Origin of the sequence: Embleya sp. NPDC127516 (assembly GCF_044765325.1) — a bacterium.
GTDB lineage: Bacteria > Actinomycetota > Actinomycetes > Streptomycetales > Streptomycetaceae > Embleya.
In genome coordinates, this window is record NZ_JBIWJT010000001.1 from 476,948 (window position 1) to 534,618 (window position 57,671).

General features: G+C 72.2%; 47 protein-coding genes, 1 other RNA gene and 1 pseudogene (1 of these 49 cut by a window edge). 26 read left to right on the plus strand and 23 right to left on the minus strand.

The window, feature by feature from the left end; genetic code table 11:
- Positions 1-104: 104 nt before the first annotated feature.
- Positions 105-824 (minus strand): hypothetical protein, encoded by a 720-nt coding sequence (locus ACIRL2_RS02015; protein ID WP_395869383.1) that lies wholly within the window; start codon positions 822-824, stop codon positions 105-107.
- A 61-nt stretch (positions 825-885) separates the two neighbouring features.
- On the opposite strand from ACIRL2_RS02015, the gene ACIRL2_RS02020 reads away from it, so the two are divergent.
- A complete protein-coding gene (locus ACIRL2_RS02020) occupies positions 886-1,473 on the plus strand; it encodes a histidine phosphatase family protein (protein WP_395869385.1) in 588 nt (195 codons plus the stop codon).
- 7 nt (positions 1,474-1,480) lie between these two features.
- On the opposite strand, the gene miaB is transcribed toward ACIRL2_RS02020, so the two are convergent.
- Positions 1,481-2,959, minus strand: a complete 1,479-nt coding sequence (gene miaB, locus ACIRL2_RS02025) for a tRNA (N6-isopentenyl adenosine(37)-C2)-methylthiotransferase MiaB (protein WP_402229470.1) — start codon at positions 2,957-2,959, stop codon at positions 1,481-1,483.
- Between the two features lie 68 nt (positions 2,960-3,027).
- Here miaB and ACIRL2_RS02030 point away from each other — a divergent pair, with 68 nt between their 5' ends.
- On the plus strand, positions 3,028-4,029 hold the full coding sequence (locus ACIRL2_RS02030; protein ID WP_402229472.1) for a TAXI family TRAP transporter solute-binding subunit: 1,002 nt from the start codon (positions 3,028-3,030) through the stop codon (positions 4,027-4,029).
- Between the two features lie 211 nt (positions 4,030-4,240).
- A complete protein-coding gene (locus ACIRL2_RS02035; protein ID WP_395869391.1) occupies positions 4,241-6,157 on the plus strand; it encodes a bifunctional serine/threonine-protein kinase/glutamate ABC transporter substrate-binding protein in 1,917 nt (638 codons plus the stop codon).
- 30 nt (positions 6,158-6,187) lie between these two features.
- On the opposite strand, the gene ACIRL2_RS02040 is transcribed toward ACIRL2_RS02035, so the two are convergent.
- Positions 6,188-7,603, minus strand: coding sequence for a sensor histidine kinase (locus ACIRL2_RS02040; protein WP_395869393.1), 1,416 nt, complete (start codon positions 7,601-7,603; stop codon positions 6,188-6,190).
- Between the two features lie 36 nt (positions 7,604-7,639).
- Positions 7,640-8,317, minus strand: a complete 678-nt coding sequence (locus ACIRL2_RS02045) for a response regulator transcription factor (protein ID WP_395869395.1) — start codon at positions 8,315-8,317, stop codon at positions 7,640-7,642.
- A 226-nt stretch (positions 8,318-8,543) separates the two neighbouring features.
- Between ACIRL2_RS02045 and ACIRL2_RS02050 the strand changes: the two genes are divergently transcribed.
- From ACIRL2_RS02050 to ACIRL2_RS02070, 5 genes are all read left to right on the plus strand, one after another.
- Positions 8,544-9,320 (plus strand): amino acid ABC transporter ATP-binding protein, encoded by a 777-nt coding sequence (locus ACIRL2_RS02050; protein ID WP_395869600.1) that lies wholly within the window; start codon positions 8,544-8,546, stop codon positions 9,318-9,320.
- A gap of 136 nt (positions 9,321-9,456) precedes the next feature.
- Positions 9,457-10,407 carry a glutamate ABC transporter substrate-binding protein gene (locus ACIRL2_RS02055; RefSeq protein ID WP_395869397.1) on the plus strand — a complete coding sequence of 317 codons (951 nt, stop codon included), beginning with the start codon at positions 9,457-9,459 and terminating at the stop codon, positions 10,405-10,407.
- A gap of 147 nt (positions 10,408-10,554) precedes the next feature.
- Complete coding sequence (locus tag ACIRL2_RS02060) at positions 10,555-11,202, plus strand: amino acid ABC transporter permease (RefSeq protein WP_395869399.1); 648 nt, start codon at positions 10,555-10,557, stop codon at positions 11,200-11,202.
- Positions 11,199-12,083: an amino acid ABC transporter permease gene (locus tag ACIRL2_RS02065; protein WP_395869401.1), complete on the plus strand. Its 885-nt coding sequence runs from the start codon at positions 11,199-11,201 to the stop codon at positions 12,081-12,083. Before ACIRL2_RS02060 ends, ACIRL2_RS02065 begins: the two co-directional genes overlap by 4 nt.
- Before the next feature lie 150 nt (positions 12,084-12,233).
- A complete protein-coding gene (locus ACIRL2_RS02070; RefSeq protein ID WP_402229478.1) occupies positions 12,234-13,943 on the plus strand; it encodes an FAD-dependent monooxygenase in 1,710 nt (569 codons plus the stop codon).
- Positions 13,944-14,042: 99 nt separating this feature from the next.
- Here ACIRL2_RS02070 and ACIRL2_RS02075 read toward each other — a convergent pair whose 3' ends face one another.
- Positions 14,043-15,257, minus strand: coding sequence for a hypothetical protein (locus tag ACIRL2_RS02075; RefSeq protein ID WP_395869405.1), 1,215 nt, complete (start codon positions 15,255-15,257; stop codon positions 14,043-14,045).
- A 171-nt stretch (positions 15,258-15,428) separates the two neighbouring features.
- Between ACIRL2_RS02075 and ACIRL2_RS02080 the strand changes: the two genes are divergently transcribed.
- Positions 15,429-16,391, plus strand: coding sequence for an alpha/beta hydrolase (locus ACIRL2_RS02080; RefSeq protein ID WP_395869407.1), 963 nt, complete (start codon positions 15,429-15,431; stop codon positions 16,389-16,391).
- Between the two features lie 217 nt (positions 16,392-16,608).
- Here ACIRL2_RS02080 and ACIRL2_RS02085 read toward each other — a convergent pair whose 3' ends face one another.
- The 5 genes from ACIRL2_RS02085 to ACIRL2_RS02105 form a co-directional block, all read right to left on the minus strand.
- Positions 16,609-17,019: an STAS domain-containing protein gene (locus ACIRL2_RS02085; RefSeq protein ID WP_395869409.1), complete on the minus strand. Its 411-nt coding sequence runs from the start codon at positions 17,017-17,019 to the stop codon at positions 16,609-16,611.
- 111 nt (positions 17,020-17,130) lie between these two features.
- The gene (locus ACIRL2_RS02090) at positions 17,131-18,498 is read right to left on the minus strand and encodes an L-serine ammonia-lyase (protein WP_395869411.1); all 1,368 of its coding nucleotides are present in this window, start codon (positions 18,496-18,498) and stop codon (positions 17,131-17,133) included.
- Between the two features lie 124 nt (positions 18,499-18,622).
- Positions 18,623-19,576: a recombination regulator RecX gene (gene recX, locus ACIRL2_RS02095; RefSeq protein ID WP_402229481.1), complete on the minus strand. Its 954-nt coding sequence runs from the start codon at positions 19,574-19,576 to the stop codon at positions 18,623-18,625.
- Positions 19,577-19,580: 4 nt separating this feature from the next.
- Entirely contained in the window at positions 19,581-20,615 is a 1,035-nt protein-coding gene (gene recA, locus ACIRL2_RS02100) for a recombinase RecA (protein WP_395869415.1), read from the minus strand.
- Between the two features lie 208 nt (positions 20,616-20,823).
- Positions 20,824-21,015, minus strand: coding sequence for a hypothetical protein (locus tag ACIRL2_RS02105; RefSeq protein ID WP_395869416.1), 192 nt, complete (start codon positions 21,013-21,015; stop codon positions 20,824-20,826).
- Between the two features lie 236 nt (positions 21,016-21,251).
- On the opposite strand from ACIRL2_RS02105, the gene ACIRL2_RS02110 reads away from it, so the two are divergent.
- Positions 21,252-21,860, plus strand: a complete 609-nt coding sequence (locus tag ACIRL2_RS02110; protein WP_395869418.1) for an NADPH-dependent FMN reductase — start codon at positions 21,252-21,254, stop codon at positions 21,858-21,860.
- 114 nt (positions 21,861-21,974) lie between these two features.
- On the opposite strand, the gene npdG is transcribed toward ACIRL2_RS02110, so the two are convergent.
- Positions 21,975-22,667: an NADPH-dependent F420 reductase gene (gene npdG, locus ACIRL2_RS02115; RefSeq protein WP_395869420.1), complete on the minus strand. Its 693-nt coding sequence runs from the start codon at positions 22,665-22,667 to the stop codon at positions 21,975-21,977.
- Between npdG and ACIRL2_RS02120 the strand changes: the two genes are divergently transcribed.
- Together ACIRL2_RS02120 and ACIRL2_RS02125 are read left to right on the plus strand one after the other, a co-directional pair.
- On the plus strand, positions 22,666-23,352 hold the full coding sequence (locus ACIRL2_RS02120) for a DUF1508 domain-containing protein (protein ID WP_395869422.1): 687 nt from the start codon (positions 22,666-22,668) through the stop codon (positions 23,350-23,352). The two genes, npdG and ACIRL2_RS02120, sit on opposite strands and share 2 nt — an antisense overlap.
- 143 nt (positions 23,353-23,495) lie before the next feature.
- Entirely contained in the window at positions 23,496-24,266 is a 771-nt protein-coding gene (locus ACIRL2_RS02125; RefSeq protein WP_402229485.1) for an MgtC/SapB family protein, read from the plus strand.
- Positions 24,267-24,291: 25 nt separating this feature from the next.
- On the opposite strand, the gene ACIRL2_RS02130 is transcribed toward ACIRL2_RS02125, so the two are convergent.
- On the minus strand, positions 24,292-24,504 hold the full coding sequence (locus tag ACIRL2_RS02130) for a hypothetical protein (protein ID WP_395869602.1): 213 nt from the start codon (positions 24,502-24,504) through the stop codon (positions 24,292-24,294).
- Positions 24,505-24,610: 106 nt separating this feature from the next.
- On the opposite strand from ACIRL2_RS02130, the gene map reads away from it, so the two are divergent.
- Together map and ACIRL2_RS02140 are read left to right on the plus strand one after the other, a co-directional pair.
- A complete protein-coding gene (gene map, locus ACIRL2_RS02135; protein WP_395869426.1) occupies positions 24,611-25,459 on the plus strand; it encodes a type I methionyl aminopeptidase in 849 nt (282 codons plus the stop codon).
- Positions 25,460-25,581: 122 nt separating this feature from the next.
- Positions 25,582-26,541 (plus strand): hypothetical protein, encoded by a 960-nt coding sequence (locus tag ACIRL2_RS02140; protein WP_402229488.1) that lies wholly within the window; start codon positions 25,582-25,584, stop codon positions 26,539-26,541.
- 29 nt (positions 26,542-26,570) lie between these two features.
- On the opposite strand, the gene ACIRL2_RS02145 is transcribed toward ACIRL2_RS02140, so the two are convergent.
- From ACIRL2_RS02145 to yaaA, 4 genes are all read right to left on the minus strand, one after another.
- Positions 26,571-27,260, minus strand: a complete 690-nt coding sequence (locus ACIRL2_RS02145; RefSeq protein WP_395869430.1) for a bifunctional DNA primase/polymerase — start codon at positions 27,258-27,260, stop codon at positions 26,571-26,573.
- Between the two features lie 297 nt (positions 27,261-27,557).
- A complete protein-coding gene (locus ACIRL2_RS02150; protein WP_395869604.1) occupies positions 27,558-27,794 on the minus strand; it encodes a chaplin in 237 nt (78 codons plus the stop codon).
- 127 nt (positions 27,795-27,921) lie between these two features.
- Positions 27,922-28,602, minus strand: coding sequence for a DUF732 domain-containing protein (locus tag ACIRL2_RS02155; RefSeq protein ID WP_395869432.1), 681 nt, complete (start codon positions 28,600-28,602; stop codon positions 27,922-27,924).
- Positions 28,603-28,777: 175 nt separating this feature from the next.
- Positions 28,778-29,575, minus strand: coding sequence for a peroxide stress protein YaaA (yaaA, locus tag ACIRL2_RS02160; protein WP_395869434.1), 798 nt, complete (start codon positions 29,573-29,575; stop codon positions 28,778-28,780).
- A 150-nt stretch (positions 29,576-29,725) separates the two neighbouring features.
- On the opposite strand from yaaA, the pseudogene ACIRL2_RS02165 reads away from it, so the two are divergent.
- Positions 29,726-31,153, plus strand: a pseudogene (locus ACIRL2_RS02165) (RNB domain-containing ribonuclease); the annotation flags it as partial.
- Between the two features lie 41 nt (positions 31,154-31,194).
- Positions 31,195-31,604, plus strand: an RNA gene (rnpB, locus tag ACIRL2_RS02170) — RNase P RNA component class A.
- Between the two features lie 267 nt (positions 31,605-31,871).
- Here the strand turns inward: rnpB and ACIRL2_RS02175 are convergent.
- From ACIRL2_RS02175 to ACIRL2_RS02185, 3 genes are all read right to left on the minus strand, one after another.
- Entirely contained in the window at positions 31,872-33,023 is a 1,152-nt protein-coding gene (locus ACIRL2_RS02175; RefSeq protein WP_402229492.1) for a bifunctional RNase H/acid phosphatase, read from the minus strand.
- On the minus strand, positions 33,020-33,763 hold the full coding sequence (locus tag ACIRL2_RS02180; RefSeq protein ID WP_402229627.1) for a zinc ribbon domain-containing protein: 744 nt from the start codon (positions 33,761-33,763) through the stop codon (positions 33,020-33,022). The genes ACIRL2_RS02175 and ACIRL2_RS02180 overlap by 4 nt, the downstream gene beginning before the upstream one ends.
- A 136-nt stretch (positions 33,764-33,899) precedes the next feature.
- Entirely contained in the window at positions 33,900-34,727 is an 828-nt protein-coding gene (locus ACIRL2_RS02185) for a Nif3-like dinuclear metal center hexameric protein (RefSeq protein WP_395869437.1), read from the minus strand.
- Positions 34,728-34,896: 169 nt separating this feature from the next.
- Between ACIRL2_RS02185 and ACIRL2_RS02190 the strand changes: the two genes are divergently transcribed.
- The 9 genes from ACIRL2_RS02190 (at position 34,897) to ACIRL2_RS02230 (ending at position 51,512) form a co-directional block, all read left to right on the plus strand.
- Complete coding sequence (locus tag ACIRL2_RS02190; RefSeq protein WP_402229494.1) at positions 34,897-36,204, plus strand: PASTA domain-containing protein; 1,308 nt, start codon at positions 34,897-34,899, stop codon at positions 36,202-36,204.
- A 179-nt stretch (positions 36,205-36,383) separates the two neighbouring features.
- Positions 36,384-37,151: an SDR family NAD(P)-dependent oxidoreductase gene (locus ACIRL2_RS02195; protein ID WP_402229630.1), complete on the plus strand. Its 768-nt coding sequence runs from the start codon at positions 36,384-36,386 to the stop codon at positions 37,149-37,151.
- Positions 37,152-37,237: 86 nt separating this feature from the next.
- A complete protein-coding gene (locus tag ACIRL2_RS02200; protein ID WP_395869441.1) occupies positions 37,238-38,500 on the plus strand; it encodes a sensor histidine kinase in 1,263 nt (420 codons plus the stop codon).
- Entirely contained in the window at positions 38,497-39,168 is a 672-nt protein-coding gene (locus ACIRL2_RS02205; RefSeq protein WP_395869443.1) for a response regulator, read from the plus strand. Before ACIRL2_RS02200 ends, ACIRL2_RS02205 begins: the two co-directional genes overlap by 4 nt.
- Before the next feature lie 339 nt (positions 39,169-39,507).
- Complete coding sequence (locus ACIRL2_RS02210; protein WP_402229497.1) at positions 39,508-42,594, plus strand: lanthionine synthetase LanC family protein; 3,087 nt, start codon at positions 39,508-39,510, stop codon at positions 42,592-42,594.
- A 5-nt stretch (positions 42,595-42,599) separates the two neighbouring features.
- The gene (locus ACIRL2_RS02215; protein WP_402229631.1) at positions 42,600-44,417 is read left to right on the plus strand and encodes an alpha/beta fold hydrolase; all 1,818 of its coding nucleotides are present in this window, start codon (positions 42,600-42,602) and stop codon (positions 44,415-44,417) included.
- An 80-nt stretch (positions 44,418-44,497) separates the two neighbouring features.
- A complete protein-coding gene (locus tag ACIRL2_RS02220) occupies positions 44,498-44,635 on the plus strand; it encodes a VenA family class IV lanthipeptide (RefSeq protein ID WP_020549100.1) in 138 nt (45 codons plus the stop codon).
- A gap of 477 nt (positions 44,636-45,112) precedes the next feature.
- On the plus strand, positions 45,113-46,879 hold the full coding sequence (locus ACIRL2_RS02225) for an ABC transporter ATP-binding protein (RefSeq protein ID WP_402229499.1): 1,767 nt from the start codon (positions 45,113-45,115) through the stop codon (positions 46,877-46,879).
- Positions 46,880-49,724: 2,845 nt separating this feature from the next.
- Entirely contained in the window at positions 49,725-51,512 is a 1,788-nt protein-coding gene (locus ACIRL2_RS02230) for an ATP-binding cassette domain-containing protein (RefSeq protein WP_402229501.1), read from the plus strand.
- A gap of 90 nt (positions 51,513-51,602) precedes the next feature.
- Here the strand turns inward: ACIRL2_RS02230 and ACIRL2_RS02235 are convergent, their stop codons facing one another.
- From ACIRL2_RS02235 to ACIRL2_RS02250, 4 genes are all read right to left on the minus strand, one after another.
- Positions 51,603-52,751, minus strand: a complete 1,149-nt coding sequence (locus ACIRL2_RS02235; protein WP_395869451.1) for a hypothetical protein — start codon at positions 52,749-52,751, stop codon at positions 51,603-51,605.
- 180 nt (positions 52,752-52,931) lie between these two features.
- Positions 52,932-53,861, minus strand: coding sequence for a 3-oxoacyl-ACP reductase (locus ACIRL2_RS02240; protein WP_395869453.1), 930 nt, complete (start codon positions 53,859-53,861; stop codon positions 52,932-52,934).
- A 145-nt stretch (positions 53,862-54,006) separates the two neighbouring features.
- Positions 54,007-55,083, minus strand: a complete 1,077-nt coding sequence (locus ACIRL2_RS02245; protein WP_395869455.1) for a Zn-dependent alcohol dehydrogenase — start codon at positions 55,081-55,083, stop codon at positions 54,007-54,009.
- 1,137 nt (positions 55,084-56,220) lie between these two features.
- Positions 56,221-57,081: a MaoC/PaaZ C-terminal domain-containing protein gene (locus ACIRL2_RS02250; protein ID WP_395869457.1), complete on the minus strand. Its 861-nt coding sequence runs from the start codon at positions 57,079-57,081 to the stop codon at positions 56,221-56,223.
- Between the two features lie 147 nt (positions 57,082-57,228).
- Between ACIRL2_RS02250 and ACIRL2_RS02255 the strand changes: the two genes are divergently transcribed.
- Positions 57,229-57,671, plus strand: partial view of a PaaI family thioesterase gene (locus tag ACIRL2_RS02255; RefSeq protein WP_395869459.1) — the 5' portion only. 262 nt of this gene lie beyond the right edge of the window; 443 of the gene's 705 nt are visible here — the first part of the coding sequence; its start codon is at positions 57,229-57,231; its stop codon lies beyond the right edge, outside the window.

A 57,671-nucleotide genomic window follows, 5' to 3' on the forward strand; every position in this document is an offset into this window, starting at 1 on the left:
GTCGCCGGCGGGCGGTGGTCACCGGATCCCGGTGACCACCGCCCGTCGTCGTGTCCGGGCCGCACGGCCGCCGCCGTCGTCGTCGTCGGAGCGCAAGCGCGCGGTCAGGACCAGAGCGCCACGAAGTAGCCGACGCCGTAGGGCGCCTCGGCATGGAGCAGCCGGCCGTGCCGCCCCGGGCCCGCCGCGCCGGCCAGCACCTGGAGCGCGGGCCGACCCGCCACCCACAGTTCCCGTGCGAGGGCCGGGTCCAACTCCGCGAGCGCCACCTGGTCGGCCGCCTCGAGCGCCGCGCCGAGCGCGAGGTCGTACGGCTCGGCGCGCGCGTCGAAGTAGCCGGGGGCCTTCTCGGTCCGGCACGCGGATCCGTCCGCCACCACCAGGAGCGCGACCCGATCGGCGCCCGCGACCAGTTCGGCGCCCCGGGCCGCACAGCGCGCGGGCTCGGCGTCCGCGGCGATCTCCGCGCCGGTCACCGGGCTCGGCGCGGTCCCCGACGCGATCCGCTCGGCGGCCCACGGGGAGCGGCCGAGCAGCCACGCGCCGACGGTCAGCGCGGGCGACAGGCGGGCCGCGGCGCCCGCTCCCAGCGTCACCTCCAGGTCGACCCCGTACCGCGCGAACGAGCCGGTCCCGCCGGCCTCCAGCGTCGCGTCCGCCTCGCCCGCGCCGAGCACGATCAGCCGGTCGGGTGCCGCCTCGGCCAGCGCGGCCAGGGCCTGATCACACGCGGCGCGCAGGCCGTCCAGCTCGGCTACGGCCCCGCGGGCCAGCTCGGGCACGATCATCGGGGGGCACGGGACTACCGCGGCGGCTACGAGCATTCAGGGAGAGTACTAAGCGCTCGCCGCGACGCCTCTCGGAGCGCGTGATGGGATGGATCACATGCCAGAACTGATGTTGGTGCGACACGGTGAGACCGAGTGGAGCAGGTCCGGGCGGCACACGGGGCTGACCGACATCCCGCTGACCCCGGAGGGCGAGGCCCAGGCGAAGGCGGTCGCGGACCTGCTCGCCGGGCACACCTTCTCGCTCGCCCTGACCAGCCCACTCGTCCGGGCCCGACACACCGCGGAACTCGCCGGGATCACCGGCGCGGAGGTCGAGCCGGACCTGGTCGAGTGGGACTACGGCGGCTACGAGGGCATCACCACGAACGAGATCCGCGAGCGTGTGCCGGGCTGGTTCCTGTGGCGGGACGGGGTGCCCCCCGGCGACGCGGAGCACCCGGGCGAGTCGATCGCCGACGTGGGCCGCCGGGTGGACCGGGTGCTGGCGCGGGTGCGTCCGGTGCTCGAGGGCGGCGAGGACGCGGTGCTCGTCGCGCACGGCCACCTGCTCCGCGTGCTCACCGCGCGCTGGCTTGGTCTGCCGCCGCAGGACGGCCGGCTCTTCAAACTGGAGACCGCCCGGCTGTCCACGCTCGGCTACGAGCGCGAACAGCCGGTCCTGCTCGGGTGGAACGTGACCTGAGCGGAGTTCAGTCGCAACAGGCGACCGCGGTCGGTGCGGCCTCGACCGCGGGTGCGCCGATCTGCGGCATGCCGAGCAGTACGCCGGCCTTGGCCGCGGGGGCCGCGTTGCGCCGCTCCCACGCGTCGCCCGCGGGGGTGCGCCGGATCGCCAGGGTCGGCTTCTCCGCGAGCAGGTGGTGCGGCGCGGCGTAGGTGATCTCGACCGAGACCATGTCGCCCGGTCGCACGCCTTCGGCGGGGCGCTCGAAGTGCACGAGGCGGTTGTCCGGGGCCCGCCCGGACAACCGCGCGGTGTCGTGATCCTTGCGCCCCTCGCCCTCGGCGACCAGCACCTCCAGGGTGCGGCCGACCTGGGCGCGGTTCTCCGCCCAGGAGATCTCCTCCTGGAGCGCGAGCAGTCGCTGGTAGCGCTCGGTCACGACCTCCTTGGGCACCTGGCCGTCCATCGTGGCGGCCGGCGTGCCGGGGCGCTTGGAGTACTGGAACGTGAACGCGGCGGCGAACCGGGCCTCGCGCACGGTGTGCAGGGTCTGCTCGAAGTCCTCGTCGGTCTCGCCGGGGAAGCCCACGATGATGTCGGTGGAGATCGCCGCGTCCGGCATCGCCGCGCGCACCCGCTCGATGATCCCGAGGTAGCGGTCCTGCCGGTAGGAGCGGCGCATCGCGCGCAACATCGCGTCCGAGCCGGACTGCAGCGGCATGTGCAACTGGTGCATCACGTTCGGCGTCTCGGCCATCGCCGCGATCACGTCGTCGGTGAAGTCGCGCGGGTGCGGCGAGGTGAAGCGCACCCGCTCCAGGCCCTGGATCCGTCCGCACGAGCGGAGCAGCTTGGAGAACGCCTCGCGGTCGCCCATGTCCGAGCCGTACGCGTTCACGTTCTGGCCGAGCAGGGTGACCTCGATCACGCCCTCGCCGACCAGCGTCTCGATCTCGGCGAGCACGTCGCCGGGGCGGCGGTCCTTCTCCTTGCCGCGCAGCGCGGGCACGATGCAGAACGTGCAGGTGTTGTTGCAGCCCACCGAGATGGCCACCCACGCCGCGTACGCCGACTCGCGTCGGGTGGGCAGCGTGGAGGGGAAGACGTCGAGCGACTCCAGGATCTCGACCTGGGCCTCCTGCTCGATCCGGGCCCGCTCCAGGAGCACCGGCAGCGAGCCCACGTTGTGCGTGCCGAAGACCACGTCCACCCACGGCGCCTTGCGCACGATGGTGTCCCGGTCCTTCTGCGCGAGGCAGCCGCCGACCGCGATCTGCATGCCGGGGCGTTCGGCCTTCGCGGGCGCGAGGTGGCCCAGGTTCCCGTACAGCTTGTTGTCCGCGTTCTCGCGGACGGCGCACGTGTTGAAGACGACCACGTCGGCCAGCTCCCCCTTGGGCGCGCGGACGTAACCCGCGTCCTCCAGCAGACCGGACAGTCGCTCGGAGTCGTGGACGTTCATCTGGCACCCGTAGGTGCGGACCTCATAGCTTCGCGCAGTCATAACACCCGACAGGGTACGGGGTTTGCCTCCTGGCGTGTGTGGGCGTCCGCCATGGCAAACTCGCCGCCGTGCCCTCCTTGTCGTTCCTCCCCGTTTCCGTGCGCGACGCCTGCGCGCGCCGGCCCCGCCTGGTCCGGGCCGGGCTGGCCACGCTCGTGCTGCTGTGCGTGCTCGGGGGCTACGCGGTGCTCTCGACGGACGAGCGGCCGACCCCGGGCGGGCCGGTCTCGTTGGCCACCGGGGTGCCGACCGGGGTGTACCACCGCTACGGCGAACTGTTGCGGCCTCGGCTGTCCGCGGACCTCAAGGTGCGGGTCGCGGTGAACTCCAGCGGGGGGTCGGTGGAGAACCTGCGCCGGGTGGTCGACGGCGTCGACACGTTCGGCATCGCCACCTCGGACGCGGTGGCCGACCTGGGGCCTGCCGAGCGGGACGGGTTGCGCGCGGTGGCCCGGTTGTACGACGACTACGTGCAACTGGTGGTGCCCGCCGATTCGCCGGTGCAGCGGATCACCGACCTGCGCGGGCGCCGGGTGGTGGTCGGGCTGCCCGGATCCGGGGTGGAGTTGATCACCCGCCGGCTGCTGAGCGAGGTGGGCATGAGCGACATGGAGCACGCCATCACGCCGGTCCGGATCGGCATCGGCGAGGCCACCCAACGGTTGCGCGACGGCACGGTGGACGCGTTCTTCTGGTCCGGCGGGCTGCCCACCGGGGCGGTCTCCGACCTGGCCGGGCACTGGTCGGTGCGGCTGGTGCAACTCGGCGACCTCGCGGGCAAACTGCGCGATCGCTATGGGCCGGTGTACCGCGAGGCGGTGGTGCCCGCGGACGCCTATCCCGGTGGCACCGAGACGCCGACCATCGCGGTGCCGAACCTGTTGGTCACCCGGGCGTCGCAGGATTCGGTGCTGATCAGGCGGGTGACCGAGACGGTGATGGAGAACCGGGAGGCGATCGGACGCGAGGTGCACGCCGCGCAGTTGGTCGACCCCCGGACCGCGATCTTCACCGATCCGCTGCCGCTGCACGCCGGCGCCCAGCGCTGGTACCGATCGGTGAAACCCTGATCGGACAGATCGTGATGCCCAGGGCGTCGCGCGAAGCGGTCCCGATGGCACATGCTGGGTTCGTGTCATGGTGTTCGGGACCGACATCTACGCTCTGAGCTTGAAGGCCAGACCGTGCGCGGTCCCCGAACCGACGCTGTGAGCCGACCGGGGGGAAGGCCGCAATCATGGTCAGGGAGGCCCGCTTGCTCGGGAGGAGGGTGCGACCGCGGTGTCCGAGGGGGAGATCGGCCGAATACTGAACAATCGTTACCGCCTGAGCCGCAGTCTCGGCCGAGGCGGTATGGGCGAGGTCTGGCTGGCCGTGGACACCGCCCTCGGCCGCGAGGTCGCGGTCAAGGAACTGCTGCTGCCGAAGTCCCTGGACGCCGGGTCGCAGCGGTCCTGGCTGGAGCGCAGCAAACGCGAGGCGATCGCCGCGGCCCGCATCCGCCACGAGAACGTGGTGACGGTGCACGACGTCTTCGAAGAGGACGGTTTGCCGTGGATCGTCATGGAATTGGTGATTTCGCGCTCACTGGCCGACGTGATCCGCGCGGAGGGTCGACTCGACCACGCCGAGGCGGCCCGGATCGGTCTGGACGTGCTGCGGGCACTGCGGGCCGCGCACGCCAAGGGCGTGCTGCACCGTGACGTGAAGCCGGCGAACGTGCTCCTGGGCATGGACGGCCGGGTGGTGCTCACCGACTTCGGCATCGCCACCTTCGCCGACGCGCCGCAGGTCACCCAGTTCGGCGAACTGCTGGGCACCCCCGGCTATCTCGCGCCCGAGCGCGCGGAGCACTTCGCCCGGGCCCGGCCCAGTGTGCTCACCGACGACGCGTCGAGCGAGCACACACTCGCCGACCATCCGGACGCGCTGGATCCGGCGTCCGACCTGTGGTCGCTGGGCGCGACGCTGTACGAGATGGTCGAGGGTCTCGCGCCGTTTCGTCGGGCCTCTCCCGTGGAGGTCGTGGACGCGGTGGTCAACGCGCCGCCCGCGCCGCCCCGGCACGCGGGTCCGCTGGAGCCGGTGATCATGGGCCTGTTGCGCAAGGACCCGACCCGACGCCTGGACGCCAAGGAGACCGACGCGCTGCTGACCCGGGTCGTGCAGGACTCGGTACCGGTGACCTGGGGCGGCGACCCGCTGCCCCGGCGCGCGGTCGAGGAGTGGGACGAGGGCACCGAGGCGACCTACGCGGGCGGGCCGCCGACCGACGAACCGGCCCCGCGCCGCCTCGGCCGCGCCCGGTGGTGGCGGCGCACCCGGATCGCGCTGCCCGCCGCGCTGGCCTTCCTGCTGGTCGCGGTGGGCGCGTCCTGGCTCGCGGTGGAGAACAACCGGGCCGAGGGCGGCACCCACGCGCCCGACCCGTTCGCCGATCTGCGCGAGAAATCGCCCACCTACCGGGCGATGGAGGCCCGGGGGCGGATCATCGTCGGGGTCAAGCCGGACCAGCCGGGGTGGAGCGTGCGCACCGGCGATCAGGCGTATCAGGGCTTCGACGACGACGTCGCCCGGATGATCGCGGACGACCTCGGGTTCAAGGACCGCGTCACGTTCATGGACGTGGAGACGCAGAACCGCGAGTACCGGATCACCAGCGGGCAGGTCGACCTGGTCGTGGCCAGTTACACGATCAACGCGGCCCGGTCGCAGAAGGTCTCGTTCGCCGGGCCGTACTTCATCGCGGGCCAGGACTTCCTGGTCCGCACGGACGAGCCGGGCGTCGACGGTCCCGAGGACCTCGCGGACAGCGCGGTGTGCGTGGTGCGCGAGTCGACGTCGGCCGTCCGCATCCGCAGCGAGTTCCCGACCATGAAGGTCCAGGAGCGCGGCAAGTACTCCGAGTGCGTGGACGAGTTGCTGGCCAAGAACGTGCGCGGGGTCAGCACCGACGACGCGATCCTGTCCGGTTTCGTCGCCCAGCACCCGGGCACGCTGCGCATCCTGGGCCGGCCGTTCTCGGACGAGCCGTACGGCGTGGGGCTGAGCAAGGGCGACGTCGCACTCGCGGAGGCGGTGTGCGGGGCGCTGAACCGGCACATCGCCAACGGTGACTGGCAACGCGCCTACGACGTGCGGCTGCGTCCGCTGGGCCTGCCGCAGCCGCGCGCGCCGCAGTGCCGGGTGGCCGAATAGCGCGGGTGTGTCGGCCGCGGCCGGCGGCGCTCAGTCGGCCCTGGGCACGATCAGCGTGACGGTCAGCCCTCCGCCCTCGCGCGCGGCGAAGTCGATCGTGCCGCCGCTCGCGCCCAGCAGCGTGCGGGCGATCGACAGGCCCAGGCCCGAGCCGTCCACGTTCTGGTGCCGCGGGCTGCGCCAGAACCGGTCGCCCACCCGGCGCAGTTCCTCGAAGGTCAGTCCCGGACCGCGGTCGCTGACCCGGATTTCCACGCGACTGCCCACCGCCGAGCACGCGACGGTGATCGTGGTGTCCTCGGGCGCGAACTTGAGCGCGTTGTCCAGGATGGCGTCCAGCGCGCTGCCCAGGGTGACCGGGTCCACGTTGCCGGTCAGCGCGAGCGGGCCCTCCTGCTCGAACCGACGACCGCGCGAACGGGCCAGCGTCTGCCACGCGTCGACCCGCTCGTGCACCAGGGCCGCGACGTCCACGGCCCGGGCGGACGGGCGCGCGTTCTCGGCCAGCGCCAACTCCAGCAGTTCGTCCAGGACGTGGGTGAGCCGGCGGCCCTCGTCGCGCACCCCGTCCAGCGTCTCGCCGTGGCCGGGCGGCAGCGACAGGCCCAGTTCCTCGATCCGCAGCAGCAGCGCGGACAACGGGTTGCGCAGTTGGTGCGAGGCGTCCGCGGCGAACGCCCGCTGCTGGTCCACGACCGTCTCCACGTGGTCCGCCATTTCGTTGAACGACCTTGCCAGGCGCCGGAGTTCGGGTGGTCCCTGGGCGCCGGCCACGCGGGCCCCGAGCCGGCCGGTGGCGATCTCGTGGGTCACCGAGTCGAGCACCCGGACCGGGCGCAGCACCCATCCGGTGAGTCGGGTCGCCAGCAGCAGCGCGGCGAGCACCGCGACCACCTCTCCGGCGAACAGAATCAGCCACACCCGCTGGATCTTCGAGCGCATCCGACCGGTCGGCGAGTCGGTGAGCACGACCGCGACCACGTCGCCCCGGTGGATCACCGGGACCGCGACCACGATGCGATCGCGCTGCCAGGGCCACACCTGTCCGGGGTCGTCGCTGCGTCGCCCGGCCAGCGCCTCGGTGAACGCGGGCGAGCGCGGGTCGATCCGAAATCCCGGACGTGACACGGCGATCGGCTGACCGCGCCGGTCGAACGCGCCCACCCGGATGCCGTAGACGGCCTCGTAGCGCTCCAATTCGGAGCGCAGCATGTCCAGGTCGGCGGCGTCCGGACCGGGCCGCGCCCCGCCGTCGGTCTGCGCGCGCACGGTGTCGGAGACCACGGTCAACTGGGTGTCCGAAACGAAGCGGGTGAGATCGTCCACCCGGTCCCGGATCAGCTCCTGCTGATGGGCGGACGCGCGGGAGATCGCCAACGGGATGCCGAGCGCGATCAGCACTGCGGTCATCAGGGCGAGGAGCAACGCGAGCAGGCGGGTGCGCACAGGAACCGGTGACGATCCTTCGGGAAGCCGGTGGGATCAGGCTTCGGGGACGACACGGTAGCCCACGCCGCGCACCGTCTCGACGATCGCGGGATTGCCGAGCTTGGACCGCAGCGACGCGACGTGCACTTCCAGGGTGCGGTTGTTGCCCGCCCAGCTCGTGTGCCAGACCTCGCTGATGATCTGCTCGCGCCGGAACACCACGCCCGGGCGCTGGGCCAGCAGCGCGAGTAGGTCGAACTCCTTGCGGGTGAGCACCACGTCGATGCCGCCGACGGTGACCCGCCGGGTGGCCGGGTCCAGTTCGATGCCGCCGGGCCCCTTGGCGGCCGGAGCACTCTCCGCGGCCGGCGCGTCACTGCGCGTGCGTCTGCTCACCGCGTGTATTCGGGCCAGCAGTTCGCCGATGTCGTAGGGCTTGGTGACGTAGTCGTCGGCACCCAGGTTCAGGCCGTGTATCCGGGACCGGATGTCCGCACGCGCGGTGACCATGATCACCGGGACGTCGCACAGCCGCCGGATCCGGCTGCACACCTCGAATCCGTCGTGGTCGGGCAACGACAGATCGAGCAGCACCACGTCGGGGACGTCGTCGATCGCGGCGAGGGCTTCCTCGCCGGTGGTGGCGTGCCGCACGGTGAAGCCGTGCCGACCCAGGACCGCGCGTAGCGGCGCGGCGACACGCAGATCATCCTCGACGAGCAGGAGGCGCACGTGGTTCCTCACATCTGACGGTCCGTTACCGACTCTTGACCTCAAGACAAGCTCAAGTGCACTGACTCGGGGGGTGCTGCCTGCCCTAGTGTCACGCACCACCCGGCGTCGCCGGGAGACTCTCGAACCCACCTGCCACCCGGTCGCGCAAAAAGATACGGGACGACTCTGGACGGAGCCCGCCATCGTGACGACGGATGCCTCTGACATCGCACCGAAGCCGCCGGTGCTCGCCAAGAGCGACACCACCAAGGACGCCCACCCCGGCGAGCCCCTCGTCGTGTTGGAGAACGTCAACAAGCACTTCGGCGCCCTGCACGTGTTGCAGGACATCGACCTGACGATCCACAAGGGCGAGGTCGTCGTCGTCATCGGCCCGTCCGGATCGGGCAAGTCGACTCTGTGCCGCACGATCAACCGCCTCGAGGCGATCGACGGCGGCCGGATCACCATCGACGGGAACCTGCTCCCGCAGGAGGGCCGCGAACTCGCCCGGCTGCGCTCGGACGTCGGCATGGTGTTCCAGTCGTTCAACCTGTTCGCGCACAAGACGGTGCTACAGAACGTGACGCTCGGTCCACTCAAGGTGCGCCGGGAGAAGGCCGACGTGGTCACCCGTCGGGCGCACGAACTGCTGGACCGGGTCGGCGTGGGCAGTCAGGCGGACAAGTACCCGGCGCAACTCTCCGGTGGTCAGCAGCAGCGCGTCGCGATCGCCCGCGCGCTGGCCATGGAGCCCAAGGTGATGCTCTTCGACGAGCCCACCTCGGCGCTCGACCCGGAGATGATCAACGAGGTCCTCGAGGTCATGCGCGACCTGGCCCGCGAGGGCATGACGATGGTCGTGGTGACCCACGAGATGGGCTTCGCGCGCTCCGCCGCGAACCGGGTGATCTTCATGGCGGACGGCCGCATCGTCGAGGAGAACACGCCCGAGGAGTTCTTCAGCAACCCGCGCAGCGACCGTGCTCGGGACTTCCTCTCCAAGATCCTGCATCACTGAGTCCGTCCCGCCTCCCCGAGTCGCATCGGGCGCCTTCGGCGCGCCCGGTCCGATCGGCGGCACGACTCGCGCTTCGCCCCACGAGTTTCTGTTGTCCTCAGGCCTGTTTCGCCTCATTCACGCAAGGACGTTGATCATGAAGATGCGCTCATCCGTGGCCGTCGCCGGCATCGCCGTGCTCGCCCTGTTCGGTACCGCGTGCGGCAAGGACGGTTCGCCGGAGGCCAAGACGCCGGGCGGCACCACCGGTGGTTCGCAGGGCGCGCCCGGCGCTCCCGGAGCCTCCAAGCCCGAGCTGCCCACCTACACGCCCAAGACGGACGTCGCGCTCACCGGCTCGAAGACCTTCGACAACGCCAAGAAGCGCGGCAAGCTGGTCGTCGGCGCCAAGGAGGACCAGCCCTTCCTCGGCTCCAAGGACCCGGCCACCGGCAAGTACTCCGGCTTCGACATCGAGATCGCCAAGATGATCGCGGCCGACCTGGGCTTCGGCCCGGACAAGATCGAGTTCAAGGCCATCGCGTCGACCAACCGTGAGAACGCGCTGGTCAACGGTGACATCGACTACTACGTCGGCACCTACAGCATCACCGACAAGCGCAAGGAGCAGGTGTCCTTCGCCGGTCCGTACTACATCGCCGGCCAGTCCCTCCTGGTCCGCAAGAACGAGACCGCGATCACCGGCAAGGACACCATCAAGGGCAAGACGGTGTGCTCCGCGAAGGGCTCCACGCCGCTGCAGAACCTGCAGACCAAGTTCCCCGACACCACCACCCGGGTGTTCGACACGTACTCGCTGTGTGTCGAGAGCCTGCTGTCGAACCAGGTCGACGCGGTCTCCACGGACGACGCGATCCTCAAGGGCTACGCGGCCAAGGACCCGGGCGCGCTCAAGGTGGTCGGTGAGCCGTTCACCACCGAGAACTACGGCGTCGGCCTGAACAAGGACGACGCGGTGTTCCGCAACGCGGTCAGCGACGCCATCGAGGCACACGAGAAGAGCGGCGACTGGAAGAAGGCGTACGACGCCACGCTCGGCCTGTCCGGCTCCGCCGCCCCGGCCATTCCGGCGCTCGTCCGCTACTGACCGTCGATCGTCGCGCGCCGACCGGTCCCGGCTCCCCCGGGACCGGTCGGCGCACGACCCCTCCCGCTCCCCGCCGCACGTGACCGGGGGAACGGGCCGTCACCCCACCCCTGAACCCACGATCACGGAGAGGAGGGCTCGATCACGATGCTCGAGGTGATCCAGGACAACTGGGATCTCTTGCGGCACGGCTTCGTCGGGACGCTCAAGCTGACCGTCGTCTGTGGGATCGTGTCGCTTCTGCTCGGCACGCTGATAGCCGCGTGTCGGGTCTCGCCGGTGCCCCCGCTGCGCTGGTTCGGCGCCGCCTACGTCAATCTCTTCCGCAACACCCCCCTGACGCTGATCTTCTTCGCCGTCGCGCTCGGCTTCCCCAAGCTGCGCTTCAACCTCTCCTTCTTCCAGTTCGCGGTCATCGCGCTGAGCACGTACACCGCCGCCTTCATCTGCGAGGCGATCCGCTCGGGCATCAACACCGTCCCGATCGGTCAGGCCGAGGCCGCCCGCAGCCTGGGCATGTCCTTCACCCAGACGCTGAGCCAGATCGTGCTGCCGCAGGCCGGTCGGGCGGCGGTCCCGCCGATCGGCAGCCTGCTGATCGCGATGGTCCGCAACTCGGCCATCGCCAGCGCCTTCAACGTCACCGAACTCATGGGCACCCAGGCGCAGATGGTGGAGAACGGCTACAAGTCGCTGTGGGTCCTGCTGTGGATCGCGGTCGGCTATCTGATCATCACCTTGACCATGAGCGCGCTCCTCGCCGCGCTCGAGAAGAAGCTGGCGGTGGTCCGATGAGCCGCGAAGCGAGTGTGCTGTTCGACGTACCGGGCCCCAAGGCGCGCCGGCGCAACCTGATCATCGGCGTGCTCGGCAGCGTGGCTCTGCTCGCGTTCATGGTCTTCGTGGTCGTGCGGTTCGAGGACACCGGCCAGTTCGAGGCGGCCAAGTGGGACCCGTTCCAGTACACGGGTGTCCAGCAGTTCATCTTCGACGGCCTCAAGGCGACCCTGAAGGCGTTCGCGCTGGCCGCGGTGTTCTCGATCGTGCTCGGTGCCTTCCTGGCCGCCGGCCGGCTCTCCGATCACAAGATCGTGCGCTGGGCCTCGACCACGTTCGTCACCTTCTTCCGCGCCATGCCGCTGCTGGTGCTGATCTTCATGCTCTACCTCGTCCCGGGCAGCCAGGGCTGGTGGAAGTGGGATCCGATGTGGCCGCTGGTGGTCGGCCTGACCATCTACAACGGCACCGTGCAGGCGGAGAACATCCGCGCGGGCATCCTCGCCGTGCCCAAGGGCCAGAGCGAGGCGGCCTACGCGCTGGGCATGCGCAAGACCCAGGTGATGACGATGATCCTGGTCCCGCAGGGCATCCGCACCATGCTCCCGACGATCATCAGCCAGGTCGTGGTGACCCTCAAGGACACCTCGCTCGGCTTCCTGATCACCTACCCGGAACTGCTCGCGGCGGCCAAGCTGATCGGTGGCTACCAGGACTACCACATGCCGTTCATCCCGGTCACGATCATCGTCGGCACGATCTACGTCGCGATGTGCATGCTCCTGTCGGCGTTCGCCACGTGGCTCGAGCGCAGGCTGCGCACCTCGCGCAAGGGCAAGCCGCCGGCCGTCGCCACGCCGGCGCCGGGCGAGTTGTCCCGCGACGCGGTGGCCGTCTGACCCTGCCGGACGCACCGTCCCACCCCCGCACCACCGACCGACGCCCCGCGGTGAACGCCACCCGCGGGGCGTCGCTTTGTCGTCGAAGGGCCCCGGTGCCGGATGATGGGCGACGAGTACGACACGTCTTGCAACACTTGGGGGGCCACGATGGCGGGCAACGCTCCGCGCGCGGACTCGGTGATCATCGCGGGTGCCGGGCCCGCCGGTTTGGCGGCCGCCCTGGCACTGGCCGGGCGCGGGGTGCGCTCGGTCGTGGTGGACTCCGGCAACGGCACACCGCGGGCGGGCTCGCGCGCGTGCGCGCTCGACGGCGCGACGTTGGCCTTCGTCTACGACCTGACCGGCACCCGGCTCGACGGCGCCGCCGAGCCGTGGGGCGTGCAGCGGATCCGCCGACGCAGCCGCGACGTCCCGCAGCCGGTCGACGAGCCGGAGGCCCCGGTTCGCTACGGGCTTTCCCAACAGCGCCTGGAACGCGCCCTGTTGGACGCCGTGCACGCGAGCCCACTGGTGACCACCGCGTGGCGGCATCGGATCGAGGGGGTCGAACAGGACGAAACCTCGGTCACCCTGCTCGCCCGCGGCCCCGGCGGCCCGGTCAAGTGGCGCGCGCAGTGGCTGGTCGCCTGCGACGGTGCGCGCTCGGTGGTCCGGCGCGCGGTGAACGTGCGCTTCCCCGGCCGCCCGCGGGTGGACCGCATGTTGTGCGCGGACGTGAAGGTACGGCTGCCGCGCCGGATCACCGCGACCTCGCTGGTCCCGCCGGACCCCTCGCTCGCCGACGAGCCGCCGACGCCGGACACCAGCGGGCCGGCCACCCCGTGGTTGTTCGTGGACCCGCCCTTCCACCGCGGCGGCACGGTCCTGGCCCAGCCGCTGCCGGACGACGTATGGCGACTGACCTGGCAACTCCCGATGGCCCACGGGGTGGCCAAGGCCGCCGAGGAGACCCGGGTGATCCAGGTCGTCGGCGACCTGGCCGACCCCAAGCGGGTCTCCGCGCGGGTGCGTTCGGTGTTGCGCACGCTGGACGCGCTCTCCCCCGACTCCGACGGGGCCGAGGATCCCGCGCACGACCTGCTGTGGAGCGGCGAGTACGAGGTGCACCAGCGGCTCGCCCGCCGCTTCCGGGTCGGCCGGGTGCTGCTCGCCGGGGACGCCGCGCACCTGGTCCACCCGTCCGCCGCGGACGCGGTCGAACTCGGCCTCCAGGACGTCCGCAACCTGGCCTGGAAGCTGGCCTTCACGCTGCGCGGATACGCCCCGATCCGGCTGCTGGAGACCTACCACGGCGAGCGCCGGGGGGCCGCCAGGCGACGGCTGGCGCTCGGCGAGGACGCGCTGCACTTCCTCGCGCCGGTGAGTCCGGCGCAGAAGATGGGCCGCCGGCTGACCCTGATGGGCGCACGCGGCAAGGGCACCACGTTGCGCCGGCTCGACCCGCGCGGTCCGGCCGCGAGCACGTCGGGCCCCGACTACACCGGCTCGCCGCTGCTCACCCCCGGCCCCGGGGTCGGCGAATGCATCCGGGACGTACCCGTGGTCCGCGCGGACGGCGCCGACGGGTGGCTGACCGAGTGTCTGGACCGAGGACTGGTCGTGCTGTTGATCGCCCCCGGCATAGAGGTGTGGCACGGCGACCGCTGGCGCGAGGCGGGCCTGATGCCGCGGCTGCGCGCGCGCCTGGACAAGCTCGCCGCACCGGCGGAGTTGGTGGTCACCCCGGAGTACCCGGGCGCCGGCGCGCACACGATCCTGCTGATCCGGCCGGACGGCTACCTCGCGGCGCACCTGCCCCCCGAGCACCTGGACATCCTCGAGGAGACCATCGACCGCGCCCGCGGCGCGGGGCACTGACGCGGCGGCCGGACCCGCCTCGTCCGCGAACGCCGCACGGGCGACCATCGATCGGCCCGTGCGGCGTTCGAGGACGGCGGCCCGCGACCCGGGCCCGGATCAGATCCCGTAGTGCCACGTGGTGAGCATGTACGCGCCGTACCACATGCCGAACAGACACATCCCGACGAGCACCAATGCCGCCGTACGCGTGCGGGCACGCGCCAGCACCGTCGCGAGCGGGACGAAGAACAGCAGCGTGGGGATCATCAGCCGCAGCTTCGAGTGGTAGTAGTTGCTCTGGCACAGCGTCATCACCAGTATCGACAGGCCGTACACCGCCAGCGGCGGCCAGATCCGTCGGTTCAGCGCGACCAGCGAGCCGACCACGGCCGCGATGATCAGCACCGCCGTACTGACCGCTATCCACTGGTCGCCGTTGCGCAGTGTGTCGGTCAGGAAGTGCCAGAGCGCCTCGCCGTTGTCCCACCTGGTGCCCCAGCCGGCGTCCTGGATGGTGAACCACGCGTCGGTCTCACCGAGCCGGGTGCCCACCCACAGCAGGTACATCGGCATGCCCAGACACGCGATCACACACGCCGCGATCGGCGGATACAGGAGCCGCCGGTGTTGCCACATCTCCAACAGCGCGGCCACCCCCAGCGCGGCGATCGCCGCGATGCCGGCCGGTCGGGTGACGCTGGTCAGGCACGCGAGCAGGCCCGCGGTCATCCAGGCCCGTCGGTGCGCCGCGAGCAGCGTGCCCACCGCGAGCGCCAGGAACAGCGTCTCGCTGTAGGCCATCGAGAAGACCACGCCCATCGGCTGCGCGCCGCCCACGAGCACCGTCATCACCAGCGCCGCGCGCCGGTCGTACAGGCGCTGCATGAACACGTACAGCACGCACAGCGCGACGGCGGTCGCGAGGTGTCCGGCGATCAGGCCGGCCGTCTCGTAGTCGGTGCCGGTCAGGTAGTGCACGATCCGGACCAGGCCCGGATACAGCGGGAAGAACGCGAGGGTGTTGCCGGTGAGGTCGCCCTCGGGGGTGTACGTGAAGCTGTCCGGGTAGCCGTGCGCGGCGACGTCCACGTACCAGTGCGCGTCCCACTGCAACAGTCGGTCGCGGAGGCTCGGACCGCCCGCCGGGATCATCCACGAGAGCACCAGCAGCTGGAGCACGGCGGTGCCCGCGTATACCGCCAACGGCGGCCACAGCAGCCGGATGCCGCGCTCCGCGACCGACAGGGCCCCCGACGAGTTCTCGTCGGGGGTGCCCCGGCCCGAAGTCGAAGGCGGCGCGCCCGGTATCCGGGGCTCGTCGATGACGGTCAACACGTACTCCTCAGTGGGTTCCGGTTATTCAACGCCGAGGGCAACTGACACGGTTGACGCCCTTCGCGCGTTTTCTGTGTGGCCTATGTCACGCGTTCGACTTCTGACGCCCTGTCAACTCCGGGCGCGAAGTTCTACTGTGCTGCTTCGTAGTCCGTTCGGAGGAGTCGCATGCCCGTCGCACCGCAGATCCAGCCGATTCTCGACGCTGTCGCCGCCGCGCCGCCCCTTCCGGCCGACCTGCCCCTGGCGGAGCGTCGTGCCGCGTCGAACAAAGCTCTCGAGTCGTCCATCCTCGCGTTCGTCGAGCCCGCGCCGGAAGGTGTGACGACGCGGGATGTGAACATCACGGTGAAGGAGCCCGAACCGGGCAAGATCACCGCCCGCGTGTACACGCCGGCCGGCGCCGCCCCCAGGGGCGGTCGTCCAGGCTACGTGTACCTGCACGACGGCACGTGGTGGCACGGCTCGGTGGACGGCTCCGACGCGCACTGCGCACACATCGCCGCCGAGAGCGGCGCCGTGGTGATCTCGGTCGAGTATCGCCTGGCACCCGAGTTCAAGTTCCCGTGGCCCCTGGAAGACGTGTACGCCGCGTGGATCTGGGTCCAGGAGCGCGCCTTCCAGCTCGGCGTCAACCCGGACAAGGTCGCCATCGGCGGCGCGGGCGCGGGCGGCAACCTGGCCGCGGCCTGCGCGATCATGCTGCGCGATCGCCGCCAGCCGACCCCGCTCGCCCAGGTGCTGGACGCCCCGATCCTGGACCTGACCCTGTCCGGGGCCTCCGTGCAGGAGAACGGCGAGGGCCTGCTGCTCACCCGCGAGGCGCTCGAGGAGGCGATCCGGCTCTACCTGACCAGCCCGCGCAGCGAGCGCACCGACCCGCTCGCCTCACCGCTGCTCGCCGAAGACCTCGCCGGGCTGCCCACCGCGCTGGTGCTCACCGGCGAGTACGACCCGCTGCGGGACGAGGGCGAGGCCTACGCGAAGCAACTGGAGGCGGCCGGCGTCGCGGTCGAGGCCAAGCGCTGGGACGGTTTCGTGCACGGCGCGGGCGAACTCACGGCGTTGTTGCCCGAGGCGCGCGAGTACCGCTCGACGATCGCGCGGTTCCTCGAGCGCACGCTGGCCTGATCGGGCGGGGCCGCCTCACTCCGCCCCGCCCCGGACATGCGGCGGCCGTCCCGTCGGGCTTGCGCTCGACGGGACGGCCACAGGTCCACGGCCTTCGGGCGACAGCAGAAACATCCGGCGCGCGGACACTCCAAGTGTGGCGTGCATGATCGAATCCGGCCACCCCTCGGCCTCATTTTGATCATGAATCTCGCCGTTTTTGACCGGCTGGGCGGGCCTACTCGTGCCCGGCCGGGCTGTCCTGTGCCTCGATCGCCTCTCGCACGGTGTCGTGCACGGCCACCATCAGGGTGAAGCCGGTCAGCCGCAGCACCCGCGCGACCGCCCGGGTCGGCGCGATGAGCTGCAACGAACCGCCCGCCTCGCGGGCCCGCCGCTCGGCCCGGACCAGGATCCGCAGGCCGAACGAGTCGATGAACGCCACCGAGGACAGATCGAGCAGCAGCCGGGTCAGCCCGGCCGACACCTGTCGGCTCAGCGCGTCGTCGAGTACCGGACCGCTGTCCATGTCGATCTCGCCGTGCACGGTCACCAATGTGTGACCGGCTCCGACCGTCGACACCTGCACCAGAAGGGGACCACTCGCATCGTTCACGGGCGCATGCCTACCCTTCGTTCCCGGGAGCACACCTCATGTGTCCCGTGGGGATCGGCAACACGCGGGCGTCGCGCGCGTCACCCGCGCGGCGGCCCGAACCGGTCCCCGCGCAGCCGACCGGACGGCGCTCGAGCACCCCGCTCAGCACTCGATGATGTTGACGGCGAGGCCGCCGCGTGAGGTCTCCTTGTACTTGACCTTCATGTCCGCGCCGGTCTCCTTCATGGTCTTGATCACCTTGTCCAGCGAGACGTGGTGCCGACCGTCGCCGCGCAGAGCCATTCGGGCGGCGGTGACCGCCTTGACGCCGGCCATGCCGTTGCGCTCGATGCACGGGATCTGCACCAGGCCGCCGACCGGGTCGCAGGTGAGCCCGAGGTTGTGCTCCATCCCGATCTCGGCGGCGTTCTCCACCTGCTCGGGGGTGCCGCCCAGGACCTCGGCCAGGCCGCCGGCGGCCATCGCGCACGCCGAGCCCACCTCGCCCTGGCAACCGACCTCGGCGCCGGAGATCGACGCGTTCTCCTTGAACAGCATGCCGATCGCGCCCGCGGCGAGCAGGTAGCGGACGATGCCTTCCTCGTCCGCGCCCGGGACGGTCGCCACGTAGTGGTGCAGGACGGCCGGGATGATCCCGGCGGCGCCGTTGGTGGGCGCGGTGACCACCCGGCCGCCGGCCGCGTTCTCCTCGTTGACCGCCATCGCCCACAGGGTGACCCACTCCATCGCGTGCGTGGGTCGGTCCCCCTCGGCGCGCAGCGTGCGGGCGGTCCGCGAGGCACGGCGGCGCACCTTGAGCCCGCCCGGCAGGATGCCCTCGGTGGCCAGTCCGCGCTCGACGCACGCGCGCATCACCTGCCAGATCTCCAGCAGTTCGGCGCGGATCTCCGCCTCGGTGCGCCATGCCTTCTCGTTCTCCAGCATCAGCGCGGACACCGAGAGCCCGGTCTCCCGGGTCAGCCGCAACAGTTCGTCGCCGGTGCGGAAGGGGTAGCGCAGCACGGTGTCGTCGGGCTTGACCCGATCCGCGCCGACCGCGTCCTCGTCCACCACGAAGCCGCCGCCCACCGAGTAGTAGGTCTTGGTGAGCAACTCGGTGCCGTCCGCGTCGCGCGCCCACGCGGTCATCCCGTTCGCGTGGTACGGCAGCGTCTTGCGTCGGTGCAGCACCAGGTCCCGGTCGCCGTCGAAGGCGATGTCGTGCACACCGAGCAGCCGCAACATCCCCGATTCGCGGATGCGCGCCAGCTCCGGCTCCACCTCCTCCGGATCGACGGTGCGCGGCGAGTAGCCCTCCAGGCCGAGCAGCACCGCGCGCGGGGTGCCGTGGCCGTGGCCGGTCGCGCCCAGGGAGCCGTACAGCTCGACCCGGACGGAGGCGACCCGATCCAGGACACCCTCGCTCTTGAGCCGCTGCGCGAACATCCGCGCGGCGCGCATGGGACCCACCGTGTGGGAGCTCGACGGGCCGATCCCGATCGAGAACATGTCGAACACACTGATCGCCAAGGCGGATGGCCCTTCAAGCGGACGGCAGGGACGTGTGCGCGCCGAGGGACGCGCTTGTGGCGGTCCGACGGCTCGGACAACGCTCCCCAGGCTAGGTCACCGACCGGCGCCGCGGGGGCCCGGATCAGACCGGTCCGTCCCAGGCTCGCCACGGGGTCTCGTCGCTGTCGCCGGCTTCGTCGGTCTCGGCCTCGTGCGCCAGCGCGTCCCGGACCACTCGCAGGGCCAAGCCCTCGCCGTATCCCTTGCGCGCGAGCATGCCCGCCAACCTGCGGATGCGCTTGTCCCGGTCCAGGCCGCGCGTGCCCGGCAACCGGCGGGCCACCAGGGCCCGGGCGGTCTCCAATTCCTGTTCCGGATCGAGTCGGGCGACCGCCTCGTCCACCACGACCGCGTCCACACCGCGTTGCCGCAGTTCCCTGGCCAGGGCACGGCGGGCCAGGCCCTTGCCCGTGTGCCTGGTGTCGACCCACGCGCCCGCGAAGGCGGTGTCGTCGATCAGTCCCACGTCGGTGAATCGGCCCAGTACGTATTCGGCGACCTCGTCGGGCACCTCCCGACGGCGCAGCGCGTCCGCCAACTGGGCCCTGGTGCGGGCGCGCCCGGTCAACAGGCGCAGGCAGATCGCCCGCGCGGTGGCCTCCGGATCGGCGAGCGGTTCGGGCGCGGCATCGGCCCCCTCCGCGCCGTCGATGCCCTCGTCGTCCGCGTCCCGACGGGCCCGGCCCCGAGTCCCGGCCCGCTCCCGCCTGTCCCGTTTGCCGCGCTTGGCCCGACCGTCCTCGGACCGCCGACCGGCGGCCCGCTCGTACGTCCTCGAGGCGGCGGCCCCCGAGCCGTCGTCCTCCGGGTCGTACTCCCGCGCGTCGCGCTCCCCGAGCTCGCGTCGCGTCGGGCCGGCTGGGCGCGCGGCACCTCCCTCGGCACCACCACGCGCGGCTCGACCCCCCGTCGCGGCACGTGCCGTGACGGCCGCCAACGCGGCCCGCAGTTCGGCGGCGTCGATCGGCGGGGAGACGGGTCCGTCCTCGGATCCGTCCCCCCACGTGTTCGACCACTCGCCGGCAGGGCGACCCACGGGCTCAGCCCTCCTCGGGTTCCGCTTCCGCCGGCACGTCGACCCGCGGGCCGACCCCCAGCTTCTCCTTGATCTTCTTCTCGATCTCGTCGGAGAGGTCGGGGTTGTCCTTGAGGAACTTCCGCGCGTTCTCCTTGCCCTGACCGAGCTGGTCGCCCTCGTACGTGTACCAGGCGCCGGACTTGCGCACGAAGCCGTGCTCGACGCCCATGTCGATCAGGCCACCCTCGCGGCTGATCCCGACGCCGTAGAGGATGTCGAACTCGGCCTGCTTGAACGGCGAGGCCAACTTGTTCTTGACCACCTTGACCCGGGTGCGGTTGCCGACCGCCTCGGTGCCGTCCTTGAGCGTCTCGATCCGCCGGATGTCCAGTCGCACCGACGCGTAGAACTTCAGCGCCCGGCCACCGGTCGTGGTCTCCGGCGAGCCGAACATCACGCCGATCTTCTCGCGGAGCTGGTTGATGAACAGCGCGGTGGTGTTCGTCTGGTTGAGCGCACCGGTGATCTTGCGGAGCGCCTGGCTCATCAGTCGGGCCTGGAGGCCGACGTGCGAGTCGCCCATCTCGCCCTCGATCTCGGCGCGCGGCACGAGCGCCGCCACCGAGTCGATGACGATGATGTCGACCGCGCCGGAGCGCGTCAGCATGTCGACGATCTCCAGTGCCTGCTCGCCGGTGTCCGGCTGCGACACCAGCAGGGCGTCGGTGTCGACGCCGAGCTTCTTCGCGTACTCGGGGTCGAGCGCGTGCTCGGCGTCGACGATCGCCGCGATGCCACCGGCCCGCTGCACGCTCGCGATGGCGTGCAGCGCGAGGCTCGTCTTGCCGGAGCCTTCCGGGCCGTAGACCTCGACGACGCGGCCCCGCGGGAGGCCACCGATGCCCAGTGCCACGTCGAGCGAGATCGAGCCGGTGGGAATGACCTCGATCGGTGCGCGCGCCTCGTCGCCGAGACGCATCACCGAACCCTTCCCGAACTGCCGTTCAATTTGGGCGAGGGCGTTCTCCAACGCCTTCTCGCGATCCTGTCCTGCCATGCCTGCCGCCTTGCCGGTCTGTGGTGTTCGCTTCACACCTTGAACGCTAACCCGTCGCACCGACACGGAGGCACGACCGGCGTACGCCTGTGGACAACGTCGGGTCGAAGGTTAGCCCGAACCTTTGTTCGAATTCGATGCCGACACACCACCGGAAGCCGGCATCCACCCATACGGGGGACGGGCACCGGGCCCGTCGACCGCCGGATCAGCCCTGCGCCGCGAGTTCACGCGAACGGCGCACCCGGTGCCGGCGCAGGTAGTAGAAGGCGATGTTCCCGTCCAGCGCGGCGAGCAGCACGAACGGGACGCCGAGCCAACTGCCGCCGACGAAGGCCACCACGGCGGCGGCGAGCGCCAGGACGCACACGATCACGGCGAGGACGACGATGCGGGGCATGACGGGGGCTCCAGACGGGCGCGGGCGAGGAACGGGTCGCGGGCGGTACGGGCGCGACGCGCTTCCATTGTCGCCCCCGCCGACCCGGCCGCCGGCACCGGCCGGCGGCGCCCCCGGGGCGCCGAGCCGGGCCCGCGGCACGCCCGCTGACCAGCGAAAGTTGAGCCGACAACAAACCCGGAGTAGTTTGTTAAGCGTTCAACCACTTCCGCCTCGCCGTCTCCACGGAGGAACCCATGACCCGCATCCTCGCCATCTCGGGCTCGCTGCGCGCCGAGTCGTTCAACACCGCGCTCGTGCACGCCCTGCAGCCGTTCGCGCCCGAGGGCATGCAGATCGAGGTGTACAAGGGTCTGGACGAACTCCCGCACTTCAACCAGGACCTGGAGGCCAACCCGCCGGCGTCCGTGGTGCGCCTGCGCGAGGCGATCGCCGAGGCGGACGGCCTGATCATCACCACCCCCGAGTACAACCGCAGCCTGCCCGGCGTCCTCAAGAACGCGCTGGACTGGGCCTCGCGTCCGTACGCGCGGGGCGTGCTGGCCGGCAAGTCGATCGTCGCGATGTCCGCCTCGCCGGGCGTCCAGGGCGGCATCCGCGCGCTGATCCAGCTCAAGACGCTGCTCCGGGACCTGAACAACTTCGTCGTCTCCGGCCCGGAGATCTCCGTCCCCGAGGTGCACACCCGGCTCGGCGTCGAGGCCGACGTACAGCACGTGCTGACCGACCCGGCGACCGCCGGCATGGTCACCCACGTATTGGCCGGCCTGCAGGACGCGATCGACAACAACGCCGGCGAGCTGGTCGCCCGCCCGCTGGGCGCCTGGGCCGCGTCGCTGGCCTGACCCCGGGCGGCACCGGCGAGGCGAAACGGCGTGAGGCCCCGCACATCCGACGATGTGCGGGGCCTCACGCCGTTTCGAACGAGTGCGTCGTGGGTCGCACCCGGGATCGCGGCCTCACACGTCGGTGACGCGCAGACCGGCGTGCGCCTTGTAGCGGCGGTTGGTCGAGATGAGGTTGGCGGTGAGCCCCTCGACCTGACGCGCGTTGCGCAGCCGGCCGGCGTACACACCGCGCATGCCCGGGATCCGCGAGGCGAGCGCCTGCACCGCGTCGGTGGCGTCGCGTTGGTCGCCGAGCACCATGATGTCGGTGTCCAGGGATTCGACGTTCGGGTCGAGCAGCAGCACCGCGGACACGTGGTGGAAGGCGGCGGTGACGGCCGAGTCGGTGAGCACGGCGGCGGCCTGTTGCGCAGCGCTGCCCTCCTCGACGTCGAGCACGAACGCGCCCTGCTTGTCGAAGCCCATCGGGTTCACGCAGTCGACGACGATCTTGCCCGCGAGCTCGCTCTTGAGCGCGACGAGCAGGTCGCGGTGCCCCTCCCAGGGCACGGCGATGATCACGATGTCGCTCTCGGCCGCGCAGGTGGCGTTGTCGGCGCCGCGCACACCGGCGCCGAGCTCCGCCGCGGCGGAGGCGGCCCGTTCGGCGTTGCGCGATCCGATGATCACTTTCTGGCCGGCGACAGCCAGGCGGTACGCGAGGCCGCGGCCCTGCTCGCCGGTGCCGCCGAGGACGCCCACGACCAGATGGTCGATGTTCGGCAGGTCACGCGGGTCGCGTTTGGGGGACGAGGGGGTTGTCATGGGCGCGATCCTGCCGGCCGAAACCGCAGAGGACACGGGGTGCGCACCCGGATGCAGTCGAGGTCACACTGGTTTTCGGCTGTGCGGGTCGATTCACTCCGAAATAGCACTTATATATGACAACCGGGACGAACCGTGTTTCCTTGGAAGAGAAAACTTTCTCTACGCTCTCCAAGGAGACGCAGTGCCGGCCAAATTCATTGTCACCAAGGGACGCTCCGGCAAGTACGGATTCGTCCTGGCAGCCGCCAACGGTTCGACCATCATCAAGTCGTCGCCCTATGACACGAAGCGCGCGGCATTGACCGCGCTTCGGTCCGTCCAGCGCAACGGCGACACCGAAACGGTCGACGACCGCACCGTCGACGCCCCGGCCTCGGCCCGAGCCCGGATGTCGAAGTCCGTGGCCTCGCCCCGCCGGACGCCGGTCGCCCGGACCGTCGCCAAGCGCGGCGGCACGGTGCGCAAGAGCGCGCCCGCCAAGTCCGCCACGGCGAAGGCACCACCCCGAAAGGCGGAATCCCGAAAGGCCTCGACCAAGCCCTCGACCACTCGAAAGGCGGTATCGAGGACAACGGCGTCGCGGACGGCGGTTTCCAGGACCGGCGCCTCGCGCACCCGAAAGGCGGTATCCACGCCGAGCGGATCGCGAAAGCGGACCATGGCCGGGTCGCGCCGCGCCTGACCCACGCCCACCCCTCCCTCGATCGCCGGTTTCCGGACCCCCGCGCGTAACCCACGGCTTTGTCCGAGGTCGTAGCGTGCGGGGGACGGGAAAGCGGTCGAGCAGCCCCGGGACCCCCGGTCCCGGGCGGAGGAGGTGGGCGCGTGGATTCCGGCACGACCCTGGCGGCCTGGTCGCAGGGGATCGCGCAGAGTCAGGGGTGGACCCAGTTCTCCGAGCTGATGTTGTCCTTCGTGCTCTCCAGCGTGATCGGCGTCGAGCGCGAGGTGCGCCAGAAGAGCGCGGGACTGCGCACCCACGCACTGGTCGGCGTGGGCACCACACTGTTCATGGAGATCTCCAAGTACGGCTTCGCCGACGTGCTGCCCGCGGGCCACGTCGGCTGGGATCCGTCCCGGATCGCCGCGCAGGTGGTCTCCGGCATCGGCTTCATCGGCGGCGGCCTGATCTTCGTCCGCCGCGACACCGTGCGCGGCCTGACCACCGCCGCGGTCGTCTGGTTGACGTGCGCGATCGGCATGGCCTGCGGCGCGGGCCTGCCCTATCTCGCGATCGGGGTCACCACGCTGCACTTCGTGGTCGTGTACGGCTATCCGCCGATCATCCGCAGGATAAGCGGGCCGCGGAGCCGGGTGGCCGAGGTCCGGATCGGCTACCTTCCCGGGCACGGTGTGCTCTCCGCGGTCCTGGTCGCCTGTACCGGCGCCGGGTTCACCGTGGTGGACGTGTCCGTGCACAACCGTGACCGCGAGGCCGCGGAGGACCCCGGGGAGACCTCCATCGAGCCCCGGGCCGCGGCCGTGGTCCTGCTCTTGGAGGGCCCGGCCGATCCCACCGGGTTGGTGTCCGGCATCTCCGAGTTGCCCGGAGTGCTCACCGCGGGCGGCGGGCGGGTCCCCGAACCCTCCGAGTGACCCGACCGCCGCCCGAGCGGCCGGTTCAGCGGCGCCCGGGGTCGTTCCAGTTGGGGTCGTTCTCCCAGACCTGGTTGCGCGTCTTCGCGGTCTCCAGCGCGTTCGCCGCCTCCCGACGGGTGGCGTACGGTCCGAGCCGGTCGCGAGCCGGGCACTCCGGTCCCTCTTCGACCTTGGCGTGCTTGATGCAGTAGTACCACTCGCCGGCGCGCCCCTCGGGCTTGCGCCACAGTCTCAACCTCACGACCCGTCCTCCGCCCACTCGAGCTGCTGTCCGTCGTATCCGGTCGTATCCGTCGTATCGATCGATGCCTCGGTCGCGGCGCCGGCTACACTCGCTGGTTATGGCGATTCTCGTACCCGGTAAGGCAACCCCCATCCGCTCTGTTCCCGCCGACATCCCGCGGCCGGAGTATGTCGGGAAGCCGGCGCCGACCCCGTACACGGGGCCCGAGGTGCAGGACGCCGAGACGATCGAGCGCATGCGCGTCGCGGGCCGGATCGCGGCGGGCGCGATGGAGGCCGCCGCCGCGCACATCGCACCGGGCGTGACCACCGACGAGTTGGACCGGATCGCCCACGAGTACGTCCTGGATCACCACGCCTATCCGTCCTGCCTGGGCTATCGGGGCTTCCCCAAGACCATCTGCACCTCGATCAACGAGGTGATCTGCCACGGCATCCCGGACACCACGCGCCTGAACGACGGCGACATCGTCAACATCGACGTCACCGTGTTCATCGGCGGCGTGCACGGCGACACCGACGCGACCTACCCGGTCGGCGACGTGGACGAGGAGTCGAAGCTGCTCGTCGAGCGCACCCGCGAGGCGCTGAACCGGGGCATCAAGGCGGTCCGGCCGGGACGCCAGATCAACGTGATCGGCCGGGTCATCGAGTCCTACGCGAAGCGCTTCGGTTACGGCGTGGTCCGCGACTTCACCGGCCACGGCATCAACAGCTCGTTCCACTCCGGGCTGATCATCCCGCACTACGACGACGAGCGGGCGACCACCGTGATGGAGCCCGGGATGACCTTCACCATCGAGCCGATGCTGACCCTGGGCAGCTACGACTACGACATGTGGGACGACGGCTGGACCGTGGTCACCAAGGACCGCAAGCGCACCGCGCAGTTCGAGCACACCCTGGTCGTCACCGACACCGGCGCCGAGGTCCTGACCGTCGCGTAGCTGCGTGTACTTCCGTGTGGCCGTGGTCGACACCGGGCGGGCGCGGTGCGGCACCGGGCGCGGGCAGTAAGGTTTCGCGAGATCTCCTCCTGCCCGCTCCCCTGGAAGAGTGCCGAGTACCGATGCGCATATCCCGCGCGGTGGCCACGGCCGCCGCCCTGCTCGTGACGGCGCTCACCGCCACCGGCTGTGTCGCCGTCCACGGCTCCACGACGCCCGTCGAGGCCCTGGACCGGCACGAGGCCGGCAAGGTGCTGCACGACTACGAGGTGCAGAACAACCAGGCCTACGCGAACCGCGACCTCCCGCTCAACGCACGGGTGGAGACCGGTTCGCTCGGCGCGCTCGACCAGGCCGGTCTGAAGATCCTGAGCTTCACCGACCCGCGCGGCAATCTGGGCAAGGCGCCGATCAAGCACGAGCGGCCCGAGTTCCTGATCCCCAAGGTGATCGGCTGGCCCAAGTGGTTCGCCGTGCACAGCACGCCGAACTTCAACAACGCCAAGCCGCAGTTGCTCGTGTTCGTCAAGGCGAACCCGGACGCGGTCTGGCAGGCCGCGTGGGGCCCGACCCTGCAGAGCCCGTTGCCCGAACTGCGGCGGGACGCGGACGGCTACCTCGAACCGGTCGCCCCGAACGCCGCCGGACTGGCCGCCGCGCCCGGCGAACTGGGGCCCGTGCTCACCGAGTTCCTCAAGGACGGCAAGACCCGCGCCGAGTTGTTCGGGCCCGACCCGTACACCGCGCAGTTGCGCAAGCAGCGTGACGAGCCGATCGGTGAGGGTTTCGTGCGGCAGACGGTGGACGGCGCGGCGAACCAGTTCCCGCCGCTCGCGCTGCGCACGAAGGACGGCGGCGCACTGGTGCTCTTCGCACTCCAGCACAGCGTCAAGCTGACCGTGCAACCGCCGCGCCGGCTGGGCGACGTGGACCCCTCGACCCTGACCTTCCTGACCGGCAAGCCGACCAGGGCGGTCACCGAGCACCGGCTCTCCGAGTACGTCGCGGTGGTCCCCAAGGCCGGCGGCAAGGTGCAGCTTGTCGGCTGGATGTACGGCCTGGTCGGCGCCGACGGCGAGTGATCCGCCGGCGCCGGGGCGGGCGGGCCGGGCTACATCCAGCGCACGTCGCCGGCCGTCGCGCCCACCGTGTCGCACGCGTCGGTGAGCACGTCCAGCACCCGCAGCGGGTCGGGCAGCGGCAGTTCGGGACCCCGGATCCAGCGCACCTGCTGCCCCGAGGGGTGTTGTGCGGAGGGGACCAGCACATAGCTGCCCCGGCAGTGCCAGCGCAGGCCCGGATGCGCGTCCAGCGTCTCGGGATGGCAGTCCAACTCGCACGGCCACCACTCGTCCTCGTCGGCGGGAGTGCCGCGGGTCGCGGTGAAGAACAGCGTGCGTTCGGGGCCGCAGGAGGCCACCGGACCGATCTCGATGCCCTGCTCGGCGAATACCGCGAGGGCGATCTCGCCCGCCCGCGCGGGTACGTCCAACACGTCGTGGCCCGCGCCGGTGGCGGTGACGAAGTTGGCCTCCGGATACAACTCCAGCCAGCGCGCCACCTGGACCGGGTCGGTGGACGCCTGGGTCTGCCACGCGAACGAGACCGGGTGCATGCCCGGTGCCGGACAGCCGACCCGGTCACAGGAGCAGCCGAAGCCCACCGGGTGCGCCGCCGGACAGACGGGCCAGCCGCGCTCGACCAGGTCCATGAGCAGTCCGGCCCGCCGGTCGCGAACGGTGTCCGGATCCTCACGCGGTCGACGGCGCAGCCATCCGGCCATTCTGCCCATTCGCTCCATGGAACCCCTTCTTCCGCGTGCGTTTCGTACGCGCCCCACACGGCGCCTCTGCGTATACAACGCGGAAGACCGGCCCGAGCAATCCCCATCATCGCGGGTCGCCCGAGTCGATATGCCGACCGGGTTCGCAGGTGATCGGAATAGCACCGGTACGACGCCGTGAACCCGCGAGAAATGTACATCGCGGATCGCTTCGGTTCGGCGCGCCGCCCGCAACGACGACCGCCCCGTTCCCGAATGCCGGGAACGGGGCGGTCGCGCCGGCGGCGGCCCGGGAGGCGGGCCGCGGCGCGTGGATCAGCCCGCGTTGACGCAGGTGTTGCCGAACGTCGGGTTGAGCACGGCGATCAGGATGTCGACCGTGTTCCCGCAGATGTTGACCGGGACGTGCAGGTCACCGGCGATCTGGTTGCCCGAGGCGACACCCGGCGACTCGACCGCCGCGCCCTCGGACTCGGCGCTCGCGGTCGCCACGCCGGCGCCCATGGCCGCGATGCCACCGGCCATGGCCGCGACGGCGGCGATCTTCTTCATGTTCGTCACAGCGTTGTTCCTCCACGTAACGTGCCGACCAGGTTCGGCACGCTGGTCAACGACGTGGTGGGGGGGCGGAAACGCGCGGCGGGCGAGATTCACTCGTTCACTGCGGGACCGACGAGCCCTACTTCATGTTGCCCCTCTGCTCCGGGCAGAACGCGGGCACCGCACCGCCCACAAGCATGGCCTTCTCCTGCATCGCGCTCACCGCGGTCACCTTCGTCGCGGTCTCGACCAGGCTCTTCCCGGACTTGAGGTCCGCGCAGGCCTGCTTGCCCTGGGCCACGAGTTCGGCGTCCGGCTTCGACTTCGTCGCCGGGACGAGCAGGTGCAACGTGCTGAGGAAGTTGTTCTCGCCGAGTCCGCCGCCCCCGCCGGGCAGCGGGTCCGAATCCTCGTCGGTGTCCGGATCGGGCGACGTGACGCGCTTGGTCGGCTTGGTCGACGGCGTCGCCGATCCGGACTTCGAGCCGGTCGACGCGCTCGCCGAGGACGTCGAGGACGCCGAGCTCTTCTTGTCGTCGTCACCGGACATACCGACCGCGACGATCACGCCGACGATCGCGAGCACCGCGACCACCGAGACGCCGATCCACAGGCCCTTGCGGCTGCGGCCGGGCTGGGGCGGGTAGCCGGCGCCCTGCGGGTAGCCGCTCGGGTACTGCGGCGGGCCGTACTGGCCCGGCGGGTACTGCGGTTGGCCGTACTGGCCGGGCTGCTGCTGCCCCGGGTACGGCTGTTGTCCGTATTGGGGCTGGCCGTACGGCTGGTTCGGGTCCTGGCCGGGCGGCGGCGGGTAACTCACTCATCCCCCATGGATGTCGGATCGTCGCCTCCGTCGAGCACGGCGCACGGATCATCCAAAGTAGGACGAAATGCCTTGTTTTTGGCCCGCGGAGGAAGCGTCAGGATCATGAAGCTCTCCTCATTTGTCAAGGCGAGTCTTCTTTCGATCGCAATCGCACACATGCCCGCCGTACTCAGACCGCGGCGACCACGATGTCCAGCGCCCAGGGCGTGCCTCCCTGCTTCGGTTCGGCCGTCTCCACGGTCCACCCCAGTGCGCGCAGCGCGTCGGCCAGTTCGGCCGGGTTGCGCGGTTCGGCGCCGGAGACCAGCAGGTCCCGGGTCACCCGGCCCTTGGTCGCCTTGTTGAAGTGGCTCACCACCGAGCGCTTGGCGACGCCGTCCACGATCCGCTCGTGCAAAACCCGTACCGTCGCGGTCCGCTCGGCCACCGCGCCGGTCGGCTTCCAGGCCGCGCCGTACGCCGCCGACCGCAGGTCCAGGACCAGTTCCTCGCCCGCGAGCCTGGGCAGCACCGGGGCCATCGCGGCGCGCCACTGACCCGCGAGCGCGCCGATCCCGGGCAGCCGCACACCCATCGAGCAGCGGTACGGCGGCACCCGGTCGGTCGGCCGCAACGCCCCCCACAGGCCGGAGAACACCAGGATCGAACCCGCCGCGCGCGCCGCCGCCGCGCCGGTGAGCGTGGGCAGGTCCAGCGCGTCGTAGAGCACACCGGTGTACAGCGCGGCCACCGTCAGCGCGGGCGCCTCGCGCAGGTCCAGGTTGCGCAGCACCTCGCCGCGCAGCTTCGGACCGAGCCCGAGCACCTCCAGCGCCTTGAGCTCGTCGCCCTCGCACAGCGTGATCAGCGAGTCGAGCACCTGCCGCCGCACGGAGTTCAGTTCCGGCATCGAAAGGCCCGCGAGATCGAGCGCGGGGCCCGTCCCCGCAGCGGCCTTGCCCTCGGAGGGCGGCAACAACACGAGCACGGGCGGGACTCCAAGCGGCGCGGGCGGAAAGGGGGTCGATCAAGTTTATGGGGAGGAGTCGGGCCGATCATGACGCAGCGGCTCCGGGCGCGCGGGCGAAAAGCCGGTGAAGTCCTTCGCACCGCAGCCGATCTTTCCTAAGCTCGACCCGTGCCTCGTCGCCATCTCCACATCAGGTCCGCCGACGGTGATCGCCTTCGCGCCGGTTTCACCCGCCTGCGTGCGGACCTCGGGCTGCCCGGCCCGTTCTCCCGCGAGGTGTCGGCGGAGGCGGAGGCTGCCGCCCGGCGCGGGCCGAGCCTGACCCGCCGGGATCTGACCGAACTGCCGTTCCTGACCATCGATCCGGCCGAGTCGCTGGACCTGGACCAGGCGATGCACCTGACGCGTCGGGGCACCGGCTATCGGGTGCACTACGCGATCGCCGACGTCGCCGCCTGGGTCACCCCCGGCGGCGCGCTGGACGCGGAGACCATGCGCCGGGTGGAGACGCTCTATCTGCCGGACGAGCGCATCCCGCTGCATCCGCCGATCCTCTCCGAGGCGGCGGCCAGCCTGCTGCCGGGGTCGGACCGGCCCGCGCTGGTGTGGGTGCTCGACCTGGACGAATCCGGCGACCTGATCGGCACCGACGTCTTTCGCGCGATGGTGCGCAGCCGGGCCCGCTTCGACTATCCCCAGGTGCAGCGCGCGATCGAGGCGGGCACCGCCGAGGAGCCGTTGGCGCTGCTCGCCGAGATCGGCATGCTGCGCGAGGTGCTGGAGAGCGAACGGGGCGGGGTGAGCCTGCCCATCCCGGAGCAGGAGATCGTCGAGGACGGCGACACCTGGCGCCTGGAATACCGGGCGCCGATCCCGGCCGAGGGCTGGAACGCGCAGATCTCGCTGCTGACCGGGATCGCCGCCGCCGACCTGATGACGTACGCGGGCGTCGGCATCCTGCGCACGCTGCCCGAACCGGCGCCGGAGGCGCTGGCCCAGGTCCGGCGGGTGGGCCGCGCGCTCGATGTGGCATGGCCCGACGGCGACACGTACGGCGCGGTGATCCGCTCGCTCGATCCGGACAACCCGCGGCACGCGGCGTTCCTCCAGGAGGCCACCGGTCTGCTGCGCGGGGCGGGCTACACGGCGTTCGACGCCGGGGTCCCGGAGCAGGCCGGGCACGCGGCGGTCGCCGACGAGTACGCGCACGTGACCGCGCCGCTGCGGCGGCTGGTCGACCGGTACGCGGGCGAGATCTGCGTGTCCCTGGTCGCGGGCACCGACGTGCCGGACTGGGTGGGCGCGCGGCTGCACGAGTTGCCGAAGGCGATGGAGACCGGCGATCGGCGGGCGCACGAGGTCGAGCGCGAGGCGGTCTCCCTGGTCGAGGCGGTCGTGCTCGCCGACCACGTCGGCGACGAGTTCGACGCGGTGGTGGTTGACCTGAACGAGCGCGGCGACGGCGGGACGGTACAACTCGCCGAACCCGCCGTGCGAGCCCGCTTCGACGGGCCGGGTCTGGGCCTGGGCGAGCGGGTCCGGGTCCGGTTGACCGAGGCCGACGACGCCCGGCGCAGGGTGCGGTTCGCCCCGGCGAAGGCGCCGGGCGCACCCGCTAGGATGGCGGGCACGACGGATGAGTCGGCCGGGCGGCCGCGTCGGGATTCCTCCTCGGAGGGTTCCGCCGAGGAACGTCCGGGCTCCACAGGGCAGGGTGGTCGGTAACACCGACCCGGGGCGACCCGCGGGACAGTGCCACAGAAAACAGACCGCCGACGTCCTCGGACGATCGGTAAGGGTGAAACGGTGGTGTAAGAGACCACCAGCGCCCGAGGTGACTCGGGCGGCTAGGTAAACCCCACCCGGAGCAAGGTCAAGAGGAGCACCGTCACACGTGCTCTGCGCGAACGTTCGAGGGCGGCCCGCCCGAGTTCGCGGGTAGACCGCTGGAGGCTGTCGGCAACGGCAGTCGTAGATGGATGGCCGCCTCCCCGGGCGCCGCAAGGCTCCCGGGAGACAGAACCCGGCGTAGAGGCCGACTCATCCGTCGCCTTCCTTTTTCTCGCCCCCTCCCCCGCCGACGCGGCTCGCCGGTCGACGGCGCGGGAGGCGTCGGGCCGACCGTGACGAGCCGTCCGGGGCCGGCCGGGCAAAGCCGAAAGCCCCGGCCTGAACCCAGGCTCGGGGCTTTCGGAAGTTTGGTCCTCCGCGTGGTCCGCCCGGATTCCTACTGGCGGGCACGCTGAAGGCGCTTCCGACTATGCCACACGTCGGGCGGCGCCGTCAAACCTTTGTTCGACCACGCCGCCCGATGTCAGGCGCCGCGCAGGTGCGCGGTCTCGTTGAACACCCGCAGCGACGCGTTGCCGTCCGACCACCACTGGACCGCGCTGATCGCCGCGGCGGACAGTTCCATCCGGAACATCGACTCCGGCGGGGCGCCGAGCGCGATCCGTACCAGTGTCTTGATCGGCGTCACGTGGGTGACCACGAGCACGGTCCTGCCGGGATGCCGGGCGATCGTCTTGTCCCGGGCCACCTCGACCCGGCGGGCCACCTCGGTGAAGCTCTCGCCACCGGGCGGGGCCGCGTCCGCCGAGGTCAGCCACGCGTCGAGGGCGTCCGGGGTCTGCTCGCGCGCCTCGGCGAAGGTGAGTCCCTCCCACGCGCCGAAGTCGGTCTCCCGGAAGCCGGGTTCCTCGCGCACCTTCAGGCCCAGTCGTTGTGCGACCGCCTCCGCGGTCTGCCGGCAGCGACCCAGCGGCGAGGACACGATCGCCTCGATCGTGCCGCGCTCGGCGAACGCCTCGGCCGCCCGCGCGGCCTGCCAACGACCGCGCTCGGACAGGTCCGGATCGGCGCCGGTGCCGGAGAAGCGCTTCTGCGGGGTGAGCACCGTCTCGCCGTGTCGCAACAGCACCAGCGTGGTCGGGCGACCCAGGTCCGGGCCCCAACCGGGGGCGGTCGGGCGGACCTTGGTGGTGATCGGCTCCTCGACCTCCGGCCCCGGGGCCCGGGGCGTGGCGAACGCGGTGGACTCCTGCGGGGTCCAGGCCCGGCCCTTGGCCGCCGCGTCCATCGCCTCGTTGGCCAGCCGGTCGGCGTGCTTGTTCTGCTCCCGCGGGATCCACGTGTAGGTGACCTGCCCGGGCGGGTGGATGCCTCGGGCCTTGGTCGCCAGGTCGCGCATGTCGGCGTGCTTGATCTTCCAGCGGCCCGACATCTGCTCGACCACGAGCTTGGAGTCGGCCCGCACCTCGACGGTCGCCGTCGGGTCGATCGCGTGCGCCGCGCCCAGGCCGGCGATCAGACCGCGGTACTCGGCCACGTTGTTGGTCGCCACGCCGATCGCCTCGGCCACCTCGTGCAGTACCTCGCCGGTCTCGGCGTCGCGCACCAGCGCACCGTAGGCCGCCGGCCCCGGGTTGCCCCGGGAACCGCCGTCGGCCTCGACGACGAGCCTCACAGGCCCGACTCGGCCGTGCGGACGAGGATGCGCCGGCAGTTCTCGCAGCGCACGATCGCGTCCGGCGCGGCCGCCCGGATCGCGCCGAGGTCGGTGATCCCCAGTTCCAGCCGACACCCCTCGCAGCGGCGCTGGAACAGCGGGGCCACGGCCACGCCGTGCGACTGCTCGCGGATGCGCTCGTACAGCTTCATCAGGTCGGCCGGGATCGCCGCCGCGATCACCGCGCGCTGCTTGGTGGTGGCGCTCACCTCGGTGTCGATCTCCGCCTCGGCGGCGGCCCGCCGGGACTCGGCGGCGTCGCGCGCGGCCTGCGCCTCGTCCCGCTCGGCGACCAGCTTGGCCAGCCGGCCCTGGATGTCCTCGCGGCGTTCCATCACCTCCAGGACGACCTCTTCGAGGTCACCCTGGCGCTTGGCGAGCGAGGCCACCTCGCGCTGGAGGTTCTCCAGGTCCTTGGGCGAGGTGACGTGGCCCGAGTCCAGTCGCTGCTGGTCGCGTTCGGCGCGCTTGCGGACCTGGTCGACGTCCTGCTCGGCCTTGGTCTGGTCGCGGGCCGCGTCGCTCTCCTCGGTCTCGCCCGCGACCACGAGGTCGCGCAACCGGGCGAGCCGGGAGCCGAGGCGGTCGATCTCCTCGTTCTCCGGCAGCGTGCGCTTCTTGTGGGCGAGCAGGTCGATTCGCGAGTCGAGGGCCTGGAGGTCGAGCAGGCGGAGCTGGTCGGCGGGCGCGGCGTTCAGCGGGGGCTCCTTGGATGCGGCTCGGGTGGGCGGGAGGTTGCTTCCCACCCGCCCACCCGTTGCGTTTCGGTGGGTGGCTTCGGGGGTTGCGGACGACGGTCGGGCCGATCGGGCCACATGCGCGTCGTCACGGCGCTCAGCGGTGCGGTGTGTGGAACGTCCACGGGTCCGTGACTAGTTCCGACACGTGGGTTTCCACCGTAGTACCGGTCGCGGCGAGCGCACGGGTCAGTTCCTGGGCCGCGTACGCCAGCCACGGCCACTCGGTGGCCCAGTGTGGGGCGTCCAGCAGCGCGGGGCCGCCGTGTTCCAGCGCCTCCGAGGCCGGGTGATGGCGCAGGTCGGCGGTGACGTAGACGTCGGCGCCGCTGCGGCGGACCGCGTCGAAGAGGCTGTCACCCGCGCCGCCGCACACCGCGACGGTGCGCACCAGGCGGTCCGGGTCGCCGGCCACGCGCAGGCCGGTCGCGGTGGCGGGCAGCGCCCGGGCGGCCCGGGCGGCGAAAGCGGCGAGCGTCTCGGCGGCGGCCAACTCGCCGATCCGGCCGATGCCCCGGCACTCGCTCGGGTCGGCCGGGGCCGGGTCGAGCGGGGCGGTGACGGTCAGTCCGAGCGCGGCGGCGAGCGCGTCCGAGACGCCGGGGGCCGCCGAGTCGGCGTTGGTGTGCGCGACGTGCAACGCGCAGCCGCCGGTGATCAGCGTATGCACGACGCGCCCCTTGAATCCGGTCGCGGCGACCGAGTGCACTCCGCGCAGGAACAGCGGGTGGTGGGTGACCAGGAGGTCGGCGCCGCGGGCGAGCGCCTCGTCGGCGACCGCCCGGGTCGGGTCCACGGCGAACATCACCGAGCGCACCTCGGCGTCCGGGTCGCCGCAGACCAGCCCCACCGCGTCCCAGGATTCGGCCCACTCGGGGTGGTAGATCCGTTCGAGGGCGCTGACGACGTCGGAGAGCTTGGGCACGAAGGGAGGTTACCGCTCCGAGGTCGCCGCCCCGGATTCGGGCATCCGGGGCGGACGGTGACGCAGTGCACCGGAGCGCCCCCGGATTGTGTGAAGTCGGCCCCATCCGAAGCGTTTGTGCGGTAGGCAGGCTCGCACTGTCGTACGACCGACGAGGGGGACGACGACGATGGTGCACTGTCTGCTGTGCGGTACGCCCTATCTGGAGACGGACGCGTACTGCCCGGGCGAACAATGCGGCACCGACCTGCACGGCCAGCGCATGGGCGATCCGGCCTGCGCGGTCCAGGCATGGTGCGAACCTCGTCGGATCACCGCGGCCGCCGGCGAGACGGTGATGGTGACGCTGACCCTGCGCAACGCGGGCAGCGCGCCGGACCGCTACGACCCCGAACTGCCCCGGGACGTCGGCCGGCGGATCGGCCTGGACCGCCCCGGCGCGCCCGATGTGTATCCGGGCGAGACCCGGATCTGGACGATCGTCTACACGGTGCCCCCGGACATCGAGGACCAGGTCGCGCCGAGCGGGATGTTCGGCCTGGGCGAGGTGGGCGCGGACAGCGGTGGCAGCGCCTTCGAACCGGTGTCCCGGGTGGTCGAGGAGAGCGAGATCCCGGTTCGGGTGGTGTCCGCCCGGGACATGCGGGTGTCCGCGTGCGCGCCGTTCTCGGTGCGGGTGGTGTCCACGGACCGCGACCCGGACGGTGGCCGGCGACCGGTCGGCGCACCGGTGGATCCGTACCACGACGATCGTGAGCGTCGGGGCGGCAAGCGGCGGACCAGAATCGCCGGCGCCGTGGCCGCGACGGTGGCCGCGATCGTCGCGGCGCTGCTGATCGGTATGGCGATGGCGGGCTCGGACGACAAGAAGCCGGCGGCCAAGGTCGTCCCGACGGGGTCGGCGGGCTCCTCGGCCGCGTCCTCCCCGGCCGCCGTGCCGACCACCGAGGCGCCGGTGACCAGCACACCCGAGGCGTCCGACTCGGCCTCGCCGAGCACCGGCGCGCCAGGGAAGCTGACCGTGCCGAACGTGGTCGGGATGACCGAGGCGCAGGGTGTCGCGCTGCTGCGGGAGAAGGGTTTTCGCGGCGTCGTCAAGGGCACCGGCGGCACGATCGCCTCCACCGACCCGGCGGCCGGGAAGAAGGTGGATCGGGACAAGGCGGAGATCGTGGTGACCATGTCCGGGGTTCGGACCACGCCGCCGGTCATCCGGCCGCCGATCACGATCAGACCCACCGATCCCGCCCCGTCGTCGGCTCCGGTGACGACCACGGTCCCGCCGCTGTCCGGCCTGACCGTCGCCGACGCGACCGCGGCGCTGAAGAACGCCCGCCTGAACATCGGGCTGCCCTCCGGGGCCTCCCGGAGCGACGTGGTCACCGGCTCGACCCCGGGTTCGGGCGAGGCGGTGGCGATCGGTACGACCGTGACGGTGAGCGTGGCCCCGCGCGCGACCGCGACCGGCCCGGGCTGACGCACGGCGGCGATCGGGGCCGGGCGCACCGCGGGCGACCGGGACCGGCGCACCGCACGCGATCATGCAGGCCCGCCGCGCCCACCCGGAACTGACTCACCGTCAGATCCGCTGGCCGCCTCCCCTTTCCATGCAATAGCTTGCTTCAGTCAAGAACAGGCGAGGGGAGAACGCTCATGCTGGACCTCACAGGCGCGTCCGCGATCGTCACCGGCGGGGCCTCCGGGCTCGGCGAGGCGACCGCCCGCCGACTCGCGGCCGGCGGCACCTCGGTGGTGATCGCGGACAAGAACGAGGAGCGGGGCAAGGCGGTCGCCGCCGAAATCGGCGCCGGCGCCGTCTTCGTCGCGACCGACGTCACGAACGAGGAGCAGATGCAGGCCGCGGTGGACGCGGCGGTCGCCGTCGCGCCGCTGCGCGCGCTGGTCTCCTGCGCCGGCACCGGGATGGGCGCCCGCACGGTGGCCCGGGACGGCACGCCGCACCCGCTCGCCGCCTTCGAGTTCATCGTCCGGCTCAACCTGATCGGCACCTTCAACGCGGTCCGGCTCGCCGCCGCCGCGATGGCGAGCGCCTCGCCGCAGGCGGACGGCGAGCGCGGCGCGATCGTGTGCACCGCGTCGGTGGCCGCCTTCGACGGGCAGATCGGCCAGGCCGCGTACGGCGCGTCCAAGGCCGGCGTGGCCGGCATGACACTGCCCGTCGCGCGCGACCTGTCCGCGATCGGCGTACGGGTCAACACGATCGCACCCGGCACGATGGACACCGCGCTGTTCGCCGCCGCACCGCAGGCGGCCAAGGACACCCTCGGGCAGCAGGTGCTGTTCCCCAAGCGCATGGGCGTCCCGGACGAGTTCGCCTCGCTCGCGTACGAGTTGCTTACCAACAGTTACCTCAACGCCGAGGTGATCCGGCTCGACGGCGGCATTCGCTTTCAGCCGAAGTAGTGGGAATCGGCATCAATCAGGACGATCATCGCGCCGCTCGGCGCAGACGGTCGGCATGTCCGCCCCAATGATGTTGGGATGGGGGCGTGAGCGATCCGACCTCGGCGTGGCAGCGCCCCCTGCCCTTCCATCTCCCCGGCCTCGCGCCGCCCATCCGCCGCGACTGCGCGATCGGCGGCGTGGTCCTCGCGGGCGCCCTCGTCCTGCTCGTCACCAACTCCTACCTGATCTGGGGCGCGTGGGACCCGAACCGGTGGTTCCGACTGCTGCCGCTGCTGCCGTTGACCGTCGCCGAGTGCCATCGCAGCACGTCGCCGCGCTTCGCGGTGTTCCTGGGCTTGGCCTGCGAGAGCGTGGACATCGCGCTCGGGCCCTCCATCGGCGGCCTGATCATGTGGTCCGACGTGCTGTACGCGGCGTGCCTGTACGGCACGTCGCGACTGGCGTTCGGGCTGCTGTACGGCAACGTGGTGGCGCTGATCCTGGGCGCGGGCACGGTCTGGGCGGTGACCCGCGAGTTCCGGCTTTTCGTCCTGTCCATCTTCTACATCGGACTGGTCGGCATCTCCCCCGTGCTCACCGGCTTCTCGGTGCGCGAACACCGCGAGAAGGCCGAGGTGGAACGGTTGCGCGCGACCCAGACCGCGCGGCTGGCCGAACTCGACCACCAGGCCGCCGTGGTCGCCGAACGTGCCCGGATGGCGCGCGAATTGCACGACGTGATCGCCAACCACCTGAGCGCGGTGGCGGTCCAGTCCACCGCCGCGCTGTCGGTCAGGAGCATGGACGAGGCCCGGCTGCGCGAGACGCTGGAGGTGATCCGGGAGAGCAGCCTGCAAGGGCTCACCGAGATGCGCCGGATGATCGGCCTGCTGCGCTCGGAGAACACCCCCGAGGAACCGGTGTCCGTACCCCGTCTGGCGGAGACCGATCGGCTGGTCGAACACGTGCGCCGGGCCGGGCTGATCGTCGACATCGAGGTCACCGGCGTGGTGCGGGAGTTGCCCACGCCCGTCGACCTGGCCGCCTATCGGGTGGTCCAGGAGACCCTGACCAACGCGCTCAAGCACGCCACACCGCAGCGGTTGCGCATGGTGTTCGCCTATCGTGCCCAGGACGTGGTGATCATCGGGGACAACGGGATCGATCCCGAGCACGTGACCCGACTGCCCGGCGCCCGTGCGGGACTGGTGGGCATGTCCGAGCGCGTCTCGCTGCTCGGCGGCGTGTTCGAGGCGGGGCCGCGCGACGGCAGATGGTACGTACGGGCCGAACTCCCGTGCGGTGACGACGTGGTGCGCGGCGCCGGAGACAACGCCTCGCTGGGGCCGAAGGGTGGGACCGGGTGAGCGACATCGACACCTTGCGCGTGCTGGTCGCCGAGGATCAGGCGGCGGTCCGGGCCGGACTGGTGCTGATCCTGGACGCGGCAACGGGCATCGAGGTGGTGGGCCAGGCCGTCGACGGCGAGAACGCGGTGGAACTGGCCCGGTCGTTGCGCCCGGACGTGGTGCTGATGGACGTGCGGATGCCCCGCCTGGACGGGATCAGCGCCACCCGCGAGCTGACCGCGGAAGGGCTCGACGTCCTGGTACTGACCACGTTCGACCTGGACGAATACGTGTTCGGCGCGCTGCGCGCGGGCGCCGCGGGCTTCCTGCTCAAGACGGTGGACGCCGAACGCCTGGTCGAGGCGGTCCGGTTGGTCGCGCGCGGTGACGGCTTCGTGGCACCGGAGGTCACCCGCCGGTTGATCCACGCGTTCGCGAGCCCCTCCCGCCCGGGACCGGCGGACGGGCCCGAGGTGGGCGCCGAGGCGCTCGCGTCGCTCACGCCGCGCGAGGGCGACGTGCTCGCGTGCCTGGGCCGGGGCATGTCGAACCAGCGGATCGCCGAACACCTGGACATGGCCGAGGCCACGGCCAAGACGCACGTGAGCCGGATCCTCACCAAACTGGGCCTGCGCAGCCGGGTCCAGGCCGCGATCCTGGCCCAACAGCGCGGAATCGGCGAGTAACTCGATCAGCCCATTCCCAGCCGCATGGTTGCCCCCATGCCAGCCCGTTGACCTGCGCCGATGTCGACTGTTCGGAAATATGCAGATCAACTGACCAACCAACCCTCAATGCGGGTCACTTCACTCAAAGGGGTGAAGGCTGCCGCAACTCGTTGAGGTGGCCCGAACGCGCTGCGTACGGTCATGCCGTCCCGCCGGGGGGAGCGATCCGAGGCGGGGCGCCATGTCGGCGACCGAGTCACAACGGTCGTTCGACAACCGTTTCCGGGCACCGGTCGACGAGCGCGACGCGCATCGCCGACCGGGGCGCGAGGGCACAGTCGAGGGGGAAGTCCAGGGATGGCGACGACGACTCGTGGGCACCGTGCGGAGCGCACCGGCGGCCACGGCGCGCCGGGTACGAACCTGGTCGACCGCGTCCGTGCGGCGCTCGACCGCTTTGCGGTCGGTGCCCGGGAACAGGATCACGCCGGTCGGCCCGACCCCGCCGAGACCGGCGCCGGGTGGGACGTGCGCTCGGACGACTTCTGGTGCACCGTACGACCGCCGGGCCACGCGGCCCGCGCCCAGGGCTGGAAGATCCACGTCAGCGCGCGCACCGGCGACGCCCCGCACGTGCTCGGCCGAGTCTGCGACGTGCTCCTGCCGCGCCGGGTCGCGTTCAAGTTCGCCGGCGACACCGAGCGGCTGCGGATGCTCAACTCGCGGGAGGCGGACCGGGCTTCGGCGGGCAAGTTCATCACCGTCTATCCCGACGACGACGAGCAGTTCATGGAGTTGGTGGACGCGCTCGACGAGGTGACGCGCGAGCTGAGCGGGCCGGGCATCCTCTCCGATCGGCCGTGTCGACCGGGCAGCGTCGTGCACTACCGCTACGGCGGGTTCGGCCGACGTGCGGTGCTCGGCAACGACGGCGGCTACCGGGCGGTGCTCACCGACCCCGACGGGCTGGCCGTGGACGACGCCCGGGAGGCCTGGTTCACCCCGCCGCCGTGGGCGCCGGATCCGCTGCTGCGGCGGGCCCGTTCGGCGCCCGCCGCCGCGCCCGCGCCGGCCCGGCCCCCGGGGGTGCTGATCGCGGGCCGCTTCGCGGTCACCGCGGCGCTGCGGCACTCGGCCAAGGGCGGCGTCTTCGTCGGCCGGGACACCACCGACGACACCGACGTCGTGGTCAAGCAGGCCCGCGCGCACATCGAGGTGGACCGCTCCGGGCGGGACGCGTGCGCCGCGCTGCGGCACGAGGCGATGCTCATGCGGCGGCTCGCGCACACCGGCCTCACCCCTCGGCACGTCGCGCTCGTGGAGGAGGCCGAGACGATCTTCCTGGCCCAGGAGCGGGTTCCGGGCGAGCCGCTGCGCACCTGGGTCGGCCGACACGCGCAGGACCCGGACGTGCCCTGGGCGCGGGCCCGGGGCATCGTCGAGGAACTGATCCGACTGGTCCGGACGGTGCACGACGAGGGCCTGGTGATCCGCGACCTGTCGCCGACGAACGTCCTGGTCGGGCCGGACCACGCGGTGCGTCTGGTGGACCTGGAGTTGGCCGCCGAGATCGGCTCCCGGGCGGGTGCGGCGGGTACTCCCGGCTATCGGGCGCCGGAGCAGCGTCCCACCGCGGACGGTGGGCATCCCGTGCACCCCGCCGCCGATCTGTACAGCCTGGGCGGCCTGTTCTTCCTGTTGGCCACCGGCGCCGACCCGGCCCTGCCCGAGGATGTGGGGGCGAACCGCAGCACGGTGGAACGCCTGGGCGCGTGGCTGGAGTTGGCGGCACGGCAGGGCGACACGGCACGGCGGCTGGCGCCGGCGATCCGCGGTCTGTGGCACGAGGAGCCGACGGCGCGATGGACGGTGCAGCGGTTGGGCGCGTACGTCGCGGGGGTGGATGGCGGGGTCGGGGCGGGCTCCGGCTCGGGCCCGAGTTCGGGAGTGGGTGTCTCCGGTGACGACGGTGACGACGGTGCGGGCGAGGGTCGGGGCGGCGGGGAGCGCGTGGACGCCGGGGAGCGCGTCGCTGTCGGCCGGGACGGTGATGACGGCGCCGTGGCCGGGCTGGACGGCGGTGACGGCGCTGCCGCCGGGCCGAAAGGCGGGAGTGGCAGGGACGACGGTCGGGGCTTCGCGGGCGCGAGTGCCGGTGCCGAGGTCGGTGTGGCCGGGCGCCAGGACGCGCCGGACGGACCTCGGCCGCATCCGGACACCGAGGGCGACAAGGTCCCGCCGCATCCGCAGCCGCCGGAGGACGATCCGCTGCTCCTGGACGGGCTCGCCCACCTGATCGCGACGATGACGCCGGGGCGGGTGGATCGGCTGTGGCCGATGACGGCCGGCGCTGCGGCGATGGATCCGTGCAGCGTGCAGTACGGCGCCGCCGGTGTGCTGGGTGTACTGGCCCGGGCCGCGCACACCACCACGCTCGAACCCCGACTGCGCTACGCGCTGCACCGCGCGGTCGAGGACGGCGCGGCGTGGCTGCGCGATCGGGCGGCGGCCGAACCGGTGGTCCTGCCCGGCCTGCACTTCGGGCGTTCCGGCACCGCGTGGGCCCTGCGGGACGCGGCGGCCCTGCTCGGCGACGAGAAGCTCGCCGCCGCGGCCGTCGACGAGGCCCTGCGGGTACCGATCACGTGGCCCAATCCGGATGTGTGCCACGGAGCCGCCGGGGCCGGTCTGCTCCAGGTCCGGATGTGGCGGGCGACCGGCGACGAGCGGTTCCGGCAGCGCGTCGTCGCGTGCGCCGACGCGCTGCTCGGCGCGGCCCGGCAGGCCGGCGATCTGACCCTGTGGCCGGTCCCGAAGGACTTCGACTCGCGCCTGGCCGGCGCGGCGCACCTCGGCTTCGCGCACGGCGTCGCCGGCGTCGGCACGTTCCTGCTGGAAGCTGCCCTGGCCACCGGCCGCGAGAGCTGCCTCGACGGCGCCCGGGCCGCGGCCCGCACCCTGACCCGGACCGTGCGCGCCGACGGCGACACCGCGTGGTGGCCGCAGGGCCCCGGCGATCCGGCGGGCGTACGCCTGGCGCACTGGTGCAGCGGTTCGGCCGGCGTCGGTACCTTCCTGGTCCGGCTGTGGTGCGCGGACGGCGATCCGCAGCACCGCGACCTGGCCGAGCGGGCGGGCGCGGCGGTCCATCGGGCCCGCTGGCACTCGGGCACCGCCGCGTGCCACGGCCTCGCGGGCAACGGCGAGTTCTTACTCGACTTGGCCGAACTGCTCGACGACGAGAGCCATCGCACGCGCGCCGCCGACCTGGCCGACCAGCTCCGGGCCCGGACCGCGCTGATCGAGGGCCTGCGGGTGCCCGCCGACGAGACGGCGATCGGCGTCTCCGCCTCGTACGGCACCGGCACCGCAGGCGTCCTCGGCTTCCTGCTGCGGCTCGGCCACGGCGGCGGTCGGCTCTGGTTGCACGGTGAGGACGCGTGAACACCATGGTGACGACGCGACCGCTGCGTCGGATCAGTTGGTCGTTCGCGGCCGACGGCGGGCACGCGGCGTGTCTGGCCACACCGGGCGACGGCACCTGGCGGGTCGAGTCCTGGTCGTTGCGGCCCGGCCGAGCCAGTGGCGCGCTGCCGGTGGGCACCGGGGCGCCCGAGCGGCTGCACAGCCAGTTGCTCGCGTTGCCGGACGGCCGGGTGCTGATCTGTCGACACCAGCCCGGCCGGCACGAGTTAGTCCTGCTGGAGGCCGACGAAGCGGGCAGCGAACGGCACTTGGGCACGGTTCGGCTGCCCGGTCTGCGGCTGCTGCCGTCGCCGGGTCCGGACGCGCTCGCGCTCGCGCTCGGGGCCGACACGACGCCGTCGACCACGGTGTGGCTGGTCCGCGAGGACGGCCGGTTGGACCCCGTGGCCGAGTTGTCCGGCCTGTACGGCGGTGGGGTCCGACTCGACCCGGACGGCCGGCGATTGGCTCTGGACCAGGTGCGGGACGGCCGGGTCAAGACCGTCGTCCTCGACTTCGAGACCGCCGCGGTGCGGCCCTTCCTGGAGCTGACCGAGGCCAGCAACGACCGGCTGTTGCTGGCCGATCCGGTCGGCGGCCTGCTGGTCATCGCGAGCGACGCGCCGGGGGGCGACCGGCTGGGCTGGATCCGGTTGCCGGCCGACCGCGCGCAGGCGCCGGGGCAGGTGCGCTTCCCGGAGCTGGTACACCTGCCCGACGCGGCGGTGCGGCCGATCGCGATCGCGCCGGACGGCCGCCGGGTGGCGCTCCAACTCGATCGGGGCGCGATCTCGCGGCTGGCGGTGTGGACCCCCGAGGACGGCACGCTGGTGGAGGTCGCCACGCCGGACGGTTGTCTGGGTGCGGTCGGCCGGTGGACCGAACAGGGGCTGCGGATCCCGTACTCCGCGCCGGATCGGCCCAGTTGCCTGGCCAGGCTGGACCCGGACCGGCCCGACACGTGGCGCCAGGACGGCGAACCGGGCCCGTTCATCGGGTTCGACGACGCGGCCCGGCCCGCCTGGCGACCGGCCCACCTGGAGTTGCTGGTCGGCGGCACGGGGCCGGTCGAGTCGATCGTGTACGGCGGTCCGGACTGGCGCGCGGCCGAACACGTGCTGCTCGCCCTGCACGGCGGGCCGGCGGCGGCATGGCGGTTCGAGTTCGACCCGCTGTTGCAACGGCTCGCGGCGGCGGGCATCGCGGTGGTGGCGCCGAATCAGCGCGGCAGCACCGGGTACGGCGCGCGGTTCGCCGGCGAGTTGCACGGCGCGTGGGGCGGCCCGGACCTCGCCGACGTGACCGCGATCGGCCGCACGATCGGCGCCGAGCGGGCCGCCTTCGGACTCGCCCCGCCAGCCCTGTTCGGGGTCAGCTACGGGGCCTATCTCGCGCTGTTGGCCGCCTCGTTCGCGCCGAACGTGTGGTCGAGGTGCCTGGCGGTGGCACCGTTCCTGTCCGGACCGCGGTTGATCGCCGAGGCCTCGGTGCCGATCCGGGCGCTGATGACCCGACTCGGTGGCGACACCGAGTACGCCGACGAACAGGGTCCGCGCGACGTGGTCGCGGTGTGCGATCGCATCGCCGTACCGCTGCTGTTCGTGCACGGCGACCGGGACGACACCATCCCGGTCGGCCAGTCCCGGACCCTGCGCCACACCCTGCTCAGCCGCGGCCGGGTCGAGGGCACCGAATTTCGCTACCTGGAGCTTCCCGGTCTGGGCCACGACGTCCTGACCGGGGATGGGGCACCCGATCTCCACGCCCGCCTGACCGGTTTCCTGCAAACCGGCCGGGTGTGACGACAGGGGGGGAATCGCCCCGCACCACCCGTCGCGGGCGACCGCTCGCGACGGCGGCACCGTCCCGAAGGAGAATCACCATGGAGCACATCGAGACCGACCTCGCGGCCCTGCAGCAGCTCCCCGAGACCGAGTCGGTCGAGCTGGGCGGCCACGGCGGCAACGGGTGTCAGTTCACCTGCCTGCTCGTCACCTGCCTGATCTTCACGATCAGCTAATTCCGGGATCGCGTCGCCGGCCGGTTGGGCGGTGTGCGCGTCGACGGACCGGCATCCGTGCGGTGAACCGTTGTTCGCAGCGGTGAGCCGGGGTCGAACAGCCGGTGGTCGATCCGGTAAGTACGAACCCGGGACCGGGAGTTCCTGCCGGAATCAGGAGCTCCCGGTCTCGGGCCGATCCTCAGCATGGCAATCGCGGCCGGTTCCGGGCCGGCGGCACGCCGCTCGTGCCTCCTTCTTGGTCTTCGCTTCTTCGTCCTGGTCCTGCTTTTCGGCGTGGTCTTGCTTTTCGGCGTGGTCTTGCTGCTCCGTCCTGGTTGTGCTTCTCGTCTCCTCGTCTTCGACATCCTTCTTCGTCTCCCGGTCTTCGCCTCTCCGTCTTCGACTTCCTTCTCCGTTTTCGTCGTCCTTCTTCGTCGCGACGGTGCCGTTCGGGCGCCGCCCGTTCCACGGTCCGCGCACCCGAGGAGTCACGCTGTGGCCGATGTGCCGATAGCCACGCAGACCGCCCCGAAGCGGGTGGACCGCACCGGCACCGGGTTCCGTGCCGCGCTGCGCACCGCGCCCGGGGCGACCCTCACGCTCGCCTTCGCCGTCCCGGCCGGGTCGATCGCCGCGTTGTTGCTGCCCGCGGCCGTCGCCGGCTCCGTGGACGCGGTGGTGCGCGGCGACTCCGCGACGGGACCGACCGTGCGGCTGGTGGCCGTACTGGCGCTGGGGTTGCTCGCGGGAGTGCTGGCCGAGGTGGCCGGTCCCGGACTGGCCGCCGACCTGACCGCGCGGTTGCGCCGGCGACTGGCGGTACAGGTCACCGATCTGGGCACCGGCGCGCGGAATCCTTTTGCCGCCGGGGATGTCACCTCCCGGCTGGTCGGCGCGGCGCCCGACGCGGCCGGCCTGGTCCCCTCGCTGCTCGGCACGCTGGGCGCGCTGGTCACCTCGCTCGGCGGCATCGTCGCGCTGGCGCTGATCGATCCGTGGCTGGCGGTCGGCTTTCTCGGCGGGCTGCTGCCCGGGCTGCTCGTCGTACGGCTGTTCATGACCCGCGCGACCGGTCTGTTCACCGATTACCAGGTGGTGCAGAGCGGCCTGGCCGCCCGGCTGACCGACGCACTCGCGGGGGCCCGGACGATCCGGGCCTGCGGCACGCGGGATCGCGAGATCACCCGGATCCTCGCCCCGCTGCCCGAGTTGTCGGCGGCGGGCCACGGCTTGTGGCGGGCCCAACGCAACGCGGTCGCCCAGGTGTTGCTGCTCGCGCCGATGGTCGAGTTGACCGTGTTGTCGATCGCCGGGTGGCTGCTCGCGGAGGGGCGGATCCCGCCCGGCCAACTGGTCGCGGCGGCCGGGTACGCGGCGCTGGGACTGGGCTTCCTGGAGCAGGTCGAGGCACTCGTCGGGGTCGCCCACGCGCGGGCCGGGCGTACTCGGGCGGCGGAGTTGCTCGCGGTCGAACCCGCCGGCTACGGGACGGCACGCACACTGCCGCCGGGGCGGGGCGAGTTGACCTTCCGGCGGGTGAGCGTGCGGGTATCGGAACCGGGTCGGGACGCGGAGCGGGTGGTGCTGGACGGGATCGACTTGACGGTGCCGGCGGGCGCGTGTGTGGCCCTGGTCGGGGCGTCCGGTTCGGGAAAGTCCACGCTGGCCGCGCTGGCGGGGCGGTTGCGCGAGCCGGACGAGGGTGAGGTGCTCCTGGACGGAATGCCGGTAACCCGGTTGGCACGCGGCGAGTTGCGGCGCGCGATCGCGTACGCGTTTCCGCGGCCGGTCCTGGTGGGCGCGGATCTGGCGGGGGCGCTCGCCTACGGGCGGCCCGGGGCGGATGCGGAGACGGTGACGGAGGCGGCCCGGATGGCGTTCGCGGACGACTTCGTCCGTCGGTTGCCGGCCGGCTACGCGACCCGGACCCAGGGGCTCGCGCTGTCCGGCGGTGAGGTGCAGCGGCTGGGTCTGGCACGGGCATTGGTACAGGACGCGCGGGTGCTGGTGTTGGACGACGCGACCAGCGGCCTGGACACGGTCACCGAACACCACATCCACGAGGCGTTCCGCGCCGGGCTCGCGGGCCGCACCCGACTGGTCGTCGCCCACCGCGCGACCGCGGCGGCCGGCGCGGACTTCGTGGCCTGGCTGGCCGCGGGCCGCATCAAGGCGATCGGCACCCACGCCGAACTCTGGAGCGACCCCACCTACCGCGCGATCTTCACCACCCGCACCCCCGACCCGAACACGACCCGATGAGGCACGGGGTCACATGACCGACGACACCAACGAACCTCCGCCGAACCGCCACCACCCCACCCCACCCGAGCCCCGGAACGAGCAACACGGCCCCCCGCCGCAGGGAGCCGGCAACACGTGGGACCACCCGAACAAGCAAACGACGCACGAACCACCGGAGGCCGCCCACACACGGAACCGGCCGAACGAGCGGCCGGGACACGTGGAGGCCGAGGAGAGCCTCGGGCGGGGAGATCCCGACGGGCGGACGACGTGCGCGACGGCGGAGGGCGGCGGGGCGCCGATGGCGGGCGGCGGCGCTCTGCCGGACGGCCCGAGTGAACGGGCAGGGCACGCGGCGGTGGACGGCGACGGCCGGCAGGACGCCCCGGGTGAGCAAGCGCAGCGCGCGGCGATGGCGGGCCGGGCCGGCGAGTGGGCTTGGTGTTCGGCGGTGACCGTGCACGCGGCCCGCTCGGCGCTGCCGCGGAATGGGCAACGGGCGCCGATCACCGCCGAGGACAGCACGGAGCCCGGCGTTCCTGCCGGGGCCGAGGCCGAAGGGGGAAGCCGGATGACCGACGACGGGCCACACGACGACCGAACCACGGAGCCGAACCCCGCCCCGGCCCGACCCACCGGGCGACGCCGGCGCGTGGTGGTTCCGGTATGGGACCCGAGTCGACGTCGCGCCGAACCGCCGGCCCCGGAGGAGCCCGAGGAGGTATCCCGTGCTGCTCGCGGCTCGGTGGGGAAAGGCTCGCGTAGGAAACCGGGGTGGGACACGGACCCCTCCCGTGCCTCGGACACCACCGGCCCGGACCCCGGCGATGCCCCGGCGGCCGAGGCCCCCGGCCCACGTGTTCGGCGGTGGCGCTCCCGAACCGCACGGGGGCGGAGCGCTCGGCGACGGGCGTCGTGGGCAAGCGGATCCCCGGAATGGCAAGAACTCCCCGCACCTGCACCAGAGGAGCACCCGGACGCGGGCCGGTCCTCCGGCCGAAGTGAACGAGGGCGGCGGGTGTCCTGGGTAGGCGCCCACCCGGAAGGTCAAAAACTCCCCGCGCCCGCACCGGAAGAGCACGCGGACCCGGCCGAGACCCCCGGCCGGAGTAGGCGACGACGTGTGCCCCGGGCAAGCGCGGACCCGGAATCGCGCGAACTCCCGGCATTCACAATCCAGGACAACGGGGACGGGGTCGAAGTCCCCGGCCGGCGTGGGCAACGGCGCGTGCCCCGGGTAGGCGCGGACCCGGAGCCGGAGGGACTCCCCGCGCCGGCGCCGGAGGACGACGCGGACTCGGCTCAGGCCCCCGGCCGCAGTGGACGACAGCGGCGGGTGCCCCGGGCGGGCGTCCACCCGCAGTCGGAAGCACTTTCCACGCCGTCGCCGCAGGAGCGCGCAGACGTGGCCGGGGCCCTCGGCCGGAGTAGGCGACGACGGGTGCCGTGGGCTGGCACGGGCCCGGAATCGCAGGGGTTCTCCGCGACCGCGCCGGAGGACGACTCGGACGCGGCTCAGGCCCTCAGCCGCAGTAGCCGACGACGTATCTCGTGGGCGGGTGCGGAAGCGGAAGGGCTCCCGGCCGGGCCAGGGGAGGACGCGGCCGAGACCGCCGGCCGGGGTGGGCGACGGCGGCGGGTGTTGTGGGCGGGCGGCGGCTCGGAGCCGGGAGGACTCTCCGCACCTGCACCGGAGGAGCACGCAGGCACGGGCAAAACTCCTGGTCGGGGTGGGCGGCGGGTGTTGTGGGTGGGAGCCGGAGCGGAGTTCGGGGATGACTCGGTGCGGGCGGACGCGGACGCGGACGCGGCTGTGACGACCGAACCCGTCGCTCGCGGGCGCCGATGGCGGACTCGGAGGGCCGAACGGTCGAGTCACCGGGCCGCCGTGGACGCCCCGCCGACCGCCGGGCCCTCGGCCGAGATGTCTCGACGCGATGCGCCCTCGGCGGTAGGGAACCCGACGCAGGCTCCGCCCGGCGGCAACCCTGGCGCCGCCTTGGACTCCCCGCCGACCGGTGGGCCCGGGATCGAGTCGTCTCGATGCGATGTGCCTTCGGCCGTGCGGATCCCGGCGCGGGATCTGCCGAGTGACGAGCCGGGCGCTGCCCTACACACCCCGCCCGTGATCGAACCGTCCCGACGCGACATAGCCCCGGGCGCCGCGATCCCGACCCATGTGGACACCCCACCCGGCGGCGGAGCCGCGATCGAGCGGACTCGATGCGATGTGCCTTCGGCCGCGGGGACCCCGGACCGTACTCCACCCAGCGACAGCCCAGGCGCTCCCGCGCACACCCCGCCCTCGATCGAGCCGCCCCGACACGACGTGCCCTCGCCGCCGGGTCCGGTTGACGGTCCGTCGGGCGACGGTCGTGTCGGCCGGGGTGGGCCCGCTCGGCATCGGCGGCGGGGCGATGGTGGGCGTCAGGGCGGAGCCGGCTCCGGCGTGCGTGCGGCCCGCTCGTGGTGGGGACGGGGACGAGCGGTGGGCGTCCGCGATGGTGATGGTGCTACGGACGACGCGGGAGGCTCCCCCGGCGACTCCTCGCCTGGGCTTGGCGACTCCCCTCGAGGATCCGACAGCTCTCCGCAACCGCCCGAGAACTCCGCACAGTCAAGCGACGTTTCCCTGCCCGGACTCGGCAGTTCCGGTCATGGACCCGGTAGTTCCACACCCGGATCGGATATCTCCCCGGACGGGCCGGACGACTGCGCGCCCGCATCCGGCACCTTCCCGGACGCGCCGGACACCTCCCCGCCCGAATCCGACACCTCCCCGCACCAGGCCCACAACTCCCGCCAGACCCCCCGCGCCCCCCGACCCCGTCGGCGGCACAGTGCCGGCCCCTACGGTGGTGGGTTGCGGGCCGGGCAGGCGTTGTTGGTGGGGTTGTTGCGGGCACGGCGGGCGGCTTTGGGGCGGGTGCTCGGGTGGTCGGTGGCGGAGGGGATTCCCGCGCTGTTGTCGGGGGCGTTGCTCGCCGCCGCGCTCGATCGCGGGTTCCTGGCCGGGCGGCTCGGTGTCGGGTTCGTGCTGCTCGGCGTGCTCGCGTTGGCGATGCTGATTCGGGCTGCCGCCACGTACGCGATGTTCCCGCACCTGGCGGCCGTGGTGGAGCCGATCCGGGACACCCTGGTGCGCCGGGTGGTGTCCGACGCCGTGCTGGACGCGACGTCCGGGAGTCCCGGCGCGGGGATGCGCGCGGACGCGGCGGTGGCTCGGCTGACCGAGCAGGTAGAGAGCTGCCGCAACCTGACCGCGTCGCTCCTGCGTACGCTGCGCCAGCTCGGCGTCACGATCGTGGCCGCGCTGCTCGGCCTCGCCGTCCTCGCGCCGATCCTGCTTCCGCTCGTGTTGATCCCCCTCGGTCTGGCCGTGTGGTTGTTCGTACGCCTGCTGCCGCCGCTGGCCCGGCGCCGGCGCGCCCTCGTACTCGCCGACGAGGAGATCGCCGCCCACACCGGCCGCACCGTCGCCGGTCTGCGGGACGTGGTCGCGTGCGGCGCACAGGAGCGCGTCGTGGCCGAACTGGGCGCCGAAGCAGACGCCCGCGCACGCGCCGCCAAGCTGCTCGCCCGCGCCTCCTCGCTACGGCTGCTCGTGGTCGCCCTGGGCGGCCAACTCCCGCTGCTCGCCGTGCTGATCGCGGCACCCTGGCTGGTCCGCGACGGCACCCTGAGCACCGGCGAGGTGGCGGGTGCCGCGTTGTACCTGGCCCAGCACCTGGAGCCCGCCGTGCGAGCCGCGACGGCGACCGTGGGCGGCTGGTTCCTGGAACTGCTCGTGGTCGCCGGCCGCCTGGCCCAGACGACCGAGCCCGCGCCGATGCCCGCCGCCCGCCCCGCGCCCGCCCCATCCGGCTCCGGTGGTCTCGTCCTGGACCGGGTCACCTTCGGCTACGGCCCGTTCGCCGAACCGGTCGTCCGTGACCTGACGATGACCGTCTCCGCCGGTTCGCATCTCGCGGTGGTCGGACCGAGCGGCATCGGCAAGTCCACCCTCGCCGCCCTGCTGGCCGGCCTGCTGGCGCCGGATCAGGGCAGCGTCGCCCTGGCCGACACCCGGCTCCCGAACTGGCCGGAGCCCGCGCTGCGCGCCACGATCGCGGTGGTCCCGCAGGAGGCGTACGTCTTCGCCGGATCCGTGCACGAGAACCTGAGCTACCTCGACCCGGACGTCGCGCGCGCCGATCTGGACCGCGCGGTGCGCCTGGTCGGCGCGGCCGAACTGATCGCCCGGATCGGCGGCTACGACGCGCGGATCGCCGACCCGGGCGCGTTGTCCGCCGGCGAGCGCCAACTGATCGCGCTGGCCCGGACGTACCTGTCCCCCGCCCGCTTCGTGATCCTCGACGAGGCCACGTGCCACCTGGACCCGCCCACCGAGGCGCTGGCCGAGGCGGCGTTCGCGACTCGCGCGGGCGCCCTGGTGGTGATCGCACACAGGATCGACTCGGCCCGCCGCGCGGACCGCATCCTGCTCATGGACGGCAACCGGCCGACGCTGGGCACCCATCACGAACTGCTCGCCGAATCGGCGCTGTACCGCGATCTGGTGGGCGCGTGGGAGCAGCGGCCGACCGACCCGGTCGGCTGGTTCGAGCGCAAGCCCGTCCGCGCCGAGGAGAACGCGCGGGGCCGGGTTTGACGCTGACCCGACCCGATCCCGCGCGCCGCCGGGCGGTCCCAACCCGGGCTCCGTCCCACGCGCCCTCTCGGGCGCGTCCAGCCCGCCGACTCAGGCGCCGTCGAGGATCTCGGTGAAGCCGTACGGCTCGTGCGGGCCGAAGAACAACTGCTCGGCCACCCCGACACCCACCCGACCCGCGCCGGTCAGCTCGGTCACCCGGATCACCTGCTGCTGGTGCTGGCGGTCGAACTGCAGCGGGTCGACCTTGTCCAGCTCCCAGCTCTCGTAGCCGACCTTGAGCTCGCCCTGCCAGACCGCGTGGCCCCACTCGGAGTGCAGGTAGCCCAGGCCCGCGAGCAGCCCGCGGGTGCCGATCGGCTCGATCCGGTAGGCGAACGGCTCGCCCGCGCCGTCGGTCATGTGGAACTCGCCGCCCTGGATGCGCCGGGTGCCCGGGACCCAGGTGAGTGCGTGGTGATGCGGCGTCAGCTTCTCGAACACGGGCTGGTCCTCAGGGACCGGAACATCCGCCGGGTCGGGCAGCGTGCCCAGCGGTGTCGCGGCGACCCGCTTGCCGTCCACGTGGTACATGTGCCCGTCCGCGCGCTCGAAGGAGGCCCACAGGCTGACCTCGTCCGCCCAGTGGATCGGCGTCCACAACCACAGGATCGGATTGAACGGCTTGGGCGCGCCGCCCTCCCGCTCGCCCACCGGCCGCACTCCCCACGAGCGGTCCCGGGTGCCCAGTGTGGTCGCCGGGTCGATCTCCAGGATCCGGCCGCCGGGCAGCGTCACCGTCCCCGACCACACGCCGAGCTGGGTCAACCGGGTCGAGTCCATGATCACGTGGTGCCCGTTGCGGGTGGTGGTGCGCTCCTCCTCGATCGCGGCGGCGCGCGCGGTGAAGGTCAGGTCGCAGCCCAGCCCGTGCTCGTTCGGTTCGACGTACACCCGCAGCACCTTCAGCGGCGTGCGCACCTCGATCCCGACCGGGCCGACGGTGAGGTCGAACCGGTCCAGCGGCGCCCGGCGGGACGCGTGCAGGCTGTGCTGGACGCCGTCCACGCTGATCGTGAAGTGCGCGTCGGCGACGAACCGGTTCGGGTACAGGCCGTGCGAGAACGCGAAGTAGAACGCGCCGTCGCGGTCGTAGCCGTTGAACCAGTAGCGGTCGTACGCGTTGCGGTCCGAGGTGGCGGGCGTGGCCACCGGCTCGGGCGTCTGGTGGATCGGGAAGTCGTCGGCGGAGGTCAGCACGGGGAGCCCCTTCTTGGTGCGGTACGAGAGATGCCCCTCGGACCGGCGGCCGGCCGGCCGCGGCCCGATCGCGGCGATCCGCGCGGAGCCCTGCGCGGCCGCGTCACGACACGTGTCAACGGTGCGGGCGAAAGCGGGGCCGGGGGCGATTCCGCCGCCCCCGGCCCCGCGGATCGGGAATCAGCGCGGGTCGCGCTTGAGGAAGAGCAGGTCGTCGGCGGTGTAGCCGGCGCCCAGCTTCTTGTCCGCGTAGTGCGCGGAGAGCACCTGGTCCAGCTCGTCCGGCGTGAAGGTGGCCTGCTTCGAGTCGAACTTGGCCTGGAGCGTGGGGCGTTCGATCACCGCGACGAAGCCGCCGTGCACCACGAAGGCCTGGCCGGTGATCTGCTCGGCGGCCGGGCTGGCCAGGTAGGCGACCAGCGGCGCGACGTGCTCGGGCGCCAGCGGGTCCATCTCGCCCTCGGCGATGTTGTTCGCGCTCTCGCCGAACACGTGCGTGGTCATGCTGGTGCGCGCCCGCGGGCAGATCACGTTGGCCCGCACGCCGTACTTGACCAGCGCGTTCGCGGTGGACATGGTCAGGCCCACGATCGCCGACTTGGCCGCGGCGTAGTTGGGCTGCCCGGCGGAGCCGGCCAGCCACGCCTCGGACGCGGTGTTGATCACCCGCGCGTACACCGCGCCGCCGCTCGCCTTGGACTTCTCCCGCCAGTACTTCGAGGCGTGGTGGGTGGTGTTGAAGTGGCCCTTGGCGTGCACCGCCAGGACCGAGTCCCACTCCTGCTCCGTCATCGAGAAGATCATCCGGTCGCGCAGGATGCCCGCGTTGTTGACCACGATGTCGATCGAGCCGAAGGTGTCGATCGCGAGCTGGATCAGCTTGCCCGCCGCGTCGAAGTCGGAGACGTCGCCGCGGTGGGCGGCGGCCCTGCCACCGGCCGCGACGATCTCGGCGACGACGTCGTCGGCCGGGTTGGGGCTGCCTTCGGGGGCGAAGTCGTTGATCACGACGGCCGCGCCCTGCTTCGCGAGTTCGAGGGCTTCGGCGCGGCCGAGGCCCCGGCCGGCGCCGGTGACTACGGCGACCTTGCCATCCAGCGACGTGGTCATGCGGTAACTCCCGTGGGGTCGGTGGCTTTGCTGCGGTCGCGTCTTGGTTGGCGTGGGCGTTGTCGTGCCCACCCGCCCACCCGTTGTCTCGGGTGGGCGGGCTGCGGATTACGGCGCCGCTTGCTGGGGCTCTGGTGCTGCTCGGTCAGAGGGTGACGATGGTGCGGATCGACTCGCCGCTCTTCATCAGGTCGAACGCGTCGTTGATGTTGGCGAGGGTGAGGCGGTGCGTGATCATCGCCTCCAGGTCGAGCCGTCCGGCCCGCCACAGCTTGGTGATCCGCTCGTACTCGGAGACGATGTCGCCACCGCCGTAGATGCTGCCGATGATGCGCTTCTGGTCGAAGAACAGCTCGAACATGTTGAACGAGACGTTGTCGTCCATCGCGCCCGCGCCGACGATGATCACGTCGCCGCCGCGGCGGGTGAGGTCGTACGCGCTGCGCGCGGTGAACGACTTGCCGACCACCTCGAAGACGTAGTCGAAGCCCTGATTGGCGGTCAGGTCGCGCTTGGCGTCCGCGGCCTGGTCCGGGGTGATCGCGTGCGTGGCGCCGAACTGCTTGGCCCACACGTGCTTGGACTCGGCCGGGTCGATGGCCACGATCTCGGCGGCACCGGCCGCGCGCAGACCCTGGATCACCGCGATGCCCACGCCGCCGGCGCCGATCACCGCGCAGGACGCGCCCGGCTCGATCCGCGCGCTGTTGAACACCGCGCCGACACCGGTGGTGACGCCGCAGCCGATCAGCGCCGCGATCTCGTACGGCACGTCGTCGGCGACCTTGACCGCGCACGGCGCGGCGACCACGACCTCCTCGGCGAAGGTGCCGGTGCCGGTGAAGCCGTACGACGGGGTGCCGCCGAAGGTGAAGTTCTGCGTGCCCGCGTTCATGAAGCCGGCCAGGCACAGGTTGGACTGGCCGCCGCGGCAGTAGTTGCACACGCCGCACGGCGGCGCCCAGCAGATGATCACCCGGTCACCGACCGCGACGGTGCTCACGCCGTCGCCGACCTCGACCACCTCGCCGGCGCCCTCGTGGCCGGGGACGAACGGCGCGGGCTGGGGCAGGACGCCGGTCATCGCCGACAGGTCCGAGTGACATACGCCGGTCGCGTGCAGCTTGACCCGCACGCGTCCCGGGCCCATGCCCACGGCCTCGACGTCATCGCGGACGTCGAGCTTGTCCTGGCCGGTCTCGTGCAGAACCGCTGCGCGCATGGGGGCTCCCTCGTCTTTCTGCGAACCAATACTTGGCCCGGTCAAGAACTATAACTTGTTCTCGTTTTGACTCAAGACCAATGACACGGTCAAGGTATCCGCCCCCACGAGAAGGCGAAAGGCATCGGACCCGGGACAAGGCAAGGTCACACACCCGACCGTCGACCACTCGCCGCCCGACGCTGCGCTCACGAGCACGAACGACGTGGGGCGGGAGCACCGTGGGCGCCGCGGGCGGCGGGCGGCGGGCGACGGGCGCCGCGGGCACGGCGGGTGCGCACGGCGACGGGGCGGGTGTGGCGGTTCGGGTGTGGGCGGGCGAGGCGCAGGCGTGGCGCCGAGCGTGGGCGGATGCGGGCGGACGCGCGGCGTCGTCAGTGCGGGCGGCAGCGCAGGCACGCTGGGCGCGGATGAGCGCAGGGCACGCGCGGCGGATGCGGGGCGGACGGGATGGCGGGGGCGGACGCGGTGCACCCGGGCGGGCGCAGTAGCGGACGGGGCGTGCGGGGTCGCGGGTGCGAAGGCGGGCAGGCGGGTGCGGGTGCGGGTGCGGGTGCAAGCAGCATGCCGATGCGGTCGCAGGTGCGGACGGCGCACGCACAGCGTGTGCAGGGCGGACGCGACGGTGGACGGGGCTCGAAGTGACCCGGTCGTCGACTGCGCGGGGGCGATGGCGCGTACAGCTAGGACAGGCGCGGAGGTGGGGACCTGGGAGGGCTCAGCGGCGCGCGCCCGCGCAGTCGAGGCGAACGGGGCGACAGGTGCGGGCGGTTTGCCGGCGTGGGCTGCGGTGTGTGGGGCGAGCGGGCATGCGACGGCGTGGAGGGGAACGGCGGTGGGACCGGGCGGGCGCAGTGGCGGGCGCAGGCGGCGCGGTCGGCGCGGCGGCGGGCAGCGGCCGCACAGGGGCGAAGGTGGCGGCGGGCCTGTCGCTCGGGCAGGCACGGCGGTGGGGCCGGGCGCGGCGAAGACGCTCGGGCCGGTGATGTGGGTCGGCCCCGGGGCGGGGCCGCGGGTTCGGGCGCGGGGTGGGGCGTATCGCGTGGCGGAGGGGTGTGGCGCGGGGCGCCGGGGTCGCGAGGTCGGGGCGACCTCGGGTTCCCCGGCGTACCGCGCCGCTTCGGCAAGGACGCGTCGTCAGGACGTGTACTCCACCACCGTGTCGGAGAGCACGATCGCATCGTCGCGCTCGACGGCGGAGGTGTTGATCAGCAGCTTGCCGTCCTCCTCCCAGACCCGGACGCGCATCGTCTCGCCCGGGAAGAAGATGCCGGCGAACTTGGTGCGGTAACGCTTGACCCGCGAGACGTCGCCGCCCAGCACGTTGTCCACGACCGCCTTCAGGGTCAGGCCGTACGAGCACAGCCCGTGCAGGATCGGGGTGTCGAAGCCGGCCGCCTTGGCGAAGTCCGGGTCGGCGTGCAGCGGGTTCCAGTCGCCGGACAGGCGGTACAGCAGCGCCTGGTCCGCGCCGGTGGGCACATCGATGGTGTGGTCGGCCGCGCGCTCGGGCACGTCGATCTTGGTCACCGGCCCGCGCTCACCGCCGAAGCCGCCCTCGCCGCGCACGAAGATCTCGGCGCGCGAGTCGTACAGCTTGGTGCCGTCCTCGAGTTCGGCCGACGACTCCAGCACGATCACGGCGGCCTTGCCCTTGTCGTACACGTCCGCGACCCGACTGGTCGCCTTCACGCCCTTGGCCTTGGCCGGCAGCGGGTTGTGCACGACGATCTCCTGGCCGCCGTGCAGCACCGCGCGCAGGTTGATGTCGATGCCGGGCAGCGCGGAGAGGCTGCCGCCGACCTTGGTGCCCGCCACCGTCGCGAAGGTCGGCAGCACGTGCAGGTTCTTCTCGTACGTGTAGCGCAACTCGTCCGCGCCCGTGGCGGGCGTGCCCGCGCCCAGACCCAGGTGGTAGAGGATCACGTCCTTGTTCGACCAGGCGATCTCACCCGTGCGGGGCTCGGCTCCGGTGGCCTTCGCGGCATCGATCGGCATGACGTCTCCTCTACTGTGACTGCGATTCCGTACGACGACGGCGCCGCCTGCGACGGCAGCCCGTCAAAACTAGAACTCGTTCTCTTTACATGCAATGATCGGCCATTCGCCCGGCCGAAGCCAGGCCACTCCGACCCAGGAGCCGTCATGACCGCCGCCGCCCGCGAACCCACGGACACCCGCGAGCCCGACGAGGCCCTCGCCCCACCGCCGATACCGGACGACGTACTGCGCGAGTTGCGCCTGACCTGGACGCCGCGCCCGGACCCGGACAGCGCCGGACGCGCGGCGCGACACCGGCTGGCCGAGGCAACCCGCCGCCTGATCGAGGCGGTGAAGTCGGTCGACCCGGAGGGTGCCGAGAGCACGCTGGAAAGCGTAGCTGACGATGTATCAGATTTGGCCGATCGCATCGCCACACTGGCCCGTGTGGGCGAGCGCACACCGACCTCGCGCGATCTCGCGCTGCACGAACGCGGCCCGCTCGTGGGCGCCGCGAACCCACTCGCGCCGCCGCTGCACATCACCGGCGACGGGCAACTGGTGCGGGCGCATGTGACCTTCGGCGCAGCGTACGAGGGGCCGTACGG

What these genes read in the sequence shown, in the direction of transcription:
- ACIRL2_RS02015 (WP_395869383.1), bottom strand. Translation starts at nt 824, where the DNA reads ATGCTCGTAGCCGCCGCGGTAGTCCCGTGCCCCCCGATGATCGTGCCC.
- ACIRL2_RS02020 (WP_395869385.1), top strand. Translation starts at nt 886, where the DNA reads ATGCCAGAACTGATGTTGGTGCGACACGGTGAGACCGAGTGGAGCAGG.
- miaB (WP_402229470.1), bottom strand. Translation starts at nt 2,959, where the DNA reads ATGACTGCGCGAAGCTATGAGGTCCGCACCTACGGGTGCCAGATGAAC.
- ACIRL2_RS02055 (WP_395869397.1), top strand. Translation starts at nt 9,457, where the DNA reads ATGAAGATGCGCTCATCCGTGGCCGTCGCCGGCATCGCCGTGCTCGCC.
- ACIRL2_RS02060 (WP_395869399.1), top strand. Translation starts at nt 10,555, where the DNA reads ATGCTCGAGGTGATCCAGGACAACTGGGATCTCTTGCGGCACGGCTTC.
- ACIRL2_RS02065 (WP_395869401.1), top strand. Translation starts at nt 11,199, where the DNA reads ATGAGCCGCGAAGCGAGTGTGCTGTTCGACGTACCGGGCCCCAAGGCG.
- ACIRL2_RS02070 (WP_402229478.1), top strand. Translation starts at nt 12,234, where the DNA reads ATGGCGGGCAACGCTCCGCGCGCGGACTCGGTGATCATCGCGGGTGCC.
- ACIRL2_RS02080 (WP_395869407.1), top strand. Translation starts at nt 15,429, where the DNA reads ATGCCCGTCGCACCGCAGATCCAGCCGATTCTCGACGCTGTCGCCGCC.
- recA (WP_395869415.1), bottom strand. Translation starts at nt 20,615, where the DNA reads ATGGCAGGACAGGATCGCGAGAAGGCGTTGGAGAACGCCCTCGCCCAA.
- ACIRL2_RS02105 (WP_395869416.1), bottom strand. Translation starts at nt 21,015, where the DNA reads ATGCCCCGCATCGTCGTCCTCGCCGTGATCGTGTGCGTCCTGGCGCTC.
- ACIRL2_RS02110 (WP_395869418.1), top strand. Translation starts at nt 21,252, where the DNA reads ATGACCCGCATCCTCGCCATCTCGGGCTCGCTGCGCGCCGAGTCGTTC.
- ACIRL2_RS02120 (WP_395869422.1), top strand. Translation starts at nt 22,666, where the DNA reads ATGGGCGCGATCCTGCCGGCCGAAACCGCAGAGGACACGGGGTGCGCA.
- npdG (WP_395869420.1), bottom strand. Translation starts at nt 22,667, where the DNA reads ATGACAACCCCCTCGTCCCCCAAACGCGACCCGCGTGACCTGCCGAAC.
- map (WP_395869426.1), top strand. Translation starts at nt 24,611, where the DNA reads ATGGCGATTCTCGTACCCGGTAAGGCAACCCCCATCCGCTCTGTTCCC.
- ACIRL2_RS02140 (WP_402229488.1), top strand. Translation starts at nt 25,582, where the DNA reads ATGCGCATATCCCGCGCGGTGGCCACGGCCGCCGCCCTGCTCGTGACG.
- ACIRL2_RS02145 (WP_395869430.1), bottom strand. Translation starts at nt 27,260, where the DNA reads ATGGAGCGAATGGGCAGAATGGCCGGATGGCTGCGCCGTCGACCGCGT.
- ACIRL2_RS02150 (WP_395869604.1), bottom strand. Translation starts at nt 27,794, where the DNA reads ATGAAGAAGATCGCCGCCGTCGCGGCCATGGCCGGTGGCATCGCGGCC.
- ACIRL2_RS02190 (WP_402229494.1), top strand. Translation starts at nt 34,897, where the DNA reads ATGGTGCACTGTCTGCTGTGCGGTACGCCCTATCTGGAGACGGACGCG.
- ACIRL2_RS02210 (WP_402229497.1), top strand. Translation starts at nt 39,508, where the DNA reads ATGGCGACGACGACTCGTGGGCACCGTGCGGAGCGCACCGGCGGCCAC.
- ACIRL2_RS02215 (WP_402229631.1), top strand. Translation starts at nt 42,600, where the DNA reads ATGGTGACGACGCGACCGCTGCGTCGGATCAGTTGGTCGTTCGCGGCC.
- ACIRL2_RS02220 (WP_020549100.1), top strand. Translation starts at nt 44,498, where the DNA reads ATGGAGCACATCGAGACCGACCTCGCGGCCCTGCAGCAGCTCCCCGAG.
- ACIRL2_RS02240 (WP_395869453.1), bottom strand. Translation starts at nt 53,861, where the DNA reads ATGACCACGTCGCTGGATGGCAAGGTCGCCGTAGTCACCGGCGCCGGC.
- ACIRL2_RS02245 (WP_395869455.1), bottom strand. Translation starts at nt 55,083, where the DNA reads ATGCGCGCAGCGGTTCTGCACGAGACCGGCCAGGACAAGCTCGACGTC.
- ACIRL2_RS02250 (WP_395869457.1), bottom strand. Translation starts at nt 57,081, where the DNA reads ATGCCGATCGATGCCGCGAAGGCCACCGGAGCCGAGCCCCGCACGGGT.